The following is a 43755-nucleotide window of genomic DNA, read 5'->3' as shown; positions in this document are numbered from 1 at the left end:
GTTCAGATCCAGCGGACTCTGCGCGGGCTGATCCACGCCGCCGGCACCGCCCGCGAGCAGGGCGAGGACGCCATCGACACAGGCGTCAAAGATGAGCTGATCCGGCTGTTCAAGCACGGGGTCCGCGTCGGTCTGTCCGAGGTTCCCCGTATCCCCGGACCCGCCAAAACCGTGACCCAGCCCGTCGGCCGGGTGCTGCTGGAAGTGCTGCGCGACCGTGAGGACGACGTCCTGCGTTTCGCCCATGACCTGCGGGTTCCTCCGACGAACAATCAGGCCGAACGCGATGTCCGACCAGCCAAAACCCAGCAGAAGATCTCCGGGCGGCTTCGATCGGAGACGGCGACCGGCAACCGGTACGCCATCCGCGGCTACCTGTCCACCGCCGCCAAACACGGCACCGACGTCATCTCCGCGATCCGCGACGCCCTGCTCGGCAGACCCTGGATGCCGCCGGACCCAGCCACCGCCTAACCCACGGGCACGTTCGGTAACCACTCACGCCCGACGACCATCACCCACCGCGATCACATCACACTGGAATGCGTCGGGCCTGAATGAATACTTCCCGGCGAGATCTGTCCCTATCAATCATGAGTACGAGCCGCGATTCAGTAACGCGAGAAAGCAGATCGACTTTCTCGGGTTCGGTTTGCGGGCACTGCGTGAGGACTTCGGCGGTGAAATGGCCACCTGGCTGGAAAGGGTTCCCGTCCGCATTCTTCTGTTAGATCCAGAAGCGCCGAATTCTGCTTTTTGCTTATGCAAATCAACGAGACGTAGAGGAATCGAACAGTCCGGGCTCCATCACTACCGACGTCGTCAGATTCTTGCAGTTCATGACCCCACTGAAGAACAAATACCCCAAAAGGCTCGAAATACGGCTGTACTCATGCCTTCCTGCCCTGCATGTCTGTCGCATCGACAACGAGATATTCTGGGGACCGTATATCATGGGCGCCCAGAGCCGCAACACCCCTACCTTCCTGGTGTCTCCGGCCGGCGTCATGTTCGATATCTTGGCGGAGCATTACAATCAAATCTGGACCGACCCCAGGTTCTCTCGCATCGGTTTTCAGAAAGTGAACCGCCAGTACATACCAATTGTCTAGAGTCGGGACTACCGATCAAGGAGATTCGATGATTGCAGATGCGGATGCGCACCACCGCGACTCTAATGTTCGCCCGGCGGTGGGAGTAGGAGTGATGATCCGTCGAGGTCAGCAGGTCCTGCTTGGAAAACGTCAGGGGGCACATGGCGCCGGATCCTACGGCTGGCCGGGTGGAGGTCTGGCATTTGGCGAATCCTTGATCGACGCCGTTCGGCGGGAGGCCCTGGAAGAAGCCGGGCTGATCGTATTGGGTAGTCCGCGCCTGGTATGCGTCAGCAACGTCGTCGAATACGAGCGACATTATCTCGATCTCGAATTCGAGGTGACAGAATTCGAGGGCGAGCCAAAAGTCATGGAACCGAAGTTTATCGAAAACTGGGACTGGTACGACATTGGCGATCTTCCTCAGCCGCTGTTCCAGCCCTGTCAACTCGCGTTGAGATCGCTGAGCGAAGGACTGGCTCTCAATGACTCTGGACAGCAAGGCTCATAGGTGGGTCGTCCTCGGCGCGCTGCACTTCGACATATCCACGAAGATAGACGGGCGCTGGTTCGCGCTTACCGAGGATGCTCAAACTTGGACTGACATTCAAGCCGAACTCGGCGGCGTGGCCGGGAACATCGTCCGGTCCTTCGCTGAGGTTCGGGAACAAGTGGATCTCATAGCCGTTGTCGGCGATGACCCCCTCGGCCAGCTTCTCTTGGAAACTGCCGACTCCGCCATAGCTGCCGCGACCGTGTGGCCGGCTGTCATTCCAAGAACACGCACGGGAATCGTGAACATTATCCATATAGGGGGAGGTGTTACAGACGCTAGGTTAATGATTGCGCCGGATCGTTCAGCCGTCGATTCCGTAAGATATTCAGACGTGAGCCACAAGTTGGCGGAACTGAGGCATGAGGCGTCTGACCTGATATTAGACGGATACATGCTCAGAGAGCAACTGGATCTCTGGCTGGACGACCTGCAAGTCTTGAAAAATGACGGTTGGCGAATCCATCTTGAACTAGTTCCACACAGCGGTTGGCAGGGGCTCGCAGCACACACACTGGATCGTCTGTCCATGCTTTGTGCGACTATCTCAGCGAGCCTCGGGACTTTGGAGAAGATTCTAGGACTACCGTCCGGACTGGAGCTGGGCGCGGAGCAGAGGGCGGCACGATTCGCCGAACACGCGCAGGCGAGTTGGACGGAAAGCAATGCGCGCATCACAGGCAGATTCGGTGCGACCATGAGTTCATTCGGGCCGTCCATGGTACTGGTCTCGCGATCCCTGGTTCCCGTCCATAAGGCGTGTGCGGAACTGCCCGATAATTGGACGCTGTCGGTAGGCGACGCAGCCAACGCCGGTCGGTTGTGGAGATCCTGAATTGAACCAGTTCGATCACAAGCGCTCGGCCAACAGGCGACGATACCGAAGCTTGGTGACGAGGAAACCGTCGCTCAGGTCCTCGGTCAGGCCACCGTCCTCACTCCACCCCTGCCTTCGGTAGAACTCCCGTGCCCGGCGATTGCCCCGCAGCACCCAAAGGGTGGCCTCGGAGTACCCAGCCCCGGTCAGGGCGTCGACGACTGCCGTCATGAGCACCTTGCCGACTCCCGTGCCCCAAACCTCGGGCAGCGTATAGAGGGACCCGACCGTGCCCACGGCCGCCGAATCGTCATCGTCGTCGTCGGTGGGATAGAAGCGTGTGTAGCCAACGGCCCGGCCGGCTTCCTCGGCTACCAGCGTGCCCGACGACGGCCATTGAGAGGTGGCGAGGCTGTCGTCCCACCGAGCCTGGAACGCCTTGTCGTCAAGGTTCGCAAGGTACTCCTCCGGCAAGAGCCCCCGGAAAGCCGCCTGCCACGAGGCCAGCTGGACTGCGGCAAGGATTGCGGCGTCCTGCGGGACCGCCCGTCGAACTCGGCGCGACAAAGGTTCACCCCGGTGAGTCGAGTCTGCGTTCGGCAGAACGCTAGGGGAGGACCAAACCGGGCACCAAGTCATTTTCCTGTGCGCGGGACCTCCAGCAGTTCGTCTCGGCGCGACAGCAGGAACGCTCGTTCGGCGTCGTTGCCCACCAGAGCCAGGGCCCTGCCGTACTGGGTGAGGGCGTCCTCGGCCCGGCCCAGGCGGCGGAGCAGTTCGGCGCGGGTGGCCGGGAGCAGGTGGTGGTACGGCAGGGCCGCGTCGAGGTCGTCCAGCAGGGCCAGCCCGGCCGCAGGGCCTTCGGCCTCGGCCAGCGCGACGGCCCGGTTGAGGCGGACCACGGCTGATCCGGTCAGCCGCTCCAGCTCGCCGTACAGCAGGGTGATCGAACGCCAGTCGGTGTCTTCGGCGCGGACCGCCGAGGCGTGCTCGGCCGCGATGGCCGCCTGCGTCAGGTAGGGACCTGGGCGGGCGCCGGACTTGTGGATCAGGCCCAGACCCGTCTCGATCTCGTCGTGGTGCCATAGTGAGCGGTCCTGGTCGGGCAGGCGTACCAGCTCGCCGCGCGGGCCGGTGCGGGCGTCGCGACGGGCGTGGTGCAGCGTCATCAGGGCCAGCAGTCCGGCGACTTCGGGGTCGCCGGGGATCAGCTCCCGCAGGGTGTGGCCGAGCCCGATCGCCTCGGCGGCCAGCTCGTCGCGGACCAGCCGCCCGCCCCCGGCCGGCGCGTACGCCTCGGTGAAGATCAGGTAGATGACGGCGAGCACGCCGTCCAGCCGGGCGGGCAGCTCCGCGCCGGACGGGACCCGATACGGGATGCCCGCCTGGGCGATCTTCTTCTTGGCCCGGGTGATCCGGGCGGCCATCGTGGTCTCGGTCACCAGGAACAGCCGGGCGATCTGCCGCGTGGTCAGCCCGCCCACGTAGCGCAGCGTCAGCGCCACCCGGCCGGGCATCGCCAGCGCCGGATGGCAGCAGGTGAAGGCCATCCGCAGCCGATCGTCGGGGATGTCTGAGCCGGAGCTGGGCCCGTCGTCGACGACCAGCAGCGGCAGCCGGCGCGCGGCCACGGCGCCGCGGCGCAGCCGGTCGACGGCCTTGCGCCGCGCGGTCACCAGCAGCCAGGCGGCCGGGTTCCGCGGCTCGCCGTCGCGATCCCACCGGTCCACGGCGACGGCGAAGGCGTCCTGCAGCGACTCCTCGGCCAGGTCGAGATCGCGCAGCTCGGCGGTGAGCAGGGCCAGCAGCCGCGCCCAGTGCTCCTGGTACGCCCGTTCGGCCCCGCCCATCCGCGCCGGCGTCATCGCGGCCCTACCCCTGGTATTCCACCACCGGGCGCACCTCGACGACGTCGCTGGGGCAGGCCTTGGCGAACTCCAGCGCCTCGTCCAGGTCCTTGGCCTCGACCAGGTAGAAGCCGCCCAGCTGCTCGACGGTCTCGGCGAAAGGACCGTCGGTCAGGAGCGTCTCGCCGTCCCTCTTGCGTACCGTGGTCGCCGAGCTGGAGAGGGCGAGTTCCTCGCCGCCCCGGGCCGCGTCGCGCGATGCCAGCAGCTCGTTGAAGCGTCCGTGCTCGGCGTAGAGCCGCTCGCGCTCCTCGGGCCCGGCCTCGGCCCACGGCTTCTCATCGCCCCACAACAGCAGCATGTACTTCATGTGTCTCGCCTCCATGTATCAGGGTCACCTGGATGACGTGCCACCTCCACGGGAATCGACAACGCGCCGGAAGATTTTCGCGCGCGCCCGGCGAGGAGCAGGTCATGCTGATGCGCCGGCCCTGGCCGTTCGCGTTTGTGTACGAACCCGACGCCTAGTTGTTATCGGACGTTATAAAGCGTCGATTTGGTCCCACTAAACCATCCTGACCTGGGAAAACGCTCCTATAACACTAGTTAACATGAGACAGTTAGATTTCCTTCTGTCTTGTCCGTTATGTGGCGTTCCAATACCGTCCGCAGTGGTTTGTGTTCCCTGGACGGGCTCTCCCGAGTTCCCCCGTCCCTCCGCCCTGGAGGCGAGATGCGGTTTCGCGCAACGGTGCGCAGTAGATCCCCTTATGGCAAGGCGTTAGGTGTCGCGGTCCTCGTATCGGCCGCGCTCACCCTGACGCCGACGACCTCGGCTCAGGCCGAGCCGGCCGACTGCACCACCGACGCCAGCGCCCATGTGACCACCGTCCCGAGTCCCGAGCAGTTCTTCGGCTTCCCCCTGGGCGCGGGACAGCCCCGGATTCTGACCACAGCAGAGATCAAGGACTACGTCCAGGCCGTGGGAGGCGCCTCCAACCGTGTTCGTACGGGCACGATGGCGCACAGTGTCTCCGGCCAGGAACTGCCCTATGCCATCGTGTCCAACCCGGATCGCGTGTCCGACGCGCGGCTGAAGAAGATCGCCGATGACATCAACGCGCTGCGTGACCCGCGCTCCCTGGGGGCCGACAAGGCGGCGCGCATCGCCGAGGACTCCCCGGCCATCGTCTGGATCGCGGGCAACGTGCACGGCGGCGAGAAGAGCGGCGCGGACGCCGCGCTCAAGACCCTGTACGAGCTGTCCAGCGGCCTGTCCTGCGACGTGGCCGAGCGCAACGACAACTTGATCACGATCATCGTGCCGACCCAGAACCCGGACGGCCGCGACGCCAGCCGCCGGCAGAACGACTACGGCTTCGACCTGAACCGGGACTGGTTCGCCCGCACCCAGCCGGAGACCGACGGCAAGATCGAACTGCTCAGGAAGTACCCGCCGCAGGTCTTCATCGACGCGCACGAGATGGGCGGCCGGCAGTACTTCTTCCCGCCGAACGCCGACCCGATCCACCACGAGCTCGCCGACCAGCCGGTCGACTGGATCAACCGCATCGGGGCCGCGAACGCCGCGGGCTTCGGCTTCAACGGCGCCTGCGGCGGCGCCGTCACCACCGAGTGCTACTTCAACTACGCCACGTACGACCTGTTCTACATGGGGTACGGCGACACCGTGCCGGCCACCGGGTTCGGCGCCGCCGGCATGACGTACGAGAAGGGCAGCACCTCGGCCGTGCAGGACCGGGTGCAGCAGCAGTTCAACACCCAGTGGGCGACGGTCGGCTGGGCCTCGGACAACAAGCACGAGGTCCTCAGCAGCTACTACTCGATCTGGAAGACCGCGCTCGCCGAGGGCGCGGCGGGCACCCTCCAGCCCAACGAGGTCGTGCAGCCGACCAACACCGTGCAGTTCCCGGTGCCCGACATCAAGATCCGTTCGTACTTCCTGCTGCCCGACCGCCAGATCGGCGACGTTCGCAAGCTGGTCGAGCGGCTGCGCGGCATGGACGTCGAGGTCTACCGGCTGAAGAAGCCCGTCACGGTGCCCAGCGCCCGGATCTTCGGCGGCCGGACCGCCAGCAACCTCGAAGTGCCCGAGGGCGCGTACTGGATCCCGATGAACCAGCCGCAGAAGCACTGGATCCAGGCGACCATCGGCGAGGACCCGTACACGCCGTTCCCGTACTTCTACGACGTCTCCTCCTGGAGCAACCCGCTCCTGGCGGGCGTGGACACGGTCTACACCGGGGACGAGCTGTCGCCCAAGGCCGACCTGGTCAGGAAGGCGGAGGGTGGCGTCGCCTCCGGGGCCTCGAAGAAGGGGTCCTACTCCTACCCGCTGGACTCGGCCGCGGCCTCCGAGCTCACCTTCAAGCTGCTCGCCCAGGGCGTGCCGCTCTCGCGTGACCTGGCGACCGGCGTCGTCAGCCTGCCGACCCCCTCGGTCGACCGGCACGAGCTGGACGAACTGGCCACCTCGCTCGGCGTGACCGTCACGGGCAGCGGGGCGGCGGCCTCGGGCACCGCGCTGCGCACCCCCGACGTCGGCCTGTTCAACGGCACCGGCATCTCCACCACCTCCGGCTCGTACGGCGAGGCCCGCTACGTGCTCGGCGCCCGCTGGGGCCTGAACCTCAAGCCGGTGACCACGGCCGACATCAACGGCAACACCCCGGCCTTCACCGAGCGGACCGCCCTGGTGGTCCCGGACGGGAGCAGCTCCACGGGCGGCCTGACCGCGCAGGGCCTGGCCAACCTCAAGCAGTGGGTCGCCGCGGGCGGCACCTACCTCGGGCTCCGCAACGAGGGCACCCGGGTGGCCAGGGCCGCCGGCCTGACCTCCACCACCGAGAAGGCCAAGCCGACCGGCTACCAGGTCATCGGCTCGCACTTCCGGGTGGACACGGCCACCGCCGACCCGGTCGCGCTCGGCCGTCCGGCGGAGGACTTCCAGTTCAACAACGGCGACCCGATCCTCAACCCGAGCACCACCGGCGTCAACGTCCTCACCTACCCGACCGACGGCAGGTTCTGGTCCAACGGCTACACGGTGGGGTCGGACACCCTCAAGGGCACGGCGGCTCTGGTCAACGAGCCGACCGGCGCCGGGCACGCCGTCCTGTTCGCCTACAACCCGCTGTTCCGGGCGTACAACGAGAACGGCATCCACCTGGTGGCCAACGCGCTGCTCCAGCCGGCGGGCGCGCCCGCCGCGCAGCAGCGCAGCGCCCGGGCGCTGCCGCCGCCGGCCGCCGAGCCGGAGGAACTGCCCAACCTGGGCGGGGAATGGCGGCCGATCGTCATCCAGGTGGCCGACGCCGATCTCGCCCGGACTCAGGCGGTGGTCGAGCGGTACACCGACACGGCGGAGATCGCGAGCGCCGGCGGCTCGGCGTACCTCACGATCCCCAACCCGGAGGGTTTGCCGGCCGACGAGCATCCCTACGTCCGTGACCTGATCCGTGACCTCGGCGTGGCGGGCATCCCGCTCCGTTCCGTCGTGGCCTGATCGCGTCGGGGCCCGGCCGGTTCATCCGGCCGGGCCCCCTGTTGAAGCAAAGTGACTCCTGTGGCTGCTTTGCGGTGAGAATATCGGTGTGCTCTGGAGGCGCATGCCGAGGACCGCTGCCTTATCGCATTTTGGGACCGTCATAATCAATGCGTAATTGGCGTGACACATATGTCACAAGTGGATTTTCTCGATAGCTGGATCTCTTTTAACATCCCAATTACTTTGGGGATGCCTTTTCGTTATGAGTGCTCCTGACGATTGGCACGTACCAAACCAGAAGTCTTCGAGGCCTGGGGTGATATGTGGCCAGCATTCAGGGGTATCACTTACGTGGGGCAGGGATCGCTCTCGTAGGTGCGTTGCAAAACGCGAGCTCGGTTTTCACGCGGGGAGATAGGAAAACTCTCAGCTCGGCCTTGTCGCAGGTGCGCGGCTTTCGAAATAACTGCCAGCCATGATCTCCTTTCTGGCGATCTTCATTTCCGTGATTCTGACCGCCTCCGCCGCATTGACGATGTGGTGGATGCTGCACGCGTGGCGCACTCCCGAAACGCTGCACGCGACCCGCTTCTCCGCTCCCGACGGCGAGCAGCGCATGTCTTTCTCCCTGCTGGTTCCGGCCCGCATGGAGGAGAACGTTCTCGCCGCCACCGTCACCGGCCTGCTCCAGTCCACCCACCGCGATTTCGAGATCCTCGTCATCGTCGGGCACGACGACCCCGGCACCGCCGCGATCGCCGCGGAACTCGCCCGTGACCACCCGGACCAGGTCCGCGTGATCACCGACACCAACCCCCGCAAGAACAAGCCCAAGGCGCTCAACACCGCGCTGCCGCACTGCACCGGCGAGATCGTCGGTGTCTTCGACGCCGAGGACGAGGTCCATCCGCTGCTCCTCGAACACGTCGACCACGAGTTCCGCAAGACCCGCGCCGACGTGCTGCAGGGCGGCGTGCAACTGATCAATTTCCACTCCAGCTGGTACAGCCTGCGCAACTGCATGGAGTACTTCTTCTGGTTCCGCAGCCGGCTGCACCTGCACGCCCGGATGGGCTTCATCCCGCTGGGCGGCAACACCGTGTTCGTCCGTACCGAGGTGCTGCGCGAGAACGGCGGGTGGGACCAGGACTGCCTCGCCGAGGACTGCGATCTCGGGGTGCGGCTGTCCACCCGGGGCAAGAAGTTCGCGGTGGCCTACGACGCGGTGCTGGTCACCAGGGAGGAGACCCCCGGCTCGATCAAGGCGCTGGTCAAGCAGCGCACCCGGTGGAACCAGGGGTTCCTGCAGGTGCTGCGCAAGGGCGAGTGGAAGGCGCTGCCCACGCTGCGCCAGCGGCTGCTGGCCAGGTTCACCCTCACCTCACCGTTCATCCAGGCGTTCACCGGCGCCGTCATCCCAGTGGGCATCCTCGCCGGTTTCCTGCTGGACGTGCCCGACGGGGTGGCGCTGATCACCTTCCTGCCGCTGCTGCCGACCCTGACCATGCTCGCCTTCGAGCTGGCCGGGCTGCACGAGTTCGGCGGTCAGTACGGCGTGCGGGTCCGGGCCGGGCACTACGCCAAGCTGATCGCGGGACTGCCGCTGTACCAGCTGATCCTGGCGGTGGCGGCGCTGCGATCGGTCTGGCGGGAGTCCACCGGCCGGGGCGACTGGGAGCTGACCCATCATGTCGGCGCCCACCTGCGGCTCAGGGAGGACACATGACCGCCGTCCTGCTGGCGCCTTCCGCCCCGCCGGTCGACGCCCCGGTCCGCCCAGCCCGCCGCCACCGGTTCCTGCCCGTCGCCGTGCTGCTGGTGCTCCTGATCGCGGCACACGCCTGGAACCTGGCCGACCAGCCCTTCCCCAACGACGACGAAGGCGCGTACATCTCGCAGGCCTGGGCCGTGCAGCACGGCCAGCTCGCGCACTACACCTACTGGTACGACCATCCGCCGCTGGGCTGGATCCAGCTCGCCGTGCTGTCCTGGCCGGGCCAGTGGCTGCTGCCCGGCCTGCCGGCGCTGGTCCACGGCCGGATCGCCATGCTCGTGGTGCTCGCGATCACCCTGCTGCTGGTGTACACGGTGGCGCGCCGGCTGCAGGGCACCCGGTGGACCGCCTTGCTGGCCATGGCGATCGCCGGGCTGTCCCCGCTGGCGCTGAGCATGCAGCACCAGGTGTACCTGGACAACTTCGCGGTCATGTGGCTGCTCGCCGCGTTCGCGCTGGCCCTGTCCCCGCGCAGGCACCTGTGGCAGCACGTGGCGGCGGGGATGGCCACCAGCTTCGCGGTGCTCTCCAAGGAGACCATCGCGATCGCCGTGCCCGCGGTGATCGTGGCGCTGTGGCAGGGCAGCCACCCGAGCACCCGGCGCTTCTCGCTGGCCGGCTTTTTCTCCGGCATGGTCTTCACCGCGTCGCTGTACCCGCTCTACGCGGCGCTGAAGGGCGAGCTGTTCGCCGGCGAGGACCACGTGTCGCTGATCGGGACGCTCGCCTTCCAGCTGCACGACCGGGCCGGCACCGGCAGCGTGTTCGTCCCCGGCACGGAAGCGCACGAGCTGCTGATGAGCTGGCTCGGCAACGATCCGGTCCTGCTCATCGGCGGACTCGCCGCGGCCGTCGCCGGCCTGGCGGTGCGGCCCGCGCGCGCCCCGGCGCTGGCCGTGCTGCTGCTGGTGGTGGTGGCCCTGCGGCCGGACGGCTACCTGCCGAAGATGTACATCGTCCAGCTGGTGCCGTTCCTGGCGCTGTCGGTGGCCGGGATCGCGACCGCCGTCGTCATCAGGACCGAACGCGGCTTCGGCAGCGCGCTGGTCACCACCGCACTGATCGTCACCGGCGCGATCGCGCTCACCGGCTGGCCGGTCACCGGCGCGCGGATGCTCACCGAGTCCACCAACGACGGGTACATGGCGGCATCCCGATGGCTCCGGGAGGAGATGCCGGTCCGGCCCGGCCAGCGCACCATCGTGGACGGCGTGCTCTGGGTGGACCTGGTCCGCGCCGGGCACGCGCCTGGCCTCGGCGCGATCTGGCACTACAAGATCGACCTCGACCCCGCCGTGCAGCGCACCCTGCCGGGCGGCTGGCGCGACATCGACTACGTGGTGTCCACCCCGGCAGTGCGCGGTGAGGCCGCGCAGCTGCCCACGCTCGCGGGCGCGCTCGCGCACTCGCGGGTGGTGGCGACCTTCGGCGCCGGCGACGGCCGGATCGAGGTCCGCGAAGTGCTCACGACGACCCGCTGACACGCCCCGAACAGGAGGCATCGTGACGCCGTCACTTTCCATCGTGATACCCACGTTCAACGAGTCCGGCAACATCGCGCCGCTGCTCGCCGAGATCGACGACACCATCGACGCGCGGACCGCGGTGGAGATCATTTTCGTCGACGACAGCACCGACGACACACCTGAGGTGATCGACCAGGAGTCCGCCGGGCGGCGCGGCAGCGTGTCGCTGATCCACCGAGCCGCGGCCACCGGAGGGCTGGCGGGCGCGGTCGCCGACGGCCTGCGGGTGGCTCGCGGCTCCTGGGTGGTGGTGATGGACGGCGACCTGCAGCACCCGCCGTCGGTGATCCCCGCGCTGATCGCCGAGGGCGAGCGGACCGGCGCGCACCTGGTCGTGGCCTCGCGCTACATCCCCGGCGGCGACCACGGCGGGCTCTCCGGGCGGCACCGGGTGCTGGCCTCCCGGCTGTCCACCCTGGCGGCCAAGGTCCTGTTCCGCCGCCTGTACCGGGTGAGCGACCCGATGAGCGGCTACTTCGCGGTGCGCCGCACCGCGCTGCGGACCGACCGGCTGCGGCCGGTGGGCTACAAGGTCCTGCTGGAGGTGATCGTGCGCTGCCAGATCCGGCGGATCAGCGAGGTCCCGTACGGCTTCCGCGAGCGCGTCGCCGGGGATTCCAAATCCTCGGTACGCGAGGGCGTGCGGTTCCTCCGGCACCTGGCCCGGCTCCGGGTCTCCACCGGCTCCGCCACCCTGGCCGGCCCGAGGGAGGCGTGATGGCCTGGCCGTACCGGCGCCGGGCGGCCGTGATGCTGGGAGCGTCGGGCGCGCTGACGCTGGCCGCGCTCGGCGCCCCGATGGCCGCCGCCGACGTGAATCTGGTCAAGAACCCCGGCATGGAGATCCTCGACGGAACCACCGGCTTCCCGCAGTGCTGGGAGAAGTCCGGGTACGGGGACAACGACCACACCTTCACCGTGACCGGCACGGCGTACGGCGGCTCCCGGGCGATGGACCTCACCATCACCCGGCTGGCCGGCGGCGACCGCAAGGCGATGATGACGGAGGACCCGGACTGCGCGCCGCCGGTGAGCCAGGGACACCAGTACGACCTGTCGGTCTGGTACACGACGTCGCAGCCCAACACGGTGATCACGGTGTTCCGGCACGACACGACGGCCGGCTGGCAGTGGTGGACCGATTTGGCCGCGCTGCCGGTCACCGGAACGTTCCAGCAGGCCCTGGTGCGCACCCCGCCGGTGCCACCCGGCACCGACCGGCTCACCTGGGGAGTGACCAACTACGGCGTCGGGACCCTGGTCACCGACGACTACGCGATGGTGGACACCGCCGCCCCGGTCCCCGACACGCCGTGCGCCGGCACCGGCCCCGAATGCGTCGGGCAGTGGCAGGTGCGCCCCGAGCTGTCGCCGGCCCGGGCGATGCACGCGGTGCTCCTGCACACCGGCAAGGTCCTGCTCATCGCCGGATCGGGCAACGACACCGACCTGTTCCAGGCCGGCACCTTCAAGACCACCCTCTACGATCCCGTGGCCGGCACCTTCACCGACATTCCCACCCCGGCCGACTTCTTCTGCGCGGGTCACGTCCAGCTCGCCGACGGCCGGGTGCTGGTGATGGGCGGGAACAAGGACTACGCCGCGCCGGACGGCAGCGTCGGGTACAAGGGCCTGAAGGTCTCCTACATCTTCGATCCGGCCACCAACTCCTACACCCGCATCAACGACATGCTCGCCGGGCACTGGTACCCGTCCGCCACGATCATGGGCAACGGCGACGTCATCTCGCTGGGCGGTCTGGCCGAGGACTCCTCCGGCACCGTGGTCAACGAGCATTACTCGGCCGCGCAGGGACAGTGGCTGCCGATGGGCCAGGCCAAGCAGGCGTGGAGCTTCTGGGGCCTGTACCCGGCGATGATCCTGCTCCAGGACGGGCGGCTGTTCTACACCGGCTCGCACGTCTTCGGGCCCGGGCTGCCCGGCACCGGCGCGTCCATCTACGACTACGACGCGGGCACCATCACCGATGTGCCGGGGCTGCGCCGCAAGGACGAACGCGACCAGTCGATGAGCGTGCTGCTGCCGCCGGCGCAGGACCAGAAGGTGCTCACCGTGGGCGGCGGCAACCACACGGTCAGCCCCAGCGCGCACCGGCTGACCGACCTGATCGACCTCAAGCAGCCCGCACCGGCGTACGTGCCAGGCCCCGACCTGCCGCACGGCCACTACACCGACGGCACGCCGCAGACCGGCGCGGAGGGAAAGGTCTACCTGTCCACGGTGATCCTGCCGGACGGGAAGGTCTTCGAGACGGGCGGCGCGCTGCACACCTACCGGGAGACACCGGTCTTCGAGGCCTCCATGTACGACCCGGCGACCAACGCCTTCACCCCCGGCATGGCGACCGACCCGGTGCCCCGCACCTACCACTCCTCGGCCGTGCTGCTGCCCGACGGGCGCGTGCTGACCTTCGGCAACAATCCCGGTGACGGCAGCTTCGACCTGCGCATCTCGATGTACTCGCCGCCGTACCTGTTCCGTGGCGACCGTCCCGTCATCACGTCCATCCCCAACACCCAGTGGACGTACGGCTCGGCGCAGCGCATCGTGACCGACGGCCCGATCGTCAAGGCGTCGCTGATCCGCCCGGCCGCCGTCACCCACTCCTCCGACCCCAACCAGCGGTACGTCGACCTGCCGCTGACGGTGTTCCCCGGCAACGTGATCGATCTGAACCTGACGACGAACCCGAACATCGCACCGCCAGGCTGGTACATGCTCACCGTGGTCAACGCGGCCGGGGTGCCGTCGGCGGCCAGCTGGGTACACGTGGGAGGCGCATGATGAGGATCCGGCTCGCGGCGGCCCTGACGGCCGCCGCCGTGGCGGTGCCGTCCGCCGTGCTCTTCGCCGCCCAGGCGTCCGGCGCACCGGGCGCGCGTCCGGCTCCCGCCGTCCAGGCCACCCCCGGCCCGCATGTGCTGCCGTTCGCGAAGAAGCTGCGGTCACCCCGGCCGCGGCTCACCGCCCGGCCGAAGAAGACCGCCATCCCGGCCAGCATCGACGGCTGCGACCACGCCTACGGCACGGCCGGGCAGTGCGTGCCGTGGGACTTTCCCAAGCTGGCCAGAGGCGAGAGCCGCTGCGACTGGATCCGGGCGCACAAGCTCGCCGGGATCACCGTCAACAACCCGCGGGACCGACATCGGCTGGACCCCGACCGGAATGGGATCGCATGCGACAACTGACGTACCGGGCCGCGACGGCACTGGTGCTGCGGCACCGGCGCAAGATCACCTTCGCCGGCGTCGGCAGCACCTGCTTCGCGGTACAGTACCTGCTGCTCACCAGCCTGATGGTGGCAGGCGTGCGCGCCCCCATCGCCAACGCGGTGGGCATCGCGGTCTCGGCCCAGCTCAACTTCACCCTCAGCTCACTGCTGACCTGGAAGGACCGGCCAGGCGGTTCCCCGCGCCGGGTGCTGGGCCGGCTGCTCGCCTACAACGCCACCGCGATGACCGCTCTCTGCGTGAACACCGCAGTCTTCACCCTGGCCTACCGAACGGCGGGCATCTCCGCCGCCGCAGCGGCCGGAGTGGCCGCCGGCATGGTGTTCAACTACGCCGGCTCAAACCACCTGGTGTTCCGCGGACATCGGCCGGACCTCCGGGGGTGAGGCGCAGCACTGAGCCAGGATGACGCCAGTGGTGCCGCATGCGGGAAGAATTCCGGCCACGATCGGGACGGATCCCGTGGATGCCTGTTTGATGCACAGTTGTGGCCGTCGCCGCCCGTAACGCGCCGCATCCTTACCCGCCAGGCCATATCGCAGTTTTGGTATGCGTCATGTGGTAGTAAAGATTTCCGTCGATCACCAAATAATGGGCGGGATTTGGCGTGGCAGAAATCTACATGTATGCCGACGAAACCGGAAATATGGATCTAACCAGGACGCCGGGCGCGAGCCTCTATTTCGGCTTTGGCACCGCCGTCTTTGTTGGAGAGCACGGAAAAGAGATATGGGAGGGCTTGCGGCTCCGCTGCGATCTGGAGCGGCGCGGTGTGAATCTTCCACGCGGCCTCCATGCGAAGGACGACTCGCATGCGACCAGAGAAGAGGTCTTCGATCTGATCGGCCGGCAGGTACCCCGGCTCGACGCCACCTTCCTCTGCAAGTCCAGGGCACACCCGTCGATCCGCGAGCGTTCGCACTGGCTCTACAAGTTGGCGTGGTATTCCCATTTCAGGGAGCTACTGCCCCTCATCAGCCGGTCTGGCGACACGATCTATGTGATCGTAGCCACCCTGACAACCAATCGCAGGCTGATGGACGCACGCGAAGCGTTGGCGGACGTATGTCGCGAACTGGCGGCGGATCGAGATGTCGTACTTTGCATCTGGGACGCGCAGAGCGCGTGGGGAATCCAGGTGGCGGACTACAGCTTGTGGGGAGTGCAGCGGATCCTCGAAGGCCGCCAGTGCAAATGGTTCGAAACCCATATCCAGCCGAACCTGGCATCGCTGCTGACCCCATGGGGAACCGCATAATTGAGGCCGGCTATCCCAGTTTCCCGGGAAGAAGTCCCCTGGACCTCTTGTCACCGACCACGTCCAGTACACGCCATCCATCCACGCCCGTCAACCGGATTGGCCAGTCTTGCCTCGTAGTTGATCGGTTTCCTTCACAGCGTCCATCGCAATCGGGTGCTGTTCTGGTATGTGCACGGCGCCCTCTGGGGGCGTTTCGCAGGGTCTACCGAGACCGTACTCACCCAGGATTACGACACGGTGGAACGCTCCGGGATCGATGGACTGATCGCGTCCATCGAGCGGTGGCGCGGCGGCAACCTGAGTTAGGAGTCCGGCCCGCGGGTCTTCTTCGTCCGCAACCCACCTTCGCCGTGCTCGCAATAATCCCGCTGCCAGGCGAACAAGGATCGCCGCGACACGTTGAGAATCCGCGCGACGTCATCGGGAGACTTGCCCTGCTCCAGCAGGAATACCGCGCGCCGCCAGCGTCCCGCCATCGGCGTGCCCGACCCAAGCCGCGAGGGTCACGTCAGCACCCCGCCCGCCGCGAGGTAGGTCAGGCGGGAGCGGCGGCTGTCGTACAGCGTCACCTCACCCTTGCCGGGCACGCCCACCTTGGCCATGATTCGTACGCCCGGCGACGTAGCCAGTCCGAGCGCTGCGGCGCGCCGAGTTCGTCGGCGAAGGGCTGGCTCGGCTCTGGTGGCGGGTGCTCACCGGCGTATTGCGGTCAAGCGGCCGCGATCGCGATCACGAGCGCGGTGCCGGTGACGATGACGAGCGCGGGCACCACCAGCCAGAAGCGCTGGGTGCTGCCGGTCAGTCGCCGAGTCCAACGGTAGAACGAGGTCGCTTGGTGGCGCTCGTCCGACGCGTTTAGCACCTCGGTGATTGTCGGGTCGTCGGCCACGAAGAACCGCTCGTCGAGGACGGCCCTGAATCGTTCTGCCCGGCGCCGGTTTCGCTGATAGAGCTCCGTGTACGCAGCAGCAAAGGCCAGCCCGATGACGCCAATGAAGATGACCAGCAGGCTGACGGGCAATTCATCACGCCTGAGATTCCCGTCGGCGGCGATGACGGCTACCAGCGCCGACGCCACCACCAGGACGATGTTGACGGCGTTCGCCCGTAAGGTCTCCGCGTGTCGCGCATGTGCCCGCATATCCGAGTACATACCCCAGAGCAGGTCCTTCTGGGCCTGCGGCCTGCTGGAGTCGTCGCTCACGGTGATCTCCAATGGATCCTGCATTGTTGGGCTACTTCACATTGATGCCTGTACGACGGACTCTGTAAAGCAGTGAATCGACGATGCCCTCGTGCTGACGACGGGATACCAGATGCCACGGCGTAACGATGTACCCGACTGGCGGGCGTTGCCGCACCAGGTCCTGCTGGCGCTTGATGCCTGGCTGGAGCACGAGGGAGGCGAGCTCACCCACAAGGGGTGGTTCACGGCCGGGCGCGGGCGCGACCCAGTCGGGCTGATGGAGCGCTCCAGCGGCCAGGATCAGCGCAATCTGATCGCGAAGTTCTACCGGCCCCCGATCCAGCTCAAGGTGGACAAGGTTAAGGACGCTGGCAAGTCGGCGAAGACGTTTCCACATCTCGCGCGGCCGTACGGTGAACCTGTCGCGTTGGGCGGCTGGTGGCTGGTCTTCCAGGACGTCGCGCGCGGTGATCTCGGGACCGTGCGTCCGTTGCTGGAGCCGGTGTTGAACGGCGATCCGGATGCGGCAGCGTACTGCAAGGACATCATCGGCTCGATCGTTCAGGACTGGAACTCCGGCGACGGCGTGGATCCGCCGCAGCGGCGATCGGTGCCCGTCGAGCACTTCATGCGTGCGATCCTCGGCGAACGGATGGATCCGAACGGCCCCATCCAGCGCTGGGCGAGCGGGGCGAACGTCCCCGGCAGCGGCCATCCGGAGACCGTGACCCAACCCGGTTGGGGCAGGATCCTGCCCAATCCGTTCATGTTGCTGAACAACCGTGCCTACTCCCGCCTGCCTCTGGATTCGGTGGTGACCGGGAGGGCACACGGTGATCTGAGCGGGCGGAACATCCTGCTGCCGATGGGCCCGCATCCTCGGCCCGAGGAGTACATCCTCATCGACCTCGACCGCTTCGACCCCGGGGCGCCGCTGGCACGCGACCCAATGCACCTGCTGGTCGCCCTCGCCATGGATCTGCTGCAGCGTGATCACTTCGACGCATCTGCCCGCCGCGACCTCATCGAGGTCATCGTCGACCCGGACGTACGAACCGGCAGCGGCATCGGGCAGCGGTTCAGCCGGATCAGCGCTGCTATCCACGAGGGACCTGCGGGGTGGGCGCGGAGTTCCGGCCATGGAAAGGAGTGGCGGGAGCAGACCGTGCTCGCGCTGGTGGCCGCCGCCCTGATGCATGTCGGTCGCAAATTTTTCGCCGACGATGACAGAGAGTGGTGCTTTCACCTGGCGGCCGCGGCGACCGCGCGGTATCAGACCCTGACCACGCGGGATGACGCGTTCGCGCCACGGCGGCAGGCCGTACGGACGACCACGCCTCAAACGAGCTCCCCGCCTGGCCGGGGAGTCGACCCTGGCGAGCCGATGGACACGGCACGGCTGGTCGTGCTGCACGCACCGGACGGCGACGGCTTCGTGACCATGCTGACCGATCGCCTGGCCACCATGCCGATCGATGCTCGTCCCCAGGGCGCTGGCGTGGCGGAGGCCAACGAGGTCGCTCGGGCCGACATCGTGGCAGTCGTAGTCACCACCGACCTCCTCGCCAGCCAGGCGCATCGCCAGACGGTCGAACTGGCCGCGCGCCGCGAACTGCCGGTGTTGTGGCTGCGGGTTCATCCGGTGGACGGACAGCCGGAGCTGTCAGAGGACGACGGCTGTTACGACTTCCGTGCGGCCGGGCGAGCGCAGTGGGAAGAGCTGATTGCCCACCTGCGCTGGATCGGGTCGCCCTCCTACCTGATCAGCCTGTACGGCCGGCGCCTGCGACGACTCAACGAAGGTTTCAGAGATGCGGAGGGCACGGCACGAGAGCGCATCAACCAGGAGTGCGAGCTGCTGGAGAAACGCCTCGAAGCCCAGACGGCACGTCGAACGAACCGAGGACACCCCTCCACCACCCGCGCTGTGCCTACGACAGGCCGCGCCCCGGCGCCCAGCAGCCGGGAAAACGGATTACGTTGCTACGGCCAGCCCTTGCCCGCACCACCGGACGAACCGCTGGATCGGCTCAACGAGACGGACCAGCTGATCGCCCTTCTCGAATCTGGACACGGGCCGGTCGCGCTGATAGGCCCCGACGGGTTCGGCAAGACCGCGATGATCTCACGGCTTCGTCGTCGCATCCGTGACGACCGTGGCGTTCTGCCTATCGACGGCTTCGTCTACCTGCCCGCGCGCGGCCCTTACCCGATCAACGCGGTGACGGTGCTCAGCGCGATCGCCGAGGTGGCACTAGACTCCGACCAGGTGAGGCGCGTTCATGCCGACGTCAGGAGTTCGGCGTTGCCGTGGCCGCAGAAGGTGCGTCAGGTGCTCTCGGCCATCACCGAGGGCACGCGCGTGCTTCTCGTCCTCGATGATGTCCAGGATCTGGTCGACGGCGACGGCCGATTCGTCGACCGGCAGCTCATCGACACCCTGACCATGGCATTGGAGCAGGCGGAGCAGAAGCTTCAGCTGCTCATGGTGACTACTCAGGTAGTGGTGGAGCCGGTGCCGAACGTCACCTCACTCCCGCTCAACCACGGGCTCGACGAGGACCACGCCTGGGACCTGTTGTGCGCGATGGATCATCCCGACGAGTTGCTCGACCTCGCCCCGCACCAGGGTGTCGCCACCGATCTGACGGCACTGACCGCTGGGCACCCGCGCGTGCTGGAACTGGTGGTCGCCCTGCTGCACGGCGACCCGACCCTTACCCTTCCCCGCCTGGTCGAACAGCTGAAGCGGGAAGGGCTGACCGGGCCGAGCCTGCTGCCGTCGCTGCTGGAGCGGGCGCTGGGCGGACTCGACCGCACCGAACAGCGGGTACTGCAGGCCCTGGCCGTGCTCGGCCAGCCCGTGGAGCCCACGGCCGTGGACGCGGTGCTCGCCCGCTACCTTCCCGGTCAGGTCAACGAACCCACCCTCAACGAGCTCGTACGGCGACGCCTGATCCGCAGAGACGGACGCCGTTTCGCTCTCCCCCGCGACCCCGACGGAACCTGCCTGTTAGACGGGCTGGACCTCGGCGTTCCCAGCGACCGCACCCGCGAGCCACGCCCCTTGACACAGCGGGCCCTCTACGGGCTAGCCGCTGAGCACTTCGCGGCGTCCGCGCCGCAGGTGCTCGGCGAGGAGGACGTGCTCCGCCGGCTCGCCGAGGTGGAGATGCGTCTGGCCGGCGGGGAGCGGGAGAAAGCGCTTGAGGTCATGAACCTGCTGGACAACAGCTCATGGAGTTCATGGCTGGCGAATTTGCGAGACCGCGTCCCCCAGGAGGACGATTACCTTGACGTTCACAACCTGGCGTCGAAGGCTGCGGCACGCTTGCGCCAGGACTACGCCGACGGCGCGATCCGCGATCTGAAGGATGCGATCGAGATCTGCCGCCGTCCTCATCACCGTCTGCGGCAGAGCAGCTGTGATGTAGCCATTCAGCTCGGGGATGCGCACCTGCACGACGGCGATTGCGTCCAGGCCGCGGCGTGGTACCGGTACGCCTTGAGCGAGGTCAAGAAGGACTGGCACCTGGAGATCGGGCGGGCCAGGGCCGGGCTCCTGCGCTGCCACTACGAGTGGGGGAAATTCGAGGAGGCGCTGAACGACTACGAGCGTGCCAAGGAAGCCCTCGGTCACAGCGACGAGCCCGGCGCAGCGCGTTCCAGCCTCGGCCTGGAACTCTCACTCGGCATGGTCTACGCCTCCCGCGGCGATCTGCTGGAGGCCAGGCAAGTCCTGCGCCTGGGACAGCACGCGGCCGAGGAGCGCAAGCAGATCCGCCTGGTAGGCGCCTTCGTCGGCCAGCGTGCGGTGATCTGTCTAGACACCGGGGAGCCCGACAAGGCTATCGAGATCGCGACGGAAGCCGTGAATCTCGGGGCGCGAACGAACAACGTTCCACTCTGCCGGGAGGCGGCCACCGTCCTGGCGCAGGCCCATCTCAGCAGAGGCGCGGATACGGACAGCCTCATGGCGGCCCAGGCGGCCGCCGACAACGCCGTGCGTCTCAGCCAGTCAAACCGCGCTGGGGTTGCCTTCGCGGTGCAAGGCATTGCTCTGCTGCGCTTGAGGAAGACCGCGCCGGCGAGGGCCGCGTTCAGCCTCGCGCACGACCGAGCGGAACGACTCTGGCGTGCCGATCGAGGCAACTTCGAGGTAGCAGACCTGCTGGGCCTGGCCAGCTGCGGACTCGCCATCTGCGGGGAACGCGAACGATTCCGCGAGGCCGAGGAAGCGTTCGTACGCGCACGGGAGATCGCACGGACGCAGACTGTCGTGCTGAGGGTGCAGCGCCTCTTCCGGCAATTGGCGCCGACTCTGGATGCGCGGACGGAACCCGTCCTGGCCGCCGCGAGTGGGCCGTACCCCGACAGCTACCCGTGATTGATCCCCCCAGGAACCGGCTAGGCGGGCTCGTTCTCAATCCACAACGGCAGGGGTTGCGGCTGCCACTCAGGGTCTGCGTCGCCGTCGCGTGGGGTGAAGGGCGGCGGTTCGCCCGTGCCGTCCCCCCAGCGAGTCATCATGGATCTCGCCTCCCCCGCGGTTGGAGCGCTCGCATCCATGACGCTAGGTACGGATTGGTCTGCGCATCCATGACACCCGTCCATGTCGGTATACCGCCACATCTGGCGCTTTCCGGGCGTGTACCGCTGTCGTCGGGCCGTGCGGCTGGCAGACTACCGCGGTGTTCGTTCGGATAGCCGTCTTCGATCCGCTGCCGGTGTACCGGCATGGCGTCATGGCCACCCTGCGAGAGGCCGGGCTGGGCAGCGAGTCGCCGGATGACATCTTCACCTGGATGGACGACGATCACCTCCGCCTCGTGGTGTTGTCCTTACAGGCCGGTAACGACTGGGAACGTCTTGGCCGACTGTGTCGTACCTACAACGACGTCCTCGTCGTAGCATTGCTGCCCGACGACGCCGTCACCACGCACGTGCGCGCGTTGGCGTCTGGCGCGGTCGCCGCGCTGCCACGCGATGCGCAACCGTCTGCGGTGCGAGCGACGGTGGAGGCCGTAATCGGCGGCCGCACCGTGCTTCCCATCGACGTGCTGCGCGGTCTGACATCGCACCGCGCCTCGACGTCGCCGGACGCCGCGGTGCCGTCGCCGCGAGAGCTGGAGTGGTTACGCCATCTCTCTACCGGTGCCATCGTCGCCGAATTGGCCGACCAGGCCGGGTATTCGGAGCGGATGATGTTCCGCCTGCTCCGCGACCTCTACAAGCGGATGCGGGCTGGCAACCGTACAGAAGCACTCCTGCTCGCCCGAGAAAATGGCTGGATCTGAACGCGCCGGATGTGGCGGCATGCCGAAACTCCTATTGCGTCATGGACCCGCAGTCGAATCGGTACCTAGCGTCATGGATGCGAGCGCTCCAACCGCGGGGGAGGCGAGATCCATGATGACTCGCTGGGGGGACGGCACGGGCGAACCGCCGCCCTTCACCCCACGCGACGGCGACGCAGACCCGTTGTGGGAGCCGAAGCCCTTACCAGGTCAGGTCGACGTGCCGTCGCCCCGGGAGCTGGAGTGGTTACGCCATCTCTCCACCGTCGCCACTGTCGCCGAACTGGCCGACCGCGTCGGGTATTCGGAGCCGATGATGTCCCGCCTGCTCGACGACCTCTACAAGCGGATGCAGGCCCGTGACCGTACAGAAGCACTCCGACTCGCCCGAGAACGCGGCTGGCTCTGAACGCGGGGAGACGAGCTCCATGATTGTTCGCCGGGGACGGCACGGGCCACCCACCGCCCTTCACCGCGCGTGACGGCGACGCAGCCCCGGCGTGGCGGCCGAAGTCCCTACCAGGTCAGGCCAACTGTGGGAAACGAGCAGCGAGGGCCAGGTGGATAGGGGTCGCCTGGTCATCCTGCGGGGCGCTGGAGCGAGCACGTCGCGTCGCTCGCCGACGTCCCCGAGCTGCCCATGGCAGCGACTGACAAGGCCGGCCTTCCTACCATCGGTCTGCTCGCGTACACGCGCCCGAGGGCGTTGCCCGTCTCACGGCTCCTGACGACCAGCAGGCTCAGCCTTCGACCGCAACCCGACGGCAGCCTCGTCCTGCACGGACTGGATCTCGACCGCGTCGTCGACCCCGATCGGCCGCCGACGACGCGGGGCGCGGAAGCCGAGGAGCTTCTCCGGCGACTGGAAGAGGTCGTCAGCCTCGCGGAGCGGCCGGAGATCGCGAGGCTGCAGATCGGCCGGCGCTCGATCCCGGTGGACGGGAAGACAGTCGAGGGTTTCGTCGGCGAGGGGGAGTGGTTCTACGCGATCGCCACCCACAGTGGCGTGACCCTTGCGCCTCTCCTCGCCGAGTACTGCGTGCAAGAGGTGGTGCGCGGCGGTCGAGTCGAGGAGCTCTCGTCGTTCCGGCCCGAGCGCTTCGCCGGGCTGTCGCAGCGACCGGAGACTCCGCGGGCGACGGTTCCGGGCGATCAATAGCAGGCGTGCCTACGGGGTGACGGCTTGGGGGTCGGTGTCTTCCTCGCGGAGTACGTCGTCGGCCATCTGGTCGTACTTGGCGACGCGGGCGCGGCCGGTTTCGCCGAGTTGTTCGACTACGGCGGCGACCAGGGTTTCGATGAGTGCTACGGCGGGGGTGAGTGAGTCGAATGGGGAGGGGGAGCGGACTTGGCCGGGGAGGACCACGTCGGCCACTGCGGCGGCGGGGGACAGCCAGGGGTCGGTGAATAGGATGATTTTCACGTTGCGGGAGGCCGCGGCGCGGGCGAAGGCGATCGTTTCGCGTTGGTAGCGGCGGTAGTCGAAGAGGACCAGGACGTCGCGGCGGCCCATGTCGAGTAGGTGGGCGGCGTGGTCGGCGGTGGAGCCGGCGATGTAGGTGGCGTGCGGGCGGAGCTGGTGGAGGTGGGCGATGAGGTAGTGGGCCAGGATTGTGCTGAACCGGCCACCGGCCGCCGACACGCGCCGGGCGGGATCGGCCAGTAGCCCGGCCGCTTTGACCAGCTCGCCCTCGGGGAGCTGGTCGAAGGTCATCGCGGTGGCCTCCAGTAGGACGCGCCGGGAGCGGCCCAGGACCCCGTCGTCGTGCCCCGTGCCCTCTTCGGTGGTGGGTTCGCCGTACTGGGTGAGCGGGGAGGAGTAGCGCTGCTGGGTTTCGCGTTTGAGCGCTTGCTGGAGTTCCGGATAGCCCTGGAAGCCCAGCCGGTACGCCAGCCGGAGTACGGTGGCCGGGCTGGACTGGGCCAGTGTGGCCACGGTCGCCAGCGGCTCGAGACCCGCCGTGGGGTAGCCGGCCAGCAGTGCGCGGGCGACCCGCTGCTCGGCCCGGGGGAGGTCGGGAAGCACGTCGCGCAGCTGTGCCGCCACCGTGCGCGGCTCGGTCGTGCCGGGCATGCTGTCTCCTTCTGCGTGACCGGTCATCGCGGTCGCATCAGGGATACTCGCACGGACGGGAGAGCGGCGCGAACCCCACGGCCGGCGGTCATTCGGTCGCCGCCAGGCCGCACCAGCTGACCGCGGTCAGCGCGTAGGTCTTGGCCGATTGGATGAGCTGGGCGATCTCTACGTACTCGTTCTCGGCGTGCGCGGTGTAGCCGACTCCGGGGCCGTACACCAGGCCGCCGATGTCCTTGCGGTCCATCCAGGTCAGGTCGCAGACCCCCATGAAGCCGGTGGTCAGCGGGACCTGTCCGGCCGCGGTCGCGTGGGCGTGGGCCACGGTGGCGGCGATCGGCGCGTCGTCGGGCAGCGCGTACGGCGGCCACAGGAGCTTCCACTCGAATACCGGGGGATGGGCGCGCAGCCACGGGTCGCGGCGGCAGGCGTCGGTGACGCGGGTTTCGATTTCGGCCATCACCTCCTCGTTGGTGCGGCCGGGGTGGTGGTAGACGCAGTACTCCACGGTCAGCTCGTCGGCCAGGAAGAACGGCACCAGGATGCCGGACGGATTGGCCCGCAGCACGCCGGGTAGCAGGTTGAAGTAGCCGGGCGGGAAGAGCGGGTGCCGGTCGTGCCCGGCCCACTCGTCCTCCAGGGCGCGCAGTGCCTGGTAGACGATCCAGAACTTGTCCACCGTGTTGACGCCCAGGGCGTCCCCTTCCAGGGTTGGGTGGATGGTCATGCCGCGCAGCCCCGAATGTGCGGTCTTGCCCTCCATGGTGATGGAGAACCACAGCAGGCCGGGCGTCACCGGCACCATCGCGGGCAGCGTGCCACGCTGGCCGGACGGTTCGCACACGATGGCCGCGTCCGCGCCGAACCCGGCCTCCAGCACGGCGGTGGTGCCGGCCTCGTGGTCGCCCACCTCTTCCCCGACGACCGCCTGGAGGACCAGGTCACCCGCCAGGCGCAGGCCCGCGCGGCGCAGCGCGACGGCGGCGTACGCGGCGGCGATCAGGCCGCCTTTCATGTCGGTGGCGCCGCGGCCGGTGACCCGGTCGCCGGTGACCACCGCCCGGAAGGGGTCGCCGTGCCAGCGGTCAAGACGCCCGGGCGGCACCACGTCCACGTGCCCGTTCAGCAGCAGCGAGCGCCCGCCGCCCGTGCCGGGCAGGACGCCGACCACGTTGTCCCGGCCGCGTTCCACGGTCACCGTGGTGAGGTCGGCGCCCGCCTCGGCGTACAGGTCGGCGAGCAGCGCGCTCATCTCGCCCTCGGCGCCGACGACCTTGCTGTACTCCTGGCCCGGGTAGCGGGGGTTGATGCTGGGCACGGCGATGGCCTCGGCGAGAGTGTCCACCATCCGGGCGGCCAGGCCGTCCACCTCGGCGAGGATCCGGGCCGTCGGGTCGCCGTCCTGGCTGATCATGCGTTCTCCTCTGCGGTGGCTGGGCGTCTCGATGGGCGGGGCAGGAGGCCGGCCAGTCCGGCCAGACCCTTCGGGGCGATCCAGAGGACCACCAGGATGAGCAGCGCGACCGTCACGTCGCGCCACGCCCCGGCGTCCTGGAGCGCGTCGGTGACCAGGGTGACCACGACGGCGCCCGCGATCGGGCCGTACACGCTGCCGCTGCCGCCCAGGAAGATCATGCTGAGCAGCAGGGTCAGGTAGCCGAAGCCGAACACGTCGGTGCTGACCACGCCGTTGAGGAAGGTGTTGAAGGCGCCCGCCACCCCGGCCACCGCGGCGCCGATCATGAAGACGATCAGGTGCTGCCGCACCCGGGAGACGCCCCGGCTGGTGGCCAGGGCCTCGTTGTCGCGGATCGCCAGCAGGGACAGGCCGAGCGTGGAACGGGTGATCAGGCGGACCAGCAGGGTGGTGGCGAACAGCAGCGCCGCGCCCAGGAAGTAGTAGCCGATCCGGCCGTCGGCCCGCAGGCTGGTCTCCCCGAGGGTCAGCCGGGGGATGCCGACGATGCCGTTGGAGCCGCCGGTCAGGCCCGCCTGGCCGAGCACCAGGTAGATGCAGAGCTGGGAGAAGACGTAGGTGGCCAGGCCGACGTAGATGCCGCGCAACCGCAGCACCGGCAGGAAGGCCACCAGCGAGGCCAGCACGGCCGACACCCCGGAGATCGGCAGCGTCAGCCACGGGTCGATCCCGGTCCGGGTGGCCAGGATGCCGGCCGTGTAGGCGCCGATGCCGAAGAAGCCGATCTGGGCGAAGTTGAAGATGCCGGCGAAGCCGAGGGTGAGGTTCCAGCCCAGGGCGAGCATGCCGTACATGGTGATCAGGATCAGCAGCAGCCGGGTGTGCGGGTCGGTGAGGACCAGCGGGAGCACGGCCAGCACGATCGCGTAGGCGGGCCACCCGGCCCAGGCGCGCAGGTTCCCCATCACGCGCTCCTCACCTGGTTGCGCAGCAGACCCTCCGGGCGGGCCAGCATGATGACGATCATGGCCAGGAAGACCAGGACCGGGCTCCACGACAGCCCGAAGTAGTACGTGGTCACCGCTTCGAGCAGGCCGATGGCGTACGCGCCGGCGATGGTGCCGCCGAGGCTGCCCGCACCGCCGAAGGCGAGCACCACGAAGGCGCGCAGCAGCGGATCGTCGCCCATCGCCGGCGAGATGAACCGCATGCTGCCCAGCAGCACCCCGGCCACCGCCGCCAGCCCGATCGCGATGGTCACCACGAACAGGTAGACCCGGCGCGGCGAGATGCCCAGGAGCTGGGCGTGCTCGCGGTTCTGTTCCAGCGCCCGCACGGTCAGCCCGATGCCGGTGCGCCTGAGCGCCAGGGCCAGCAGGCCGACCAGCACCGGCGCCAGGACGATGGTGACCAGCTGGGTGCCCTGGACGACCGAGCCGCCCAGCTCGATCCTGGCCGAGCCGAGCGGCGGGAGCTGCTTGATCTCCGGCCCCCACAGCAGCAGCGCGGCGGACTGCAGCAGCATGGTGGCGGCCAGCGTGGCCACCATCACCAGCATGTCCCCGTTGGGCCGCCGGATGAACGGGCTGACCAGCAGGAACTCGTAGGCCACGCCGAGCAGGGCCAGCGCCAGCACGCCGCCGATCAGGGCGGGGAGCAGGGGCAGCCCGGCGCGGTCCAGGAGCGTCCAGGACAGGTACGCCCCGAACATCAGCAGCGCGCCGTGCCCGAAGTTGAACACCCGCAGGGTGGACCAGATCAGCGTGAGCCCGGCCGCCATGAGCAGGTAGAGCCCGCCCAGGACGAGGGCGCTGGTCAGGATGGCGCTAACGCCGTTCATCGGCGGACCCTCCCAGGAAGAGCGACATCATCGCGTCGCGGCCGACGGTCGCGTCGGAGGCGCCGCTGTGCACGATGTCGCCGTGCAGCACGACGTGGTAGCGGTCGGTGAGACTGAGCACCAGCTCCATGTCCCCGTCCACCAGGATGATCGAGGAGACCTCGGCGCGGATCCGCAGGATGCACTCGCTCAGCTCGTGCTTGACCTTGGGCGACAGGCCGAGGGTGGGCTCGTCGAGGATGAGCAGGGTGGGCCGGGCCATCAGGCCCATCCCGAGGCTGACCATCTGGCGCTCGCCGCCGCTCAGCGTGCCGGTGAGCTGGCCGCGGCGCTCCTTCAGGCGGGGGAAGACGGTGAAGACGTGGTCCAGGCCGTCCCGCCAGGTCGCGAGGTGGCCGCTGGAGGCGGCCGACAGGCGCAGCGCCTCCGCCACGGTGAGCTGCGGGAACAGCCGGGAGCCCTGCGGGACGTGGATGAGGCCGCGGCGGACCAGGTCGCGCGGCGAGCGGCCCCGGGTGTCGCTGCCCGCGTAGGCGACGGAACCGGAGGTCGCCCGGTGCAGGTTGGACACGCAGCGCAGCAGTGTGGTCTTGCCGTGCCCGTTGGGGCCGAGCAGGCCGATCGCCTCGGCCGCGCCGACGCGCAGCGAGATCCCGCGCAGGACCTTGGTGTGGCCGTAGCCCGCGGTGAGATCGGTCACCGTCAGCAGGTCGTCGTTCATCGCGCCGCTCCCGGCCCCAGGTACGCCTCGACCACGCGGGCGTCGGTGAGCACGTCGGCGGGGGCGCCGGTGACGATCACCCGGCCGCTGTCCAGCACGGCCATCCGGTCGGCGAGCGCCTCCAGCACCGACAGCACGTGTTCGATGATCACCATCGTGGTGCCGGTGGCGTGGATCCGGGTCAGCAGGCGGATCAGGGCGTCCTGGTCGGCGGGGTCCAGTCCGGCCGCCGGCTCGTCCAGCAGGAGCACGGACGGGCGGCTGACCAGGGCACAGGCGATCATCAGCCGCTTGCGGTCGATCAGCGAAAGACCGTCGGCCGGGCGGTCGGGGTCGCCGCCCAGCTCCACCTGCTCCAGCGCCTCGGCGCAGCGGGCCCGGTCCCACCGGGCGGTACGGCCCGCCCCGCCGTACGCTGAGCCGATCCGGACGTTCTCCCGGACGGTGAGGGACTCGAAGACGGCCTCGGTCTGGAAGGTGCGCTTCAGCCCGGCCTTGGCGAGCCAGCGCGGGGAGCGGTGCTGGACCTCCCGGCCGCCGAAGAGCACCCGGCCCGAGTCGGGCCGGATCGGGATGCCGGTCAGCAGGTTGAACAGCGTGCTCTTGCCCGCGCCGTTGGGACCGGCCAGGCCGAAGACCTCGCCCTGCCGTACCTCGATGGACACCCCGTCCACGGCGCGGAGGCTGCCGAAGGACTTGGTGACCTCCTCGGCGGCCAGCAGCACCGTCATGACGCCTCCGGTCCGCGCCAGTCGCCCTGGGCGAGGAAACCGCCGTCCACCGGCAGCAGCACGCCGGTGACGAAGGAGGCGCCGGGCGAGGTGAGGAAGGCCACCACGGAGGCGATCTCGTCCGGGGAGCACTGGCGGGCGATGGGCTGGCGGGCGGCGGCGGCCTCCCGCTGGCGCAGCGACTCGGCGGCGTCCTCGGGGCTGAGCAGGCTGCGCGAGTCGCCCATGTCGTTGTCCACGTAGCCGGGGAGCACCGCGTTGACCCGGATGCCCAGCGGGCCGCCCTCGATGGCGAGTTGCCGGGTGAGGTTGGCGATGGCGCCCTTGGCGGCGGAGTAGGCGGGGTAGGCGGGCAGGCCGGTCACCCCGAAGATGGACGACAGGTTCACCACCGCGCCGTCTCCGGCGCGGGCCAGCAGCGGGAAAGCGGCCCGGCCGCACAGGAAGGTGCCGGTCACGTTGACGTCCAGCACCCGCCGCCACTCGGCCACCGGCACGCCGGTCACGCCGCCGCCGCTCTCGGCCACCCCGGCGTTGTTGACCAGGATGTCCAGCCCGCCCAGCTCCCGCTCGGCGCGGTCGAACAGGGCGGTCACCTCCTGCTCGGCGGAGACGTCGGCTCGCTGGAAGAGGCAGACCGGCCCGCCGGGGACGGTCAGCTCGGCCGCGGTGCGTTCGCCGCGCGCGGCGTCCACGTCCGCGATCACCACCTGGGCGCCCTGGCCGAGCAGGGCGCGCGCGACGGCCGCGCCGATCCCGCCCGCCGCGCCGGTCACCAGGGCACGTCGGCCCGCAAGAATGCTCATCCCGATCTCTCCTCAGTCCGCTGCACGTTCCTGTACGCCCACGCCGTAGGGCTTCATCCGGTCCACCCCGGGCGCCCAGCCACGCCCCGGGCGGCGCTCGACGCCGCCCGGGCGGGCGAAGTGCCAGGTGGTCGGCTCCTCTTCGACCACCTGGACGTCGTGTCCCGCCGCGGCCAGGTCGGCGGCGGCGCTCTCCTGGCGGCGGTCCAGCCAGACCCGGCGTCCCTCGGCGTGCAGCCTTGGGGCCTCGACGGCGGCCTGGAGGGTGGCGCCGTCCCGCCAGCGGGCGATGATCTGGGCGACGGCGGAGATGATCCGCCGGCCGCCGGACGCGCCGAGCACGGCCTCGCCGCCGGGGCCGCCGACGATGATGGGGCTGACCGCGCTGAGCCCGGCCGCGCCGGGGGAGATGCTGGTCACCTGGCCGGGGCGCGGGTCGAAGTACATCATCCCGTCGTTGAGCACGATGCCGGTCTCCGGCTCGACCAGGCGCGAGCCGAACAGGTCGAGCACCGTTTGGGTGAGCGCGACCGTCATGCCGCGCCCGTCCACGGCCGACAGGTGGGAGGTGCACCCGGCTTTGGCCGGTCCCCTCGTCACCGGCAGGGGGTGGTGCCACTCCGCGACGACCCGCTCGGCGTGTTCGGCGCCGGCCAGCCGCTCCCAGCCGGACTGCTCCGGGCTGACCTCGCGTAGCCGGTCGTCGAAGGCGCGGGCCAGGGCGCGAGCCCACAGCCGGGGGCCCGGGTCCAGGCCGCGCCGCCCGGCGGCCTCGACGATCTGCAGCGCCTCGGCGACCGTCACCACGCCGGTGGACAGCGGGCCGTACAGGCGCAGCGGGCCGATCTCGACCGGGTCGATCTCGGCCTCGACGGCCTCGTAGCCGGCCAGGTCGGCGGTGCGCAGCGGGCCGCCCCGCGCGCCGACGAAGGCGGCGATGGCCTGACCGGCTCGGCCCCGGTAGAACTGATCAGGGCCACCGTCGGCTATCTCCCGCAGGACGGCGGCCAGGCGGGGTTGCACCAGCCGGTCGCCCGGTCCCTGCGACGGGCCGCGCAGGGGCAGCCCGTCGGGGAGGAACAGGGCCGCGCTGTCCGGAAATCCGCGCAGGTTCCGGGCTTCGGCGCAGATCGCCGACGAGGCGAACCAGTTGGTCTGGTGACCTTCCTCGGCCAGCTCGATCGCCGGGGCCAGCACCTCGGCCAGCGGGAGCAGGCCGAAACGGGCGTGGGCCCGGCACAGCGCGGCCACCGCGCCGGGCGTCCCCACCGACAGCGGGCCGACGATGTTGGCGTCGCCGGCCACCGCGGGCCAGCCGTACAGGCCGGCCGGGTCCGCGCCGGGCGCGAGCGGGAACATGTCCGCCCTGGCCAGGCCCGGGGCCCGGATCGGCCCGGACACGGTGGTCGCGGTCCTGGCGCCCGGTTCGCGGATCACCAGCCAGGCGCCGCCGCCCAGGCCGCTCATGTACGGCTCGACCACGCCGATCGCGAAGGCGGTGGCCACGGCGGCGTCCACGGCGCTGCCGCCCGCGCGCAGCATCAGCGCGCCGGCGTGCGCCGCCCGCGGATCGGGCGCCGTGACCAGCCCGCCGGTGGCCTCACCCGCGCCAGGCATCGGCGATCTCGCTGAGGGTCGCGAACCAGACGTCGCCCGTGTCCAGCATCCGCTCGATCAGCTTCTCCAGCACCAGCAGGTGGTGGGAGCGGCCGATGGTCTGCGGATGCATGGTGAGCACGTAGACCGCGCCCGGCACCCGCTCGTGGGCGTAGCCGAAGATGGTGTGCCAGCGGTCCTCCATGTCGCGGTGCGGCCCGAGGGCCGAGATCCCCGCGACGTACTCCACCGAGGGCCAGTCGTCCAGGTACCAGGAGACCGGGATCTCGATGATCCGGCTCTCCGGGCCGAACTCGTTGGCCGACTCGTAGTTGATCGTGACCCGGCGCGGGCGGTACAGCTCGAACTCCCGGCCCATCAGCGAGCTGTCCCAGTCGAAGCCGTACTCCTCCAGCAGGTCCAGCGTGGTCTCGGAGAAGTCCCAGGCGGGGGAGCGGTAGCCGCGCGGGCGGCGGCCGACGACGCGCTCGTGCTGGCCGAGCGCCACCTCCATCAGCCGCCGCTCCTCGTCCGGCCCGAGGCTCGGCACCACCTCGTGGTAGCAGCCGTGCGCGGCGATCTCGTGCCCGGCGGCCAGGATCTGCTCGATCCGGTGCGGGAAGGTCACCAGGTCGTGGCCGGGCGTGGCCCAGGTGGCCGGCAGGTCGTGGCGGCCCAGCAACTCCAGCAGGCGCGGCACGCCCTGCTCGGCGCCGAAGTCCCCCCGGGACAGGTAGGTCGGCGAGGTACGGCCGACCGTGCCCATCCACGGGGAGTGCGCGTCGAAGTCGAAGGTCAGCGCGACCGCCATCCGCTTGCCGGGCGGCAGCGTCAGAAGGGTGTCCGTCACGGTGATCCTCTCAGCTCATCCAGGGCGGCAGCCGGAAGGTGCCGGAGGCGTACTTCTCCGGAGCGATCAGGACCTTCTTCTCGTCCTGGAACTGGAAGGACTGGAGCGGCACGTAGTCGTCGCCCTGCTTGGCCAGGTGGGTGGCCGGGTCGAAGGCGATCCGGCCGGAGGCCTGCTCGGTGTCGAGGGCCCCGATCGCGGCGCCGATCGCCTTGGCGTCGTCGGGGTCGCCGACCTGGCGCAGCGCCTCGGCGTAGATCATCATCTCGGTGTAGGTGAGGACGCCCTGCGGGTCCACCTCGCTGGTGCCGTACGCGGCCTGCCAGTCCTTCTGGAGCTGGGCGGAGGGCGCGTAGTTCGCCGAGGGCACCAAGCCGGCCAGGTTGTTGAACAGCACCCCTTCGGCCTTCTGCTTGGTCAGCTCGAAGAACTGCGGCTGGTTGGGGCCGTACTGCAGGAAGACCAGCGACTTGGTGGGGTTCTGCAGGAACTGCTGCATGAAGCTCGCCTCGTTGGCGACCTGGTAGTCGGTGTTGACGATGAAGTCGGGGTCGGCGGCGCGGATCTTGCTGATCACCGTGCCCCAGTCGTTGACCGCGCCGAACGGCACCTTCTCCTGCCCGGCGACGGTCCAGCCCTTGCTCTGGAACTCCTTGACCAGGCCGTCGGCGATGCCCTCGCTGTACGGGTTGTCGGAGCGGACCAGGAAGACGCTCTTGGAGCGCGGCTTCCACAGCCCCTGGTCGGCCCACTTCAGGGCCAGGGTGACCGGCTCCACCCCGTACGCGTCGTAGTTGGGGGTGACCGACCAGACGGTGGGGTACTTGGCGGGGTCCTTCTCGATGATCGCCTGAGTCTGCGCGGTGTTGCCGCCGATCAGGTACACCTTCTCGGCCGCGGCGAACTCGTCGATCTCGAAGTTGGAGGTGGAGGCGTAGCCGGTGACCACGGCCTTGATCTCCGGGTCGTCGATCAGGGTCTGCACGCCCTTGGTGACCGCGTCGTTGGACTGGCCCTGGACGTCCACGCTCTTCAGCTTGAAGGTGTAGCCGCCGCCGCGCTCGTTGAGCTGCTTGATTGCCAATTCCGCGCCCTGCTGCATGCCCTTGCCGTCGGAGGCGGAGCCGCCGGTCAGCGGGGCCAGCAGGCCGATCTGGATCTCCTTGCCGGCAGGGCTCGCGGCGGCCTGGCCGTCGCCCGCCTCGGTGGTGGCGCCGGAGGAACAGGCGGCCAGCGTGGTGACGGCGGCCAGCAGGGCGGCGGCGAGGGGCGGCCGGGAGCGAAGGAAGGAAGGACGGTCCATGGGGGAACCTCTCTGCGTGATCAGGGCTGGGTTGATCGGAGGCCGGTCGGATCGAGGAGAGGCCAGGCCGCGCACGGAACGATCAACTGTCCGATTTGCACCATTCCACTACTCCGAGCAAATTGAAACGTACGTTGCATCTGATGCGAAAGAACAGACGTATTAATGATTTGTTACTAACTTGGCGGGAGCGGCGTGCCGGCCAGGAAGCCTCCATCCACGTCGAGCACGCTTCCCGTGATGAACGAGGAGTCCGGGTCGGCCAGGAACAGGCAGGCCCGCGCGACCTCGGCGGGCGTGCCCATCCGGTGCACCGGCTGCCCGGCGACCAGGGTGGCGACGTAGTCCGGGGCCAGCGCGGCGGTGGCCGGGACCTCGATCAGGCCGGGCGCGACCGCGTTGACCGTGGTCGGCGCCAGCTCCAGGGCCAGCACCTTCACCAGCATGTCCAGGGCCGCCTTCGAGGCGCAGTAGTGCGCGGCCCCCACCCGCGCCGACCGCCCCGCCCCGGAGGAGATCGCGATGATCCGGCGCTCGGCCCCGGAGGCGCCCGGGGCCCCGGCGAACGCCCGCGCGGCCAGCATGACCCCGCGGGTGTTCACCGCGAACACCTCGTCCCACTCGGCCGGATCCATCTCCAGCACGGGCGTGTTCGGGTAGACGCCCGCGCTGGCGACCAGGGTGTCCAGGCCGCCGTGCCGTGCCACGACCTGCTCGGTCGCGCTCGCCACCGACGCCGGATCGCGTACGTCCATCCGCACCCGGTCCACCCCGGGCAGGTCGGCGGCGCGGGCCTCGTCGAGATCCGCGACCACGACCGTCGAACCGGCGTCCCGGAAGGCCGCGGCGACGCCCCGGCCGATGCCCTGGGCGCCACCGGTGACCAGGGTCACCGTGCCGGTCAACCGGCCGCCGACGCGTGCCGGGGTATCCGCCATGAATTGCCTCCCTGCCTCTGACCTGGGGTTATTTCGCCAGGTCTGGCAGGTTACACGCAGGATTGATTTCATTTCAATACCTTGACCGGGGATATGAATCGTATGTTTCACTAGGGCGGCTGGCCCGCGGACGCCGAGCCGGCACGGGAGGAAAGCCGAATGATGACCGGGACCGTCTTCGTGGCGACCTGTGACCTCGCGGCCCAGGTACGCGGCCGGGCGATCCCGGCGGCACGGCTGGAGCGGACCCTGGCGACGGGGGTGGGCTGGGTGCCCGCCAACCTGGCGCTGACCGGCTTCGGGCACCTCGCCGGGGGCAGCCCGTTCGGCTCCACCGGTGACCTGCGGCTGCTGCCCGACCCGGCCAGCGCGATCGAGGTGCCCGCCGACGGCGAGACGCCCGGCGTCCGGCTCTACCTGGCGGACCAGACCGGCCTGGACGGCGTGCCATGGGAGGGCTGCCCGCGCACGTTCCTGGCGGCGGCCCTGCGGGAGCTGCGGGAGAGCGCGGGACTGGAGCTGCGCGCGGCCTTCGAGCACGAGTTCATGCTCGACGGGCCGGACGGCGAGGCCCCGTTCTCGTTCCAGCGGCTGCGGACGGCCGAGCCGTTCGGCACCGACCTGGTCACCCTGCTGGAGCACGCGGGCCTGGAACCGGAGTGCTGGCTGCCCGAGTACGGCTCCGGCCAGTTCGAGATCACCCTCCGCCCGGCCCCGGGCCTGGTCGCCGCCGACCGCGCGGTCCTGCTCCGCGAACTGGTGCGCGACCTCGCCCGGCGGCGGGGGAGGCGCGCCACCTTCGCCCCCATCGCCGATCCCGAGGACGTCGGCAACGGCGTCCACGTGCACTTCTCGCTGCACGCCGTCGGCGGCGGCCCGGTCATGTACGACGCCGGGGCGCCCGGCCGCCTGTCCGACCTCGCGGCGCGGTTCGCGGCCGGGATCCTGCGCCACGCCGCCGCCGTGGTGGCGGTCACCGCGCCCAACCCCGTGTCCTCCCTGCGGCTCACCCCGCACCGGTGGAGCGCGGGCGGCGTCTTCCTGGCCGAGCGCAACCGGGAGGCGCTGCTCCGGATCGCGCCCACGGTGGAGATCGGCGGCGCCGACCCGGCCGCCCAGCTGCACCTGGAGTACCGCGCGGCCGACGCCACCGCCAACCCCTGGCTGGTGCTCGGTACGCTGGTCCGCGCCGGGCTGGCCGGTCTTGCCGGCGGCGAACGCGCCCATGTCTGGCCGGAGAGCGCCACCGAGGCCGACCTGGCGGGCGAACCCGCCCTGCCCGACGCGCTGCCGACGGCGCTGGCCGCGCTGGAGCGCGACCCGGTCGCCCGCGGCTGGCTGCCGCCCACGCTGCTGGACGCCTTCCTCGCCGTACGCCGGGCCGAGCTGGCCGAAGTGGCCGGCCTGTCCGTCGCCGAACTCTGCCGTAAGGTCGTCGATGCCTACTGACCTGGAAGCGGTCCTGGCCGCCCTGCCGCTGGTCGACCACCACGTGCACGGCGCGTCCACCGTCCCGCTGGACCGGACCGCCTTCGAGACGCTGATCACCGAGTCCGACCGGCCGATTCCGGCGTTCATGACGCAGTTCGACTCCCAGCTCGGCTTCGCGATCCGCCGCTGGTGCGCCCCCGTCCTCGGGCTGCCCGCGCACGCCTCGCCCGGCGACTACCTGGCCCGGCGCGCCGAGCTGGGCGCGGCCGAGGTCAACCGGCGGCTGCTGGCGGCGAGCGGCATCGGGCGGTTCCTGGTCGAGACCGGTTATCGGGGCGAGGAGGTCCTGGGCGTGGCGGGCATGGCCGCCTCTTCGGGCCGTCCGGCCGCCGAGGTCGTCCGGATCGAGCGCGTCCTGGAGGAGGTCGCCGCCACCGGGGTGAGCGCCGCCGAGCTGCCGCATCGGTTCCGCGCGGAGCTGGCCGTCCGGTGCGCGGACGCGGTCGGGCTGAAGAGCATCGTCGCCTACCGGCACGGTTTCGCCTTCGCCCCCGAGCCGCCGGCCGAGCGTGAGGTGGTGGCCGCCGCCGGGCGCTGGCTCGCCGACGGCGCACCGCGGGTGGAGGACCCCGTCCTGCTCCGCTTCGGCCTGTGGACCGGGGTGGCCCAGGGTCTCCCGATCCAGCTGCACACGGGCTACGGCGACCCGGACGTGGAGCTGCACCTGTGCGATCCGCTGCTGCTGACCCGCTGGCTGAAGCTGGTGGAGCCGTACGGCGTGGACGTCCTGCTTCTGCACTGCTACCCCTACCAGCGCAACGCGGGCTACCTCGCCCAGGTGTTCCCGCACGTCTACTTCGACGTCGGGCTCGGCGTGAACTACACCGGCAGCCGTTCCGACGCCGTGATCGCCGAGTCCCTGGAGCTGGCCCCCTTCGCGAAGATCCTCTTCTCGTCCGACGCATGGGGGCCCGCCGAGCTGCACCACCTCGGCGCGCACCTGTTCCGGCGCGGTCTGGGCCGGGCGCTGCGGGGCTGGGTGGACGCCGGCGAGTGGACAGAACCGGACGCGATCCGGGTCGCCACCATGATCGGAGTCACCAACGCGCTGCGCGTCTACGGCCTGGAGCCCACCCCGTGACCGAGTCGATTCCCACCCTCGTCACCGGCCTCGCCGACCGCCTGAAAGGCGCGTTGCACGACGAGCTGCCCGCGGCGGTCGAGCTGCGCCGCCGCCTGCACGCCGCGCCCGACCCCTCGGGCGCCGAGGGCCCGACCCGGGACCTGGTCCTGGCCGAACTCGCCGGCCATCCGGCCGACCTGGTGGCGGGGACCGGCGCGCTGGTCCGGATCGGCGGTCCAGGCCCGGCCGTCGGCGTACGCGCCGAGCTGGACGCGCTGGCCGTGACCGAGCGGACCGGCGTCCCGTGGGCGTCCACCCGGGTGGGGTGCATGCACGCCTGCGGTCACGACGTCCACCTGGCCGCACTGGTCGCCCTGTGCCGGGCGGTCGCCGCCACTCCGGGCGCGCAACCGCTGGTGGCGGTGCTCCAGCCGCGAGAGGAGACCTACCCCTCCGGCGCCCGCGACATCGCCGCCTCGCCGCTGCTGCGCGCGCACCAGCTGACCTCGATCATCGGCGCGCACGTCCAGCCCACCCTCCCGAGGGGCGAGGTGGCCGCCACCCCCGGCACCGTGAACGCCGCCGCCGACGAGTTCATCCTCACCGTCCGCGGCCACGGCGGCCACGCCGCCTACCCGCATCTGACCAGCGATCCCGTGCTCGCGCTCGCGCACGTCATCATCGGGCTCCAGCACATCGTCAGCCGGAACGTGGACCCGATCAGCTCGGCCGTGCTGGGCGTCTCCACGCTGCGCGCGGGCAGCGCGTCCAACGTGGTGCCGGACCAGGCGGTGGCGGGCGGCACCGTACGGGCGATGAACGAGGCCACCCGGGAGCAGGTGCACACCCAGCTGGCCGACGTCGCCGACCTGCTCGCCCGCGCCCACGGCTGCACCGCCGAGGTGACCATCACCCGGGGCGAGCCCGTCCTCCACAACGACTCCCGGCTGGCCACCCGAGCAGGCGCCGAACTGGCCGGCCTGGGCCTGACCCCGTCCCGCCCGATGCTCTCCTTCGGCGCCGACGACTTCTCCTACCTGTCAACGGCACTACCCGGCCTGATGATGTTCGTCGGCGTGGACACCGGCGAGCGGTCCCGCCTGCACGGCGCCGACTTCCTACCCCCGGACGAGGCCGTGACCGACGTGGCGTTGGCCATGCTGGCCGGCTACCTCGCCGCCGCCGAAGCCGAGTGATCGGGCTGCGACGGCGACCGTGCCCACGATTTTGACGGCGGCTCGCATACCCGGGGGTACTCACCACCGGTAGGCGCACGATGTCGCCTATTTGTCGCGATATATCCGGCTAATCTTCGTTGTCGTGTCGCGACGATCATGGGTTCTCTGGGTGACAGCGCTGCTGGTCTCGCTGGGGCCCGACCTGTACTGGTGGATCGGCTCGCTCCTGACCGACGGCTTCGGCGGAGAATCCTTCGGCTGGACCGGGTACGGGATCTGCCCGGGCTTCGAGCTCTACCTCGCGAACGCGTACACGATGTACACGATCCTCGACACCCCCCTGTTCTGGTACGGCGGCGCCCCGCTCCTCCTGCTGGGCTTCGCGGGCTGGTACCTGAGCGTCCGGCGCGGACGCGACCGGCTGGGCCGGACCATCGCCGGCTTCACCGCCACGCTGCTGATCGCGAGATGCCTCCCTGGCCCTCTGATGTACGCCTACGACGCGACGTCTCCGGATTGCGCGCAATTCTGGGACCCGCTGTCGTTCGCCCTGAAAATCGACCTCTATTACCTGATTCCCCCGATCCTCATCCTCCTCGCCACCAGAACCCCGCGCCGCGCGTACGCACAGCGCGGCCCGGTCGGCCGCCGCGTGGCCATCGTCCTGACGCTGCTGGGAACCTCCGTGATCACCGCCCAGTCCACCGCGCCCAGCAAGGTGGGCACCTCCTGGGAGCTGGACTGCGACGGCTCCGGCCACACCCCGCAGCGCGGGCTGACCACGGCCGAGGCGCAGTTCCTGTGCCCGGCCGGGGCTCACGGCCAAGGGCCCCGGCTCCTACCGCGTCCGCGTCCACCTGCGCGGCCGCGACCTCGTCACCCAGGCCATCGACCCCCCAGACGGCGCGGTGCGACTGCTCATCATGGTGTTCCCCGGCGAACCGACCGAGCCGATCATCTACAAGTGACGTCTGGCCTTGCGGTAGGCGTCCAGGCCGTCCGGCCGCAGCAGATTCCCGGACCCGCCCCGCTCCAAGCGGATCTTGCGGGCACGGTACGGCTAGGCTACCTTCCCGCCTCATGCGCACCCCGCTTCTCTTCGTTCTCGCCGTGGCCCTGATCACCGGGCTTCTCCCTGGGCCGGCGGCCGGGACTGGCGGAAATTCCTCGACGCCATACGCGGTACCGGAGACGACATGAGGTCCACGGAGGAGCGATGGCACGGTACGGGCCGCAGCATCGTGTACTGGGTGAACCGGGGATTCACGAAGCCGTCCCCCGCACGATGCAACACCTGGTCCGTCGCCGGGAAGCTGGTCGCCTGACTCGACGCCCAACGGGTCCATCACGGGGCGGATAGCCAGCAGAAGATGTGGACGTACCCGCCGCTTGCCTCTGCCATGCGAATGGCCGCTTGGCAGAGGTGAGCGCCTGAGCCGTCGACCCCTTCGAGAAGATGTGAGGCAACGGGCACCGCTGCAGTCAACTCCGGGAGCAGGCGTCCCACAGGGCACCGGTCGGCGCCGTCTTGAGGTGGAACGGTCCACATAGTGAGACGGCTTTGCTGTGGATATCAAGGGCCTTTATATTGGTCATATTCCCTACATTGCCGACTGGTTTTACTGGAAGAAGATTGCCATGTACTCCTCCACCTCCTTGGCGCCGGGTGTGCGTCGTCGTCTGGCCCTCGGGCTCGTGTCGGTCGCACTCGCCGGTCTGACCGCGTGCGGGTCGGCCGAGACCTCGGTGAATGCCGGCGCCGGGAACGCGGCGACCCCGTCGGGTCAGCCGGCGAACCTGGCTGGTCAGGCGCAGCTCGCGCCCGGCTACGAGGCCGATCCCGAGCTGCGCGCCAAGCTCCCCAAGAGCGTGCTCGACTCCGGTCTGGTGCGGACCGCCACGAGTGTCGGCCTGCCGCCGATCAACTTCCCCGGCGAGGGCACCGACGAGGTGAAAGGGCTCAACGCCGACCTCATCCTCGCGGTCGAGCAGCTGCTCGGCGTGAAATTCGAGTCGGAGAACTACCCGAGCACGGCGGCCCAGCTGCTCGCCCTCGATTCCAAGCGGATCGACCTGACCACCTCGACCAACGGCGACACCAAGGAGCGGGAGGCGAAGTACGACTTCATCGACACGCTGCTGTCCCGCAACGTCCTCATGGTCAAGAAGGGCAACCCGGCCGGCATCAAGTCGGCCGCCGACGTCTGCGGCAAGAAGTTCGGCGAGGTGAAGGGCTCGTTCTCGGTGCTGGCGATCCTGCAGGGCGTCTGCCAGCAGGCGGGTACGGAGAACCCCGTCCTGTCGAGCTTCGAGGACATCCCGTCGATGCAGCTCGCGCTGATCTCGGGCCGGATCGACAGCTACGTCGGCAGCGACTTCAACGTGGTGTGGGACCAGTCCCAGGGCAAGCCCGTCGACGCCGTCCAGTTGCCCGAGGCCGGCACGCTCGTCCTCGGCTGGACCCTGCCCAAGGGGCAGGACGGCCTGCGCGACGCGGTCCTCGGCGCGCTCCAGAAGCTGCAAGCGGACGGCTACTACGACAAGGCGTTCGAGCGCTGGGGCGTCTCCGGCAACAAGCTCGGCCCCGATGTGAACATCGGCGACCAGGGAACGGGGTTCGCGGGTTGAGTGCCACCGCGGGGCCGCTGTCCGGCTGCGTGATCGTCGACTTCAGCCGGTTGATCGCCGGCCCGTCCGCCGGCGATCTGCTCGCCGCGCTGGGCGCGGACGTGATCAAGGTGGAGGACGTCACCGGCGATCCGATGCGCGGCGCGCGCTCGCGCCGGGTCGAGCACGGCCTGACCACACCGTCCTTCGCCGCGTACAACGTGCACAAACGCTCGGTCGCGCTGGACCTGAAAGATCCCGGAGGCCGCTCGGACGCCCTGCGCCTGTGCGCGGGCGCGGACGCGGTGATCTCCTCGTTCCGCCCCGGGACGATGGAACGGCTCGAACTGGGCGTACGGGAGCTGCGCGCCCGCAACCCCCGGCTGGTGGTGGCGCGGCTGTCGGCTTTCGGCGAGTCCGGGCCCGACCGCGACCGCGGCGGGGTCGACATCGTGCTGCAGGCCGAGTCCGGCCTCATGGCGGTCACCGGCGAGCCCGACGGGCCCCCGACGAAGGTCGGCGTGCCCATCATCGACGCGGCGTCGGCGTACGTGCTGGCGCTCGGTGTGGTCAGCGCCCTCCTCGGCCGCGAACGCGGCGGCGCGCCCGAGGAGGTGACCGTGTCGATGCTCGACGTCGGGCTGCATCTGCAGGCCCAGCCGCTGGCCGAGTACCTGTCGTCCGGCAAGGAGCCGGAACGGGCCGGCAACCGCGCGCCGTACGCCGCGCCCGCCGACGTGTTCCTGGCCGCGGACGGCCCGCTCGTCATCTCCGCCCACCTGCCCCGGCACTGGGCGCGGCTGTGTGAGCTGGTGGGACGCCCGCAATGGCGGGACGACCCGCGGTTCGGCACAGCGGACGCCCGCGTCACGCACCGGGAGGCGCTGACCGCGGCGATCGAGGAGGTCCTGCGCGAGCATCCGGTCGACCACTGGCTGCGGCTGTTCGCCTCGGCGGGACTGACCGCCGGCCGCATCCGGACGTACGCCGAGGTCGTCGGGGACGGTAAGAGGGACTCCATCCTGGACGCCGAGGACATCGACGGCAGCCCCATCCGCGTGGTCCGGTCGCCGTTGCGGTTCTCGGGCTGGGACGACACGGCACTCCGCCGCCGCGTGCCGCGAACCGGCGAGCACACGACAGCGGAGCTGGCATGAGTACGGACGCTGTCCTGCGATCGGAAGCCCTGGACGGCGGCGTGGTCGTGCTGGAGATGACGCGACCCGCCCGGCTCAACGCCATCTCCCGCAGGCTCGCCCGCGATCTCACCGACGCCCTGGCCCTGCTCGCCGGGGACGCCACCACCCGCGCGGTGGTCCTCACCGGCGCGGGCGAACGGGCCTTCGGCGCCGGCATCGACGTGCGCGAACTGGCCGAGCAAACCCCAGCGGAACGTGACGAGCAGCGGCAACTCATGATCGGGCTGCAGCGGACGCTGAGCGACTACGCGCTGCCGACGATCGCCGCCGTCCACGGCATCGCCGCGGGAGCGTCACTGCAGCTCGCGCTGCACTGCGACCTCCTCGTCGTCGGACCTGGGGCCCGCCTCGGCATGCCCGAGCTCAGCGCGGGACTGCCCGGCATCCTGGGCGCCTGGCTGGTGCACTCGCGGGTCGGGCCGCAACTCGCCGCCGACCTGCTGCTCACCTCGCGCTGGCTGTCGGCCGACGAGGCCGTCGCGGCCGGTCTGGCCGCCCGCCTGGTCCCCGCCGGCGAGGAGCGCGCGACCGCCGTCGCCATCGCCCGGGCGATCGCCGCGCACGAGCCCCACGCCCTCGCCGCCACGCACGCGTGGCTGCGCAGGCTGCGTACGGCGCCGACGACCTTCGCGGACGCGATCGAGGCCGCCGACAAGGCCCTGCACGCGGCGAACCACCCGGACGGCTCCGATGGCTGAGTGCACCGGGCTCGACGTGGCCGCGGTCCGCGCCGACATTCCCGCGCTGACCGGACTGGTCTACCTGAACACCGGGACCGCCGGCCCGCTGCCCCGCCAGGTACGCGACGCGATGGTCGCCGCGCTCGACGCCGACCTGGCGAGAGGACGCGCCTCCGGCCGGCGATTCGCCCGGATCGCCGAAGGATTCGAGCAGGCCCGCGCCCTGCTGGCCGGCCTCGTCCGCGCCGACGAAGGCGAGATCGCCCTGACCAGCGGCACGACCGACGGCATCGAGCAGGTCCTGGCGTCGATCCCGTGGTCTCCTGGCGACCGTGTCCTGACGACCTCCCTCGAACACCCGGACGTCCTGGCCGCCGTGCGCGCCACCGTGCGCCGCCACGACCTGCGCCTCGTCCTGGCCGGTACGAGCGGCCACACACCCGAGGAGATCGGATCGAGCGTGATCGCCGCAGCCGAAGGAGCCCGGCTGATCGTCGTCTCCCACGTCACCTATGGCGCCGGAGCCGTACTCCCGATCGAGCGGATCGCGGCGGCGGCGCGACGCCACGGCGCGCGGGTACTCGTCGACGGCGCCCAGGCGGTCGGCGCACTCGACGTCGACGTCCACGCGCTGGGCGCCGACTTCTACGCCTTCCCCGGGCAGAAGTGGCTGCTGGGCCCCGAGGGCACCGGCGCCCTGGTGGTCACCCGCGGCGCGCACCACCGGCCCGCGTCCGCCTTCGGATCCGGCGCGAAGTCGGCGATGCTCTGGGCGGGCCTGCGCGCCGCCGTACGGTGGCGCGAGGAGCATGGCCACGAACGCCTGCTCGACGCGGTGTGGCGGGGCGCCGCGCTGGCCCGCCGTCAGCTCGCCGGCATCCCGGGCATCCAGGTGCTCACGCCGGCGCCGCACGCCGGTCTCGTCGCGTTCCGGCTCGCCGGCGCCGACCCGCTCGCCGTCGCCACGGCGCTGGGCGCCCAGCGGATCGCCGCCAGGGGCATCGCCGAGATCGACGCCGTACGCCTGTCCTGCGGTCCGTTCACCACCGGAAGCGAACTCGCTTTCGCGGTCGAGGCCATCGAGAGGCTGACCCTGGACAAGGCGGTGACCACCCAGTGAGCGTGTCAGAGACACTGCTGCGCGACC

Annotated in this window: 43 protein-coding genes (1 of these 43 cut by a window edge); 27 read left to right on the top strand and 16 right to left on the bottom strand. The window is 69.7% G+C overall.

All coding sequences use genetic code 11. The features are described from left to right. From Amac_RS04340 to Amac_RS04325, 4 genes are all read left to right on the top strand, one after another. On the top strand, positions 1-474 hold a 474-nt coding region (locus Amac_RS04340), incomplete at its 5' end, for an IS66 family transposase (RefSeq protein WP_155352985.1). A 365-nt stretch (positions 475-839) separates the two neighbouring features. Next, complete coding sequence (locus Amac_RS04335) at positions 840-1112, top strand: hypothetical protein (RefSeq protein WP_155352984.1); 273 nt, start codon at positions 840-842, stop codon at positions 1110-1112. Positions 1113-1140: 28 nt separating this feature from the next. After that, positions 1141-1605 carry a nucleotide triphosphate diphosphatase NUDT15 gene (locus Amac_RS04330; RefSeq protein ID WP_155352983.1) on the top strand — a complete coding sequence of 155 codons (465 nt, stop codon included), beginning with the start codon at positions 1141-1143 and terminating at the stop codon, positions 1603-1605. Beyond that, positions 1580-2482 carry a carbohydrate kinase family protein gene (locus Amac_RS04325; protein WP_155352982.1) on the top strand — a complete coding sequence of 301 codons (903 nt, stop codon included), beginning with the start codon at positions 1580-1582 and terminating at the stop codon, positions 2480-2482. The genes Amac_RS04330 and Amac_RS04325 overlap by 26 nt, the downstream gene beginning before the upstream one ends. Positions 2483-2497: 15 nt before the next feature. On the opposite strand, the gene Amac_RS04320 is transcribed toward Amac_RS04325, so the two are convergent. The 3 genes from Amac_RS04320 to Amac_RS04310 all read right to left on the bottom strand — a co-directional run bounded on the left by Amac_RS04320 (position 2498) and on the right by Amac_RS04310 (position 4681). Continuing rightward, entirely contained in the window at positions 2498-2938 is a 441-nt protein-coding gene (locus tag Amac_RS04320; protein ID WP_170322315.1) for a GNAT family N-acetyltransferase, read from the bottom strand. A 161-nt stretch (positions 2939-3099) separates the two neighbouring features. Further along, positions 3100-4329: an RNA polymerase sigma factor gene (locus tag Amac_RS04315; protein WP_218040872.1), complete on the bottom strand. Its 1230-nt coding sequence runs from the start codon at positions 4327-4329 to the stop codon at positions 3100-3102. 7 nt (positions 4330-4336) lie between these two features. Then, the gene (locus Amac_RS04310; RefSeq protein WP_155352980.1) at positions 4337-4681 is read right to left on the bottom strand and encodes a YciI family protein; all 345 of its coding nucleotides are present in this window, start codon (positions 4679-4681) and stop codon (positions 4337-4339) included. Positions 4682-5044: 363 nt separating this feature from the next. Here Amac_RS04310 and Amac_RS04305 point away from each other — a divergent pair, with 363 nt between their 5' ends. From Amac_RS04305 to Amac_RS04270, 9 genes are all read left to right on the top strand, one after another. Further along, positions 5045-7837, top strand: coding sequence for a M14 family zinc carboxypeptidase (locus Amac_RS04305; RefSeq protein ID WP_155352979.1), 2793 nt, complete (start codon positions 5045-5047; stop codon positions 7835-7837). Positions 7838-8324: 487 nt separating this feature from the next. Then, complete coding sequence (locus tag Amac_RS04300; RefSeq protein ID WP_218040871.1) at positions 8325-9545, top strand: glycosyltransferase family 2 protein; 1221 nt, start codon at positions 8325-8327, stop codon at positions 9543-9545. Then, positions 9542-11074: an ArnT family glycosyltransferase gene (locus Amac_RS04295; RefSeq protein ID WP_155352977.1), complete on the top strand. Its 1533-nt coding sequence runs from the start codon at positions 9542-9544 to the stop codon at positions 11072-11074. Before Amac_RS04300 ends, Amac_RS04295 begins: the two co-directional genes overlap by 4 nt. A 22-nt stretch (positions 11075-11096) precedes the next feature. Continuing rightward, a complete protein-coding gene (locus Amac_RS04290) occupies positions 11097-11837 on the top strand; it encodes a polyprenol monophosphomannose synthase (protein WP_170322314.1) in 741 nt (246 codons plus the stop codon). Beyond that, positions 11837-13924, top strand: coding sequence for a galactose oxidase early set domain-containing protein (locus Amac_RS04285; RefSeq protein WP_174900141.1), 2088 nt, complete (start codon positions 11837-11839; stop codon positions 13922-13924). Before Amac_RS04290 ends, Amac_RS04285 begins: the two co-directional genes overlap by 1 nt. Further along, positions 13921-14328, top strand: a complete 408-nt coding sequence (locus Amac_RS54410) for a hypothetical protein (RefSeq protein ID WP_174900140.1) — start codon at positions 13921-13923, stop codon at positions 14326-14328. The genes Amac_RS04285 and Amac_RS54410 overlap by 4 nt, the downstream gene beginning before the upstream one ends. After that, complete coding sequence (locus Amac_RS04280) at positions 14316-14756, top strand: GtrA family protein (protein WP_155352975.1); 441 nt, start codon at positions 14316-14318, stop codon at positions 14754-14756. Before Amac_RS54410 ends, Amac_RS04280 begins: the two co-directional genes overlap by 13 nt. A gap of 221 nt (positions 14757-14977) precedes the next feature. After that, entirely contained in the window at positions 14978-15628 is a 651-nt protein-coding gene (locus tag Amac_RS04275) for a hypothetical protein (protein ID WP_218040870.1), read from the top strand. Positions 15629-15748: 120 nt separating this feature from the next. Then, the gene (locus tag Amac_RS04270; RefSeq protein ID WP_174900134.1) at positions 15749-15937 is read left to right on the top strand and encodes a hypothetical protein; all 189 of its coding nucleotides are present in this window, start codon (positions 15749-15751) and stop codon (positions 15935-15937) included. On the opposite strand, the gene Amac_RS04265 is transcribed toward Amac_RS04270, so the two are convergent. Both Amac_RS04265 and Amac_RS04260 read right to left on the bottom strand, forming a co-directional pair. Beyond that, positions 15934-16107 carry a helix-turn-helix domain-containing protein gene (locus Amac_RS04265; protein WP_155352974.1) on the bottom strand — a complete coding sequence of 58 codons (174 nt, stop codon included), beginning with the start codon at positions 16105-16107 and terminating at the stop codon, positions 15934-15936. The two genes, Amac_RS04270 and Amac_RS04265, sit on opposite strands and share 4 nt — an antisense overlap. A 233-nt stretch (positions 16108-16340) precedes the next feature. Then, entirely contained in the window at positions 16341-16835 is a 495-nt protein-coding gene (locus Amac_RS04260) for a hypothetical protein (protein WP_155352973.1), read from the bottom strand. A gap of 91 nt (positions 16836-16926) precedes the next feature. Between Amac_RS04260 and Amac_RS04255 the strand changes: the two genes are divergently transcribed. From Amac_RS04255 to Amac_RS04240, 4 genes are all read left to right on the top strand, one after another. After that, positions 16927-21204 (top strand): AAA family ATPase, encoded by a 4278-nt coding sequence (locus tag Amac_RS04255; protein ID WP_155352972.1) that lies wholly within the window; start codon positions 16927-16929, stop codon positions 21202-21204. 358 nt (positions 21205-21562) lie between these two features. Then, the gene (locus tag Amac_RS04250) at positions 21563-22114 is read left to right on the top strand and encodes a helix-turn-helix transcriptional regulator (RefSeq protein ID WP_170322313.1); all 552 of its coding nucleotides are present in this window, start codon (positions 21563-21565) and stop codon (positions 22112-22114) included. Between the two features lie 112 nt (positions 22115-22226). Next, positions 22227-22523 carry a helix-turn-helix domain-containing protein gene (locus Amac_RS04245; protein WP_155352970.1) on the top strand — a complete coding sequence of 99 codons (297 nt, stop codon included), beginning with the start codon at positions 22227-22229 and terminating at the stop codon, positions 22521-22523. Positions 22524-22754: 231 nt separating this feature from the next. Then, the gene (locus Amac_RS04240; RefSeq protein WP_155352969.1) at positions 22755-23273 is read left to right on the top strand and encodes an FAD-binding oxidoreductase/lyase; all 519 of its coding nucleotides are present in this window, start codon (positions 22755-22757) and stop codon (positions 23271-23273) included. Positions 23274-23282: 9 nt separating this feature from the next. On the opposite strand, the gene Amac_RS04235 is transcribed toward Amac_RS04240, so the two are convergent. The 11 genes from Amac_RS04235 to Amac_RS04185 form a co-directional block, all read right to left on the bottom strand. Beyond that, complete coding sequence (locus Amac_RS04235; RefSeq protein ID WP_170322312.1) at positions 23283-24188, bottom strand: MurR/RpiR family transcriptional regulator; 906 nt, start codon at positions 24186-24188, stop codon at positions 23283-23285. 88 nt (positions 24189-24276) lie between these two features. Further along, the gene (locus Amac_RS04230; protein ID WP_155352967.1) at positions 24277-25602 is read right to left on the bottom strand and encodes an ArgE/DapE family deacylase; all 1326 of its coding nucleotides are present in this window, start codon (positions 25600-25602) and stop codon (positions 24277-24279) included. Further along, positions 25599-26570, bottom strand: coding sequence for a branched-chain amino acid ABC transporter permease (locus Amac_RS04225; protein WP_155352966.1), 972 nt, complete (start codon positions 26568-26570; stop codon positions 25599-25601). The genes Amac_RS04230 and Amac_RS04225 overlap by 4 nt, the downstream gene beginning before the upstream one ends. After that, positions 26570-27445: a branched-chain amino acid ABC transporter permease gene (locus Amac_RS04220; RefSeq protein ID WP_155352965.1), complete on the bottom strand. Its 876-nt coding sequence runs from the start codon at positions 27443-27445 to the stop codon at positions 26570-26572. Before Amac_RS04220 ends, Amac_RS04225 begins: the two co-directional genes overlap by 1 nt. After that, positions 27432-28166 (bottom strand): ABC transporter ATP-binding protein, encoded by a 735-nt coding sequence (locus Amac_RS04215; RefSeq protein ID WP_155352964.1) that lies wholly within the window; start codon positions 28164-28166, stop codon positions 27432-27434. Before Amac_RS04215 ends, Amac_RS04220 begins: the two co-directional genes overlap by 14 nt. Further along, positions 28163-28897, bottom strand: coding sequence for an ABC transporter ATP-binding protein (locus Amac_RS04210; protein ID WP_155352963.1), 735 nt, complete (start codon positions 28895-28897; stop codon positions 28163-28165). The genes Amac_RS04215 and Amac_RS04210 overlap by 4 nt, the downstream gene beginning before the upstream one ends. After that, positions 28894-29703 carry an SDR family NAD(P)-dependent oxidoreductase gene (locus Amac_RS04205; protein ID WP_155352962.1) on the bottom strand — a complete coding sequence of 270 codons (810 nt, stop codon included), beginning with the start codon at positions 29701-29703 and terminating at the stop codon, positions 28894-28896. The genes Amac_RS04210 and Amac_RS04205 overlap by 4 nt, the downstream gene beginning before the upstream one ends. 12 nt (positions 29704-29715) lie before the next feature. Next, positions 29716-31320 (bottom strand): gamma-glutamyltransferase family protein, encoded by a 1605-nt coding sequence (locus tag Amac_RS04200; protein WP_155352961.1) that lies wholly within the window; start codon positions 31318-31320, stop codon positions 29716-29718. After that, on the bottom strand, positions 31304-32149 hold the full coding sequence (locus Amac_RS04195) for a polysaccharide deacetylase family protein (protein ID WP_218040869.1): 846 nt from the start codon (positions 32147-32149) through the stop codon (positions 31304-31306). Before Amac_RS04195 ends, Amac_RS04200 begins: the two co-directional genes overlap by 17 nt. 10 nt (positions 32150-32159) lie before the next feature. Then, positions 32160-33452 carry an ABC transporter substrate-binding protein gene (locus Amac_RS04190; RefSeq protein WP_155352960.1) on the bottom strand — a complete coding sequence of 431 codons (1293 nt, stop codon included), beginning with the start codon at positions 33450-33452 and terminating at the stop codon, positions 32160-32162. A gap of 176 nt (positions 33453-33628) precedes the next feature. Continuing rightward, positions 33629-34390 (bottom strand): SDR family NAD(P)-dependent oxidoreductase, encoded by a 762-nt coding sequence (locus tag Amac_RS04185; RefSeq protein WP_170322311.1) that lies wholly within the window; start codon positions 34388-34390, stop codon positions 33629-33631. A gap of 159 nt (positions 34391-34549) precedes the next feature. Between Amac_RS04185 and Amac_RS04180 the strand changes: the two genes are divergently transcribed. The 10 genes from Amac_RS04180 to Amac_RS04140 form a co-directional block, all read left to right on the top strand. Further along, a complete protein-coding gene (locus Amac_RS04180) occupies positions 34550-35839 on the top strand; it encodes a type I glutamate--ammonia ligase (protein ID WP_155352958.1) in 1290 nt (429 codons plus the stop codon). Next, positions 35829-36962, top strand: coding sequence for an amidohydrolase family protein (locus Amac_RS04175; protein ID WP_155352957.1), 1134 nt, complete (start codon positions 35829-35831; stop codon positions 36960-36962). Before Amac_RS04180 ends, Amac_RS04175 begins: the two co-directional genes overlap by 11 nt. Then, positions 36959-38140: a M20 metallopeptidase family protein gene (locus Amac_RS04170; protein WP_246268069.1), complete on the top strand. Its 1182-nt coding sequence runs from the start codon at positions 36959-36961 to the stop codon at positions 38138-38140. Before Amac_RS04175 ends, Amac_RS04170 begins: the two co-directional genes overlap by 4 nt. A gap of 151 nt (positions 38141-38291) precedes the next feature. Next, a complete protein-coding gene (locus tag Amac_RS04165; RefSeq protein WP_155352956.1) occupies positions 38292-39242 on the top strand; it encodes a hypothetical protein in 951 nt (316 codons plus the stop codon). A gap of 76 nt (positions 39243-39318) precedes the next feature. Next, positions 39319-39447 (top strand): neutral zinc metallopeptidase, encoded by a 129-nt coding sequence (locus Amac_RS54685; protein WP_218040868.1) that lies wholly within the window; start codon positions 39319-39321, stop codon positions 39445-39447. Positions 39448-39760: 313 nt separating this feature from the next. Next, on the top strand, positions 39761-40750 hold the full coding sequence (locus Amac_RS04160; protein ID WP_155352955.1) for a transporter substrate-binding domain-containing protein: 990 nt from the start codon (positions 39761-39763) through the stop codon (positions 40748-40750). Then, on the top strand, positions 40747-41886 hold the full coding sequence (locus Amac_RS04155) for a CaiB/BaiF CoA transferase family protein (RefSeq protein WP_170322310.1): 1140 nt from the start codon (positions 40747-40749) through the stop codon (positions 41884-41886). The genes Amac_RS04160 and Amac_RS04155 overlap by 4 nt, the downstream gene beginning before the upstream one ends. Then, positions 41883-42626: an enoyl-CoA hydratase/isomerase family protein gene (locus Amac_RS04150; protein ID WP_155352953.1), complete on the top strand. Its 744-nt coding sequence runs from the start codon at positions 41883-41885 to the stop codon at positions 42624-42626. The genes Amac_RS04155 and Amac_RS04150 overlap by 4 nt, the downstream gene beginning before the upstream one ends. Next, the gene (locus Amac_RS04145; protein WP_155352952.1) at positions 42619-43728 is read left to right on the top strand and encodes an aminotransferase class V-fold PLP-dependent enzyme; all 1110 of its coding nucleotides are present in this window, start codon (positions 42619-42621) and stop codon (positions 43726-43728) included. The genes Amac_RS04150 and Amac_RS04145 overlap by 8 nt, the downstream gene beginning before the upstream one ends. A 2-nt stretch (positions 43729-43730) precedes the next feature. After that, positions 43731-43755, top strand: the beginning of a protein-coding gene (locus Amac_RS04140; RefSeq protein ID WP_246268068.1) for a PaaI family thioesterase. 359 nt of this gene lie beyond the right edge of the window; 25 of the gene's 384 nt are visible here — the first part of the coding sequence; it begins with the start codon at positions 43731-43733; its stop codon lies beyond the right edge, outside the window.

Origin of the sequence: Acrocarpospora macrocephala, from assembly GCF_009687865.1 — a bacterium.
In the GTDB taxonomy this organism is placed as follows: Bacteria; Actinomycetota; Actinomycetes; order Streptosporangiales; family Streptosporangiaceae; genus Acrocarpospora; species Acrocarpospora macrocephala.
This window is presented reverse-complemented; position numbering and strand designations above follow the sequence as displayed.

What these genes read in the sequence shown, in the direction of transcription:
- Amac_RS04335 (WP_155352984.1), top strand. Translation starts at nt 840, where the DNA reads ATGACCCCACTGAAGAACAAATACCCCAAAAGGCTCGAAATACGGCTG.
- Amac_RS04330 (WP_155352983.1), top strand. Translation starts at nt 1,141, where the DNA reads ATGATTGCAGATGCGGATGCGCACCACCGCGACTCTAATGTTCGCCCG.
- Amac_RS04325 (WP_155352982.1), top strand. Translation starts at nt 1,580, where the DNA reads ATGACTCTGGACAGCAAGGCTCATAGGTGGGTCGTCCTCGGCGCGCTG.
- Amac_RS04315 (WP_218040872.1), bottom strand. Translation starts at nt 4,329, where the DNA reads ATGACGCCGGCGCGGATGGGCGGGGCCGAACGGGCGTACCAGGAGCAC.
- Amac_RS04310 (WP_155352980.1), bottom strand. Translation starts at nt 4,681, where the DNA reads ATGAAGTACATGCTGCTGTTGTGGGGCGATGAGAAGCCGTGGGCCGAG.
- Amac_RS04305 (WP_155352979.1), top strand. Translation starts at nt 5,045, where the DNA reads ATGCGGTTTCGCGCAACGGTGCGCAGTAGATCCCCTTATGGCAAGGCG.
- Amac_RS04295 (WP_155352977.1), top strand. Translation starts at nt 9,542, where the DNA reads ATGACCGCCGTCCTGCTGGCGCCTTCCGCCCCGCCGGTCGACGCCCCG.
- Amac_RS04285 (WP_174900141.1), top strand. Translation starts at nt 11,837, where the DNA reads ATGGCCTGGCCGTACCGGCGCCGGGCGGCCGTGATGCTGGGAGCGTCG.
- Amac_RS54410 (WP_174900140.1), top strand. Translation starts at nt 13,921, where the DNA reads ATGATGAGGATCCGGCTCGCGGCGGCCCTGACGGCCGCCGCCGTGGCG.
- Amac_RS04280 (WP_155352975.1), top strand. Translation starts at nt 14,316, where the DNA reads ATGCGACAACTGACGTACCGGGCCGCGACGGCACTGGTGCTGCGGCAC.
- Amac_RS04265 (WP_155352974.1), bottom strand. Translation starts at nt 16,107, where the DNA reads ATGGCGGGACGCTGGCGGCGCGCGGTATTCCTGCTGGAGCAGGGCAAG.
- Amac_RS04250 (WP_170322313.1), top strand. Translation starts at nt 21,563, where the DNA reads ATGGCCACCCTGCGAGAGGCCGGGCTGGGCAGCGAGTCGCCGGATGAC.
- Amac_RS04245 (WP_155352970.1), top strand. Translation starts at nt 22,227, where the DNA reads ATGATGACTCGCTGGGGGGACGGCACGGGCGAACCGCCGCCCTTCACC.
- Amac_RS04240 (WP_155352969.1), top strand. Translation starts at nt 22,755, where the DNA reads ATGGCAGCGACTGACAAGGCCGGCCTTCCTACCATCGGTCTGCTCGCG.
- Amac_RS04235 (WP_170322312.1), bottom strand. Translation starts at nt 24,188, where the DNA reads ATGCCCGGCACGACCGAGCCGCGCACGGTGGCGGCACAGCTGCGCGAC.
- Amac_RS04230 (WP_155352967.1), bottom strand. Translation starts at nt 25,602, where the DNA reads ATGATCAGCCAGGACGGCGACCCGACGGCCCGGATCCTCGCCGAGGTG.
- Amac_RS04225 (WP_155352966.1), bottom strand. Translation starts at nt 26,570, where the DNA reads ATGGGGAACCTGCGCGCCTGGGCCGGGTGGCCCGCCTACGCGATCGTG.
- Amac_RS04220 (WP_155352965.1), bottom strand. Translation starts at nt 27,445, where the DNA reads ATGAACGGCGTTAGCGCCATCCTGACCAGCGCCCTCGTCCTGGGCGGG.
- Amac_RS04215 (WP_155352964.1), bottom strand. Translation starts at nt 28,166, where the DNA reads ATGAACGACGACCTGCTGACGGTGACCGATCTCACCGCGGGCTACGGC.
- Amac_RS04210 (WP_155352963.1), bottom strand. Translation starts at nt 28,897, where the DNA reads ATGACGGTGCTGCTGGCCGCCGAGGAGGTCACCAAGTCCTTCGGCAGC.
- Amac_RS04205 (WP_155352962.1), bottom strand. Translation starts at nt 29,703, where the DNA reads ATGAGCATTCTTGCGGGCCGACGTGCCCTGGTGACCGGCGCGGCGGGC.
- Amac_RS04200 (WP_155352961.1), bottom strand. Translation starts at nt 31,320, where the DNA reads ATGCCTGGCGCGGGTGAGGCCACCGGCGGGCTGGTCACGGCGCCCGAT.
- Amac_RS04190 (WP_155352960.1), bottom strand. Translation starts at nt 33,452, where the DNA reads ATGGACCGTCCTTCCTTCCTTCGCTCCCGGCCGCCCCTCGCCGCCGCC.
- Amac_RS04185 (WP_170322311.1), bottom strand. Translation starts at nt 34,390, where the DNA reads ATGGCGGATACCCCGGCACGCGTCGGCGGCCGGTTGACCGGCACGGTG.
- Amac_RS04180 (WP_155352958.1), top strand. Translation starts at nt 34,550, where the DNA reads ATGATGACCGGGACCGTCTTCGTGGCGACCTGTGACCTCGCGGCCCAG.
- Amac_RS04175 (WP_155352957.1), top strand. Translation starts at nt 35,829, where the DNA reads ATGCCTACTGACCTGGAAGCGGTCCTGGCCGCCCTGCCGCTGGTCGAC.
- Amac_RS54685 (WP_218040868.1), top strand. Translation starts at nt 39,319, where the DNA reads ATGAGGTCCACGGAGGAGCGATGGCACGGTACGGGCCGCAGCATCGTG.
- Amac_RS04160 (WP_155352955.1), top strand. Translation starts at nt 39,761, where the DNA reads ATGTACTCCTCCACCTCCTTGGCGCCGGGTGTGCGTCGTCGTCTGGCC.
- Amac_RS04150 (WP_155352953.1), top strand. Translation starts at nt 41,883, where the DNA reads ATGAGTACGGACGCTGTCCTGCGATCGGAAGCCCTGGACGGCGGCGTG.
- Amac_RS04145 (WP_155352952.1), top strand. Translation starts at nt 42,619, where the DNA reads ATGGCTGAGTGCACCGGGCTCGACGTGGCCGCGGTCCGCGCCGACATT.